At 42.7% G+C, this 56,687-nt stretch carries 62 protein-coding genes (1 of these 62 cut by a window edge); 47 read left to right on the top strand and 15 right to left on the bottom strand.

The window, feature by feature from the left end; all coding sequences use genetic code 11:
* Window positions 1-1,767, top strand: the 3' portion of a protein-coding gene (locus ORI98_RS06335; RefSeq protein ID WP_306134677.1) for a S41 family peptidase. 1,494 nt of this gene lie to the left of the window's left edge; only the last 1,767 of its 3,261 coding nucleotides appear in the window; its start codon lies off the left edge, out of view; it ends in the stop codon at window positions 1,765-1,767.
* A 920-nt stretch (window positions 1,768-2,687) separates the two neighbouring features.
* On the opposite strand, the gene ORI98_RS06330 is transcribed toward ORI98_RS06335, so the two are convergent.
* Complete coding sequence (locus tag ORI98_RS06330) at window positions 2,688-3,524, bottom strand: M14 family metallocarboxypeptidase (RefSeq protein WP_306134676.1); 837 nt, start codon at window positions 3,522-3,524, stop codon at window positions 2,688-2,690.
* Between the two features lie 246 nt (window positions 3,525-3,770).
* On the opposite strand from ORI98_RS06330, the gene ORI98_RS06325 reads away from it, so the two are divergent.
* Window positions 3,771-4,352 carry a hypothetical protein gene (locus ORI98_RS06325; protein WP_306134675.1) on the top strand — a complete coding sequence of 194 codons (582 nt, stop codon included), beginning with the start codon at window positions 3,771-3,773 and terminating at the stop codon, window positions 4,350-4,352.
* Between the two features lie 64 nt (window positions 4,353-4,416).
* On the opposite strand, the gene ORI98_RS06320 is transcribed toward ORI98_RS06325, so the two are convergent.
* On the bottom strand, window positions 4,417-4,854 hold the full coding sequence (locus tag ORI98_RS06320) for an OsmC family protein (RefSeq protein ID WP_306134674.1): 438 nt from the start codon (window positions 4,852-4,854) through the stop codon (window positions 4,417-4,419).
* Window positions 4,855-5,253: 399 nt separating this feature from the next.
* On the opposite strand from ORI98_RS06320, the gene ORI98_RS06315 reads away from it, so the two are divergent.
* Together ORI98_RS06315 and pulA are read left to right on the top strand one after the other, a co-directional pair.
* Window positions 5,254-8,211 carry a TonB-dependent receptor gene (locus tag ORI98_RS06315; protein WP_306134673.1) on the top strand — a complete coding sequence of 986 codons (2,958 nt, stop codon included), beginning with the start codon at window positions 5,254-5,256 and terminating at the stop codon, window positions 8,209-8,211.
* 87 nt (window positions 8,212-8,298) lie between these two features.
* Window positions 8,299-12,633, top strand: a complete 4,335-nt coding sequence (pulA, locus tag ORI98_RS06310; RefSeq protein WP_306134672.1) for a pullulanase-type alpha-1,6-glucosidase — start codon at window positions 8,299-8,301, stop codon at window positions 12,631-12,633.
* Window positions 12,634-12,772: 139 nt separating this feature from the next.
* Here the strand turns inward: pulA and ORI98_RS06305 are convergent, their stop codons facing one another.
* On the bottom strand, window positions 12,773-13,414 hold the full coding sequence (locus tag ORI98_RS06305) for a DsbA family oxidoreductase (RefSeq protein ID WP_261299977.1): 642 nt from the start codon (window positions 13,412-13,414) through the stop codon (window positions 12,773-12,775).
* 395 nt (window positions 13,415-13,809) lie between these two features.
* Between ORI98_RS06305 and hpf the strand changes: the two genes are divergently transcribed.
* Window positions 13,810-14,166, top strand: a complete 357-nt coding sequence (gene hpf, locus ORI98_RS06300) for a ribosome hibernation-promoting factor, HPF/YfiA family (RefSeq protein ID WP_306134671.1) — start codon at window positions 13,810-13,812, stop codon at window positions 14,164-14,166.
* A 97-nt stretch (window positions 14,167-14,263) separates the two neighbouring features.
* Here hpf and ORI98_RS06295 read toward each other — a convergent pair whose 3' ends face one another.
* Window positions 14,264-14,983: a YebC/PmpR family DNA-binding transcriptional regulator gene (locus ORI98_RS06295; protein ID WP_261299930.1), complete on the bottom strand. Its 720-nt coding sequence runs from the start codon at window positions 14,981-14,983 to the stop codon at window positions 14,264-14,266.
* Window positions 14,984-15,324: 341 nt separating this feature from the next.
* Here ORI98_RS06295 and ORI98_RS06290 point away from each other — a divergent pair, with 341 nt between their 5' ends.
* Window positions 15,325-15,594, top strand: a complete 270-nt coding sequence (locus ORI98_RS06290) for a TIGR02922 family protein (RefSeq protein WP_306134670.1) — start codon at window positions 15,325-15,327, stop codon at window positions 15,592-15,594.
* A gap of 119 nt (window positions 15,595-15,713) precedes the next feature.
* On the opposite strand, the gene ORI98_RS06285 is transcribed toward ORI98_RS06290, so the two are convergent.
* Window positions 15,714-16,295: a TetR/AcrR family transcriptional regulator gene (locus ORI98_RS06285; RefSeq protein WP_306134669.1), complete on the bottom strand. Its 582-nt coding sequence runs from the start codon at window positions 16,293-16,295 to the stop codon at window positions 15,714-15,716.
* Between the two features lie 124 nt (window positions 16,296-16,419).
* On the opposite strand from ORI98_RS06285, the gene ORI98_RS06280 reads away from it, so the two are divergent.
* Both ORI98_RS06280 and ORI98_RS06275 read left to right on the top strand, forming a co-directional pair.
* A complete protein-coding gene (locus tag ORI98_RS06280) occupies window positions 16,420-17,463 on the top strand; it encodes an alkene reductase (RefSeq protein ID WP_261299933.1) in 1,044 nt (347 codons plus the stop codon).
* 276 nt (window positions 17,464-17,739) lie between these two features.
* Window positions 17,740-19,065: a leucine-rich repeat-containing protein kinase family protein gene (locus ORI98_RS06275; RefSeq protein WP_306134668.1), complete on the top strand. Its 1,326-nt coding sequence runs from the start codon at window positions 17,740-17,742 to the stop codon at window positions 19,063-19,065.
* Window positions 19,066-19,069: 4 nt separating this feature from the next.
* Here ORI98_RS06275 and ORI98_RS06270 read toward each other — a convergent pair whose 3' ends face one another.
* Window positions 19,070-21,817 (bottom strand): EAL domain-containing protein, encoded by a 2,748-nt coding sequence (locus ORI98_RS06270; RefSeq protein WP_306134667.1) that lies wholly within the window; start codon window positions 21,815-21,817, stop codon window positions 19,070-19,072.
* A 368-nt stretch (window positions 21,818-22,185) separates the two neighbouring features.
* Between ORI98_RS06270 and ORI98_RS06265 the strand changes: the two genes are divergently transcribed.
* A complete protein-coding gene (locus ORI98_RS06265; RefSeq protein ID WP_306134666.1) occupies window positions 22,186-22,377 on the top strand; it encodes a CopG family transcriptional regulator in 192 nt (63 codons plus the stop codon).
* Window positions 22,378-22,552: 175 nt separating this feature from the next.
* Window positions 22,553-22,897 carry a zinc ribbon domain-containing protein YjdM gene (locus tag ORI98_RS06260; protein WP_306134665.1) on the top strand — a complete coding sequence of 115 codons (345 nt, stop codon included), beginning with the start codon at window positions 22,553-22,555 and terminating at the stop codon, window positions 22,895-22,897.
* A gap of 573 nt (window positions 22,898-23,470) precedes the next feature.
* On the opposite strand, the gene ORI98_RS06255 is transcribed toward ORI98_RS06260, so the two are convergent.
* The 6 genes from ORI98_RS06255 to ORI98_RS06230 form a co-directional block, all read right to left on the bottom strand.
* Entirely contained in the window at window positions 23,471-24,493 is a 1,023-nt protein-coding gene (locus ORI98_RS06255; RefSeq protein WP_306134664.1) for a tyrosine-type recombinase/integrase, read from the bottom strand.
* Window positions 24,494-24,977: 484 nt separating this feature from the next.
* Window positions 24,978-25,592 (bottom strand): hypothetical protein, encoded by a 615-nt coding sequence (locus tag ORI98_RS06250; protein ID WP_306134663.1) that lies wholly within the window; start codon window positions 25,590-25,592, stop codon window positions 24,978-24,980.
* Between the two features lie 42 nt (window positions 25,593-25,634).
* Window positions 25,635-25,880, bottom strand: a complete 246-nt coding sequence (locus ORI98_RS06245; protein ID WP_306134662.1) for a hypothetical protein — start codon at window positions 25,878-25,880, stop codon at window positions 25,635-25,637.
* 23 nt (window positions 25,881-25,903) lie between these two features.
* Complete coding sequence (locus ORI98_RS06240) at window positions 25,904-26,791, bottom strand: BRCT domain-containing protein (protein ID WP_306134661.1); 888 nt, start codon at window positions 26,789-26,791, stop codon at window positions 25,904-25,906.
* Window positions 26,792-26,820: 29 nt separating this feature from the next.
* Window positions 26,821-27,429 carry a hypothetical protein gene (locus tag ORI98_RS06235; protein WP_306134660.1) on the bottom strand — a complete coding sequence of 203 codons (609 nt, stop codon included), beginning with the start codon at window positions 27,427-27,429 and terminating at the stop codon, window positions 26,821-26,823.
* A 53-nt stretch (window positions 27,430-27,482) separates the two neighbouring features.
* The gene (locus ORI98_RS06230) at window positions 27,483-28,664 is read right to left on the bottom strand and encodes a helix-turn-helix domain-containing protein (protein ID WP_306134659.1); all 1,182 of its coding nucleotides are present in this window, start codon (window positions 28,662-28,664) and stop codon (window positions 27,483-27,485) included.
* On the opposite strand from ORI98_RS06230, the gene ORI98_RS06225 reads away from it, so the two are divergent.
* The 12 genes from ORI98_RS06225 (at window position 28,634) to ORI98_RS06170 (ending at window position 34,897) form a co-directional block, all read left to right on the top strand.
* Window positions 28,634-28,843 carry a DNA-binding protein gene (locus ORI98_RS06225; RefSeq protein ID WP_306134658.1) on the top strand — a complete coding sequence of 70 codons (210 nt, stop codon included), beginning with the start codon at window positions 28,634-28,636 and terminating at the stop codon, window positions 28,841-28,843. The genes ORI98_RS06230 and ORI98_RS06225 overlap by 31 nt on opposite strands.
* 76 nt (window positions 28,844-28,919) lie before the next feature.
* Window positions 28,920-29,459, top strand: a complete 540-nt coding sequence (locus ORI98_RS06220; RefSeq protein WP_306134657.1) for a phage regulatory CII family protein — start codon at window positions 28,920-28,922, stop codon at window positions 29,457-29,459.
* Between the two features lie 11 nt (window positions 29,460-29,470).
* Window positions 29,471-29,956 carry a hypothetical protein gene (locus ORI98_RS06215; RefSeq protein ID WP_306134656.1) on the top strand — a complete coding sequence of 162 codons (486 nt, stop codon included), beginning with the start codon at window positions 29,471-29,473 and terminating at the stop codon, window positions 29,954-29,956.
* Window positions 29,940-30,260, top strand: coding sequence for a hypothetical protein (locus ORI98_RS06210; protein WP_306134655.1), 321 nt, complete (start codon window positions 29,940-29,942; stop codon window positions 30,258-30,260). Before ORI98_RS06215 ends, ORI98_RS06210 begins: the two co-directional genes overlap by 17 nt.
* Before the next feature lie 2 nt (window positions 30,261-30,262).
* A complete protein-coding gene (locus ORI98_RS06205; protein ID WP_306134654.1) occupies window positions 30,263-30,532 on the top strand; it encodes a hypothetical protein in 270 nt (89 codons plus the stop codon).
* Window positions 30,529-30,840 (top strand): hypothetical protein, encoded by a 312-nt coding sequence (locus ORI98_RS06200; RefSeq protein ID WP_306134653.1) that lies wholly within the window; start codon window positions 30,529-30,531, stop codon window positions 30,838-30,840. Before ORI98_RS06205 ends, ORI98_RS06200 begins: the two co-directional genes overlap by 4 nt.
* Complete coding sequence (locus ORI98_RS06195; protein WP_306134652.1) at window positions 30,837-31,271, top strand: hypothetical protein; 435 nt, start codon at window positions 30,837-30,839, stop codon at window positions 31,269-31,271. Before ORI98_RS06200 ends, ORI98_RS06195 begins: the two co-directional genes overlap by 4 nt.
* Window positions 31,268-31,525: a hypothetical protein gene (locus ORI98_RS06190; protein WP_306134651.1), complete on the top strand. Its 258-nt coding sequence runs from the start codon at window positions 31,268-31,270 to the stop codon at window positions 31,523-31,525. Before ORI98_RS06195 ends, ORI98_RS06190 begins: the two co-directional genes overlap by 4 nt.
* The gene (locus ORI98_RS06185) at window positions 31,525-33,816 is read left to right on the top strand and encodes a replication endonuclease (protein ID WP_306134650.1); all 2,292 of its coding nucleotides are present in this window, start codon (window positions 31,525-31,527) and stop codon (window positions 33,814-33,816) included. The genes ORI98_RS06190 and ORI98_RS06185 overlap by 1 nt, the downstream gene beginning before the upstream one ends.
* Window positions 33,803-34,030: a hypothetical protein gene (locus ORI98_RS06180; protein WP_306134649.1), complete on the top strand. Its 228-nt coding sequence runs from the start codon at window positions 33,803-33,805 to the stop codon at window positions 34,028-34,030. The genes ORI98_RS06185 and ORI98_RS06180 overlap by 14 nt, the downstream gene beginning before the upstream one ends.
* Window positions 34,027-34,299 carry a PapB/FocB family fimbrial expression transcriptional regulator gene (locus ORI98_RS06175; RefSeq protein ID WP_306134648.1) on the top strand — a complete coding sequence of 91 codons (273 nt, stop codon included), beginning with the start codon at window positions 34,027-34,029 and terminating at the stop codon, window positions 34,297-34,299. Before ORI98_RS06180 ends, ORI98_RS06175 begins: the two co-directional genes overlap by 4 nt.
* Window positions 34,300-34,699: 400 nt before the next feature.
* Complete coding sequence (locus ORI98_RS06170; protein ID WP_306134689.1) at window positions 34,700-34,897, top strand: hypothetical protein; 198 nt, start codon at window positions 34,700-34,702, stop codon at window positions 34,895-34,897.
* Here the strand turns inward: ORI98_RS06170 and ORI98_RS06165 are convergent.
* Window positions 34,827-35,078 carry an ogr/Delta-like zinc finger family protein gene (locus ORI98_RS06165; protein WP_306134647.1) on the bottom strand — a complete coding sequence of 84 codons (252 nt, stop codon included), beginning with the start codon at window positions 35,076-35,078 and terminating at the stop codon, window positions 34,827-34,829. The genes ORI98_RS06170 and ORI98_RS06165 overlap by 71 nt on opposite strands.
* A gap of 555 nt (window positions 35,079-35,633) precedes the next feature.
* Here ORI98_RS06165 and ORI98_RS06160 point away from each other — a divergent pair.
* Window positions 35,634-35,996, top strand: a complete 363-nt coding sequence (locus ORI98_RS06160) for a hypothetical protein (RefSeq protein WP_306134646.1) — start codon at window positions 35,634-35,636, stop codon at window positions 35,994-35,996.
* A gap of 49 nt (window positions 35,997-36,045) precedes the next feature.
* Here the strand turns inward: ORI98_RS06160 and ORI98_RS06155 are convergent, their stop codons facing one another.
* On the bottom strand, window positions 36,046-37,071 hold the full coding sequence (locus tag ORI98_RS06155) for a phage portal protein (protein WP_306134645.1): 1,026 nt from the start codon (window positions 37,069-37,071) through the stop codon (window positions 36,046-36,048).
* On the bottom strand, window positions 37,053-38,846 hold the full coding sequence (locus ORI98_RS06150; protein ID WP_306134644.1) for a terminase large subunit domain-containing protein: 1,794 nt from the start codon (window positions 38,844-38,846) through the stop codon (window positions 37,053-37,055). Before ORI98_RS06150 ends, ORI98_RS06155 begins: the two co-directional genes overlap by 19 nt.
* Window positions 38,847-39,044: 198 nt before the next feature.
* On the opposite strand from ORI98_RS06150, the gene ORI98_RS06145 reads away from it, so the two are divergent.
* From ORI98_RS06145 to ORI98_RS06030, 24 genes are all read left to right on the top strand, one after another.
* On the top strand, window positions 39,045-39,944 hold the full coding sequence (locus ORI98_RS06145) for a GPO family capsid scaffolding protein (RefSeq protein ID WP_306134643.1): 900 nt from the start codon (window positions 39,045-39,047) through the stop codon (window positions 39,942-39,944).
* Between the two features lie 46 nt (window positions 39,945-39,990).
* Window positions 39,991-41,004 (top strand): phage major capsid protein, P2 family, encoded by a 1,014-nt coding sequence (locus tag ORI98_RS06140; protein ID WP_306134642.1) that lies wholly within the window; start codon window positions 39,991-39,993, stop codon window positions 41,002-41,004.
* Between the two features lie 71 nt (window positions 41,005-41,075).
* The gene (locus ORI98_RS06135) at window positions 41,076-41,456 is read left to right on the top strand and encodes a hypothetical protein (RefSeq protein ID WP_306134641.1); all 381 of its coding nucleotides are present in this window, start codon (window positions 41,076-41,078) and stop codon (window positions 41,454-41,456) included.
* Entirely contained in the window at window positions 41,378-42,151 is a 774-nt protein-coding gene (gene gpM / locus ORI98_RS06130) for a phage terminase small subunit (RefSeq protein ID WP_371931125.1), read from the top strand. Before ORI98_RS06135 ends, gpM begins: the two co-directional genes overlap by 79 nt.
* A gap of 101 nt (window positions 42,152-42,252) precedes the next feature.
* The gene (locus ORI98_RS06125; RefSeq protein ID WP_306134640.1) at window positions 42,253-42,714 is read left to right on the top strand and encodes a head completion/stabilization protein; all 462 of its coding nucleotides are present in this window, start codon (window positions 42,253-42,255) and stop codon (window positions 42,712-42,714) included.
* Window positions 42,711-43,211 (top strand): phage tail protein, encoded by a 501-nt coding sequence (locus tag ORI98_RS06120; RefSeq protein ID WP_306134639.1) that lies wholly within the window; start codon window positions 42,711-42,713, stop codon window positions 43,209-43,211. Before ORI98_RS06125 ends, ORI98_RS06120 begins: the two co-directional genes overlap by 4 nt.
* Window positions 43,208-43,867 (top strand): hypothetical protein, encoded by a 660-nt coding sequence (locus ORI98_RS06115; RefSeq protein WP_306134638.1) that lies wholly within the window; start codon window positions 43,208-43,210, stop codon window positions 43,865-43,867. The genes ORI98_RS06120 and ORI98_RS06115 overlap by 4 nt, the downstream gene beginning before the upstream one ends.
* A 2-nt stretch (window positions 43,868-43,869) precedes the next feature.
* Window positions 43,870-44,976, top strand: a complete 1,107-nt coding sequence (locus tag ORI98_RS06110) for a DUF2586 domain-containing protein (protein WP_306134637.1) — start codon at window positions 43,870-43,872, stop codon at window positions 44,974-44,976.
* Between the two features lie 18 nt (window positions 44,977-44,994).
* Window positions 44,995-45,444 (top strand): phage protein, encoded by a 450-nt coding sequence (locus ORI98_RS06105; RefSeq protein ID WP_306134636.1) that lies wholly within the window; start codon window positions 44,995-44,997, stop codon window positions 45,442-45,444.
* Window positions 45,445-45,453: 9 nt separating this feature from the next.
* Window positions 45,454-45,648: a TraR/DksA family transcriptional regulator gene (locus tag ORI98_RS06100; protein WP_306134635.1), complete on the top strand. Its 195-nt coding sequence runs from the start codon at window positions 45,454-45,456 to the stop codon at window positions 45,646-45,648.
* A 5-nt stretch (window positions 45,649-45,653) separates the two neighbouring features.
* Entirely contained in the window at window positions 45,654-46,202 is a 549-nt protein-coding gene (locus tag ORI98_RS06095) for a glycoside hydrolase family 108 protein (RefSeq protein ID WP_306134634.1), read from the top strand.
* A gap of 8 nt (window positions 46,203-46,210) precedes the next feature.
* Window positions 46,211-46,780 (top strand): hypothetical protein, encoded by a 570-nt coding sequence (locus ORI98_RS06090; protein WP_306134633.1) that lies wholly within the window; start codon window positions 46,211-46,213, stop codon window positions 46,778-46,780.
* Entirely contained in the window at window positions 46,780-47,040 is a 261-nt protein-coding gene (locus tag ORI98_RS06085) for a hypothetical protein (protein WP_306134632.1), read from the top strand. The genes ORI98_RS06090 and ORI98_RS06085 overlap by 1 nt, the downstream gene beginning before the upstream one ends.
* On the top strand, window positions 47,037-47,300 hold the full coding sequence (locus ORI98_RS06080; RefSeq protein ID WP_306134631.1) for a putative phage tail assembly chaperone: 264 nt from the start codon (window positions 47,037-47,039) through the stop codon (window positions 47,298-47,300). Before ORI98_RS06085 ends, ORI98_RS06080 begins: the two co-directional genes overlap by 4 nt.
* 50 nt (window positions 47,301-47,350) lie before the next feature.
* On the top strand, window positions 47,351-47,488 hold the full coding sequence (locus ORI98_RS06075) for a hypothetical protein (RefSeq protein WP_264724678.1): 138 nt from the start codon (window positions 47,351-47,353) through the stop codon (window positions 47,486-47,488).
* Between the two features lie 20 nt (window positions 47,489-47,508).
* A complete protein-coding gene (locus ORI98_RS06070; RefSeq protein ID WP_306134630.1) occupies window positions 47,509-49,260 on the top strand; it encodes a phage tail tape measure protein in 1,752 nt (583 codons plus the stop codon).
* On the top strand, window positions 49,257-49,601 hold the full coding sequence (locus tag ORI98_RS06065; RefSeq protein WP_306134629.1) for a DUF2590 family protein: 345 nt from the start codon (window positions 49,257-49,259) through the stop codon (window positions 49,599-49,601). The genes ORI98_RS06070 and ORI98_RS06065 overlap by 4 nt, the downstream gene beginning before the upstream one ends.
* Window positions 49,594-50,775, top strand: a complete 1,182-nt coding sequence (locus ORI98_RS06060; RefSeq protein ID WP_306134628.1) for a baseplate J/gp47 family protein — start codon at window positions 49,594-49,596, stop codon at window positions 50,773-50,775. The genes ORI98_RS06065 and ORI98_RS06060 overlap by 8 nt, the downstream gene beginning before the upstream one ends.
* A complete protein-coding gene (locus ORI98_RS06055; RefSeq protein WP_306134627.1) occupies window positions 50,775-51,419 on the top strand; it encodes a phage tail protein in 645 nt (214 codons plus the stop codon). Before ORI98_RS06060 ends, ORI98_RS06055 begins: the two co-directional genes overlap by 1 nt.
* Window positions 51,420-51,436: 17 nt before the next feature.
* A complete protein-coding gene (locus ORI98_RS06050; protein ID WP_306134626.1) occupies window positions 51,437-54,058 on the top strand; it encodes a phage tail protein in 2,622 nt (873 codons plus the stop codon).
* On the top strand, window positions 54,055-54,555 hold the full coding sequence (locus tag ORI98_RS06045; protein ID WP_306134625.1) for an adenine glycosylase: 501 nt from the start codon (window positions 54,055-54,057) through the stop codon (window positions 54,553-54,555). Before ORI98_RS06050 ends, ORI98_RS06045 begins: the two co-directional genes overlap by 4 nt.
* Window positions 54,555-55,244, top strand: a complete 690-nt coding sequence (locus ORI98_RS06040) for a hypothetical protein (protein ID WP_306134624.1) — start codon at window positions 54,555-54,557, stop codon at window positions 55,242-55,244. The genes ORI98_RS06045 and ORI98_RS06040 overlap by 1 nt, the downstream gene beginning before the upstream one ends.
* A 3-nt stretch (window positions 55,245-55,247) precedes the next feature.
* Window positions 55,248-56,009, top strand: coding sequence for a hypothetical protein (locus ORI98_RS06035; protein WP_306134623.1), 762 nt, complete (start codon window positions 55,248-55,250; stop codon window positions 56,007-56,009).
* A 58-nt stretch (window positions 56,010-56,067) separates the two neighbouring features.
* Window positions 56,068-56,562, top strand: a complete 495-nt coding sequence (locus ORI98_RS06030; RefSeq protein ID WP_306134622.1) for a hypothetical protein — start codon at window positions 56,068-56,070, stop codon at window positions 56,560-56,562.
* Window positions 56,563-56,687: the final 125 nt, after the last annotated feature.

Here is a 56,687-nt window from a genome sequence, read left to right as displayed (position 1 = left end):
GATGGTGATTGGTTATATTTTCTATCTAACCGCGACTTTAAAGCCACTCCAAGCTCACCTTGGGGCGACAGAAACATGGGGCCTGTATTTGATAAACGCACCCAGATTTTTGCGTTAGCACTGAATAGCAAAGCACAATTTCCGTTTGCCAAAACAACAGAATTAACCGCCGCAAACCAAGACGACAAGGTAGAAAAAGCTAAAACTAAGCTTGATTGGCAGGGGTTAGCGCAACGCTTATGGCAAGTACCTGTTGAGGCTGGTAATTATAATCGCTTGCAACAATCTTCCACAGGTTTGTATGTGGTTGATAGCGTTAATGATAAAAGTGCATTGAAGTGGATTAAGTTTGATAACATTGCCCCTAAAGCGGAGGTGTTTGCTGACGATATTGCTGACTTTACCCTCGCCAATGATAACGCGACCATCATGCTGCGTAAGCAAAGTAATCCTAAAGAGTTGTTAATTGTAGCTGCAGGAGAAAAATTACCCGCTGATGTGAGTCAAGCTAGGGTGAAAACAGAGCAATGGCAACTGCGGATATCACCGATGCAAGAGTGGCAACAAATCTTTGAAGATGCCTGGTTGATGCATCGTGGACAGTTTTTTGATACTCAAATGCGTGGACTTGATTGGCAAGCAACCAAAGCTAAATATCAACCGTTATTGCAACGACTCACCGACAGAAATGAACTTAACGACATCTTTGAGCAAATGATGGGTGAGCTCGACTCGCTGCATTCGCAAGTGCGCGGTGGTGATATACCGCAGGACAAAGATGCCGCTAAATCAGCCTCATTAGGCGGGCGCTTAAACCTGACCACCAAAGGCGTTGAAATAGCACATATTTATCAAAATGACCCAGAGCTACCTAGCCAAGCATCGCCACTGGCGCGTATTGATGTTGATGCCAAAGTGGGCGACATAATCAAAGCGATAAATGGTAAACCCGTAAGCCACTTGGGCGATGTGACTCAGCTATTGCGTAATCAAGCTAATAAGCAAGTATTGCTTACGTTAGAACGTGGTCGTGATCAGCATCAAACCGTGGTATTGCCCACCAATACCGCAACCGATGCCAAGTTACGCTATTTAGACTGGGTACATCACAATCAAACTAAAGTGAGTGAGGCGTCAAAAGGGGAGTTTGGGTATTTACATTTATATGCGATGGGCGCAGGCGATATTGAAAGCTTTGCCCGTGAGTTTTACACCAACTATGACAAGCCAGGCTTGATTATTGATGTAAGGCGTAATCGCGGCGGCAACATTGATAGCTGGATTATTGAAAAACTGCTGCGTAAAGCGTGGGCATTTTGGCAACCAACCCATGGCAGTGCCAATACCAATATGCAGCAAACCTTCCGCGGAAAATTGGTGGTATTAGCCGATCAAATGACTTACTCAGACGGTGAAACCTTTTCAGCAGGGATTAAAGCCCTAGGTATTGCGCCATTAATTGGTAAACAAACTGCTGGTGCAGGGGTGTGGTTATCGGGGCGTAACAGTGTGACGGATAATGGTATGGCACGCGTGGCAGAATATCCACAATATGCAATGGATGGCCGCTGGGTGCTTGAAGGCCATGGTGTTGAACCTGATATTGAGGTGAGTAACTTACCCCATGCCACTTATCAAGGTGACGATGCGCAATTAGAAAAAGCCATCAGCTATTTGAAAGAACAGCTAGTGCAAAGTCCTTATCAACCATTAAAAGCGCAGCCATTACCTAAAACCGGTAAAGCAGATGATATTCACGCTAATTAATCAGCCGAAACATATGGTTAGATAGCGTCGACTTTATCATTTACAGCCCCATCACAGATGGGGCTTTTTTATAAAATCTTAACTTAATTAAATTTCATGGGCGTGAAAGAGTGGCTTCAAGTGCAGATGATCCAGCGAAACGCCGCAAGCACTTCCATGTGGGCTTAACCAAAACAATAACATCCATGTTAAACAGCCAGTTCGGCATCCATGGCTCTCGCTCAAAAATGTTTCACTTAGTGAAACTTCGCCCTGTTTTGGATACTCGCTGGCTCATCAGCACCCATAATTTTCACATCTCCGATTTAACTTCATTCGTAACAACTCCATAAGAAAAGCTTGGATGTTCGGTTTGAATTGAGGTCATCGAGAAAAGTTCGTGAGCTTGGCATGGATGCCAAGCTAGCTTTCGTTGGGCCATGGATGGCTCATCGTAAGCGTTAGGATATTTTTTATATTAGGTGAAAATGGCCGAAGCGGGCAGCAAATGAGGTTTAAAGCTGGATCGATCCCCATCGAAAACATGCGCTTTTCAGCATTTTTCGTCTGGGGCGCTGAGGGTTTCCAAAGGGGCGCAAGCGTTTTGCCCCTTTGGTCTGGTGTGGGCGAAGCACCACGACGTTTAGGGCCAAAGGCCATATTCCAAACTAACCTTGGGGCAAAACCAAGCTAACTTTCAAATCAAAACTTATATCAAATGAAGCTAAATCGAAGAGATAAAATGACCCGGTGTAGATACGGCTGAGGGTATCGAAAACAGGACGTTTTCGTTAAGCGGCCATGGATGGCGCAAAGCGTCCCTAAGCAGTATTTGCACATAAGGTCGCTCTTTCACATCTGACCCATAGGGATATGGGTCAGATGTGATGTGGGGAACATCACTGACCATGTGACCACGACATTATGATCACTATCAGTGATTATTGACGATTTTCATCAACAAAGTGGTTGATAAACAAGGTAATCGCATCACGATTGGCAAGCACGCGTTGATCAAAATCTTGCTGGCCTGGTGTTTCGGTGCAGATAGCAATTTGACTGCCACTTTGAAATAACGCACTTTCAAATGAGCTATCAAAATGATTAAAAATAATGCCATCTTTAACAGGGCAATCATCAATCTCACCGTCAGCGGCAATCGGGAAGTATCGTCCAAGACTATCGCGTAGCTGATAACTGAGCGGGCTAGGTAACGCATGAGATTCTAATGCGTACAAATAAGTGTCATGCAGCAACACATCTTCATGACAGGTTAATATGCCATGCTCAGAGGCAGACAATAATGTGGCCATGGATTGTTGTAAAAGAAGTCCTTCAACCGAGGTGTGCTGGTTTGATGCGACTTGCCCTGATTGATATACAAAACCTCGGTTAGGATTTTGCTGATACAGATTTAATCGGTTGCCGATACTAAATCCGCTTGGATTGACCAGAGGTAAAATGCTCAAATTCACTTTCTCAAGTACGCTTGGCTCAAGCTGAGTTAAGGCGCTGATTAATCCCCATGGTCCGGCTGATTCTTCGCCGTGAAATCCCGCACAGACCAAAATTGACGGTTTATCTGAGTGAATGTTTGCAGATTGGTAAAGCGATAACGGATATTGCTGGTGGTTGTTATCAATAAAACCTAAAGGTTTGGCTTGCAAGTTTAAACGGGTGACTTGAGCGGATAAATACTTCTCAAATTGCTTTAAGTCATTACTTTGGCAGTTAAATAACGTGCTGTTCCATTGATAGTTTACAAATAACTGAGTCATAAATTTATGTCCAATAAATATTTTCTTCATCTTAAACAGAGATAAACAGAATGACTATCTAAAAAGACCACTTGCCTATGGGCTGATTGTAAAAAATTGCTAAAACTGCTGACATAACGTAAAGGATGTTGATTTTTTGTGCGCCCAAGGTTGATTGTATAAGGTAATGTTATGTTTTGAGGCGATATTTACTTTGAGTTTTCATGGTAGTTGCTTATCTTTGCCGCAGAATTACTAGGAGTAAATATGACTAAGTCTTTATCAATTATTGTTTTACTAACCGCTATTTTAGGTTTATCTGCATGCGCTACGGGTAATACGCCTGAAGCCAAAAAAGCCAATGCCCGCAAAGAAACACAAGAAGCATTAGCTGAAATTTATAAAGAACATCCAGCAGCAAGAACTGCAGTAAATCAATCTGTGGGTTATGTGGTGTGTTCGGGCAGTAATAGTTACTTATTTGCGCTTTCAACTGGCGGTGGAATTTGTGTGCTAACTGAAGGTGGCCAAAAGTCTTACTACCGTTTTGCAACAGGTGGTGTGGGTGCTGGGATCGGCTGGAAGCAAATGGCTTATGTACAAGCTTTTATCAAGCGTGACGCATTGACGCGTTTTAAAGAGTCGGGTTATGAAGGCCAAGCTCAGGCAGAAGCCAGTGCTAAATATGAAGACAAAGGCGATCAAGCGTCTGCCAATCAGTCGGTTGATATTAATGGGGTGAAAACTTATCAAGTGAATTTAATGGGCGCTGCCGCTCAGGCCACGGTTCAAGGTTACAAGTATTGGAAAACCGACTTTAGCGAAGATTTTATGCAAAAATCTGAGTAATATGCCGTTAAATACCCACAAAAAAAGCCGCATTTAGCGGCTTTTTTATTATTTAACGCATAATTTAGTGCTTAATTTCAACTTCGCAAGCTAATGAGTTAGCAATAAAGCAATTTGCGTGTGCTTTTTCATGAATTTTGGCGATCGTTTCATCGCTCACCTCAATACCTTCAGCAAATACGACTTCAGGGTTTAAGGTCATTTTAACAACAGCGATTTTACCTGCGTCATTTTTACCTAAATCGGCAATAGCGTTATCGGTATAGGTGCTAACAGGTAAACGTTTAAGGTGTGCTATCGCTAAAAAGGTCAACATGTGACATGAAGAAAGCGCAGCCAAAAGGTTTTCTTCTGGGTTAACTTTATCTTCATTGCCTTTATATTCAGGTGCTGATGAAGCTTCAACCGATTGACCACTGCCATATTTGACTTGATGATCACGATTAAATTCGCCTTCTGCTGCTGGTGAAGTGTGCCAATCAACAGTTACTTTAAAACCCATCTACTACTCCTAATTTGAGCGACCACATTGTTACCACAATGCGTAATTCGATGATGATTCAACACTAACTTGCGCTTAATGTCCATGCTTTTTGTATGTATTCAATCGCATCATATAAATGAATTTATGATGAGAATTAACCCCAAAAGATATACAGCTATTCAACTTGTTAATAACACTTTCTTTTTTATACCTAAAAATACGATTTCACATAAAACACCTCACTAGCCAAAAAATAAATTGTTGCATGATTGTTATGAATACGTATGCAGTGTGTTGTTAACGAAAGAGGGGGAAGCCTAGTATATCGGCATAATAATTGTTCGATATTCGAGATAGTGTAAGTTGTATATCTGAGTGTTGGGCGCAATAAAACCTTTAAGGTGAAGGGGAAAACCAATGCTCAAAAGTAAACCCAGTGTACTATCGCTAGCGATTGCGGCAGGAATGAGTGTGATGTTCATGCCTTATTCTGCGCTAGCTGCTGATGAAGTGACGCCAGAACAACAACCCATGACGGCTGAGGTTAGCACAACTGATCAGACTGATACTGCCAAGACGGAGTTAAATCGTGAGGTGTTGAGTGATAATGATGAACCTATCGAACGCATTTCAGTTAAAGGCTATAGCCGCAGTTTAATTGATTCGCTTAATTCTAAACGTTATAGCGATACCGTATCAGAACAGCTTTCAGCCGATGATTTGGGGGCTTTACCCGATGTATCTATGGCCGATGCGTTAACGCGTTTACCCGGTATTTCTGCGGTACGTACAGGCGGGCAGGCGGCTGAAATTAACATTCGCGGCATGTCAGGCGGGTTTGTATTTTCAACCTTAAATGGTCGTGAACAAGTCTCTACAAGCGGGTCTCGCAGCATTGAGTTTGACCAATATCCTTCAGAGTTAATCAGTTCAGCTGCTGTATATAAATCACCTAAAGCGTCGCTTATTGAAGGTGGGGTGGCTGGTACCGTTGAGTTACAAACAATCAGCCCTTTAAGTACCGATAAAGACCACAGTTTTGTGGTTAATGTTCGTGGCATGCATAACGATCGCGCTAGTGAAGTCTATGGCGCCGAAGAATATGGCAGCCGATTAAGCTTTTCATATCAAGGCAAGTTTTTAGAAGACACATTAGGTGTGGCGGTAGGTTATGCCCGTTTAGACCAGCCGAGTGTGGCCACCCAGTTTATTGGTTTAGCCTATAACGACTCTAAAGAGTTAGATGGTTTAGCAAACGATGTTAATGGGCCCATTGATAACCCAAGTTATGAATACATCAGTGAAGGGTTTGAAATTCAGCATTTAGGTGGGGTAGAAACCCGTAATGGTTACATGGGTGCCATTGAATGGGCTCCAGTTGACAATTTTGTGCTTAAGGGGGATGCGTTTATGTCCCGCTTTGACAGTGAAGCCTTTGCCCGTGGCTATCGTGTCAAATTAGGTGGCCGCAATGCCAGTGTTGCTAATCCGACATTTGATGGCAATAGCGTGATAGGTGGCACCTTTAATCGCACATCTAAAAGCTACACCCGCGTTGAAATTGTCAATGATGATAACCAAGATTTTGATGAAGTAAACAGCTATGGCATTAACGCAGATTGGCAAGTGACTGAAAAATTAAATGTGAATGTCGACGTGTCATTATCATCGGCAAAAAGTGATTTTCGTAATGGCTTGTTATGGTCAAATGTGGCCGAAGATGCCAATGCTGAGACGCCCATTTTTGATGAGAACGTGTCGATTAGCTATTTACTTAATGGCCTAGATTTACCGGATGTGGGGTTTAATCAAGCACAAGCATTTTCTGATATTGATCGGGTTATGGTGAGTAAATACGGTATTTACCCATTTGAAAACGAGGATGAAGTTAAAGCTTATCGATTAGATTTTAAGTACGATCTTGCAACCGATGTGATCAGCAGTATCGAATTTGGCGTGCGTTACTCTGATAGAACCTATTCAAATGATCGCTCGGTATTTGAATATGGTAATGACGGTGCATTTTCAAAGTCAGAACCGCCGTTAAAGCTGACACAGGACATGGCAACCGTTGTCGATTGGCAAGGTGATTTTAGTTATTTCCCCTCATATCTCGCCATAGATTTAGATTCGGCCTTAAATGCATGGTTTCCGAATGGTGTGCCACAACCCGTACAAACTTGGGGCAACGCTGGCGGGGTGATTGATCCTAAAGGTTACACCACTAACTACTCATGGACCATGCTGCAAAGCGGTGAAGTGTATGAAGAGGTGCTAGCGGCATATGTCATGGCCAATATCGACACTGAAATTGCTGGAATTCCAGTGACAGGTAACTTTGGTTTACGTATGGTCGATACTGACCAATCTGCCACCATGCTGCAAAATGTTGAGGGTGATGTTGACCTAGGGGCACAAAACATCACTGACAGTATCGGCATTGTTAACCAAAATTATGTGCAAACCGTTCAAGGTGTGACGTACACCGATTATCTGCCTTCTATTAATTTGAATTTCAAAGTGGCGGATGATTCGCAAATCCGCGTAGCTGCGGCCAAAGTGATGTCTCGCCCACCGATTAACCGTTTAGCGGGCGATATCAGCGCCTCGGTTTCGGATGATGGCGAAATTAATGGCTCAAGTACCAACAACCCATTTTTAATGCCGTTTTATGCAGATCAATATGATCTGTCTTTTGAGCAATACTTTGATGAAGGCGCCTTTGTGGCGGCGATTTTCTACAAAAATATTGATTCATTTATCGATACCGTCGCTATCACTAACTTCGATTTTAAAGGCAATGGCTTTAACGTGCCTGAATACATCATTGATGAAATTAGCGGAGAGCAAATTGCGACAACTAATGGCACCTATACGACAGCAGTAAATAATGCCGAAGGCGGGTATATTCGTGGATTAGAGCTAGCCTATACCCAAGTGTTTGCTTCGCTACCTGATGCCTGGTCTGGATTAGGTTTTAACGCCAGTTATTCCTATACCGAATCTGAAGTGCAATCGATGACCAATCTTGGTGGCGATACCACAACTCAAGATTTGCCAGGTTTATCAAATAACGTGGTGAGTGCCACCTTGTTTTATTCCTACGAAGGTTTTGAAACCCGTGTGAGTGCGCGTTATCGCGATGAGTTCGTTTCTGAGCAGGTGGCGATTAACGAACAGGTGGTTAACTTTGATGCTGAAACCGTTATCGATTATCAAGCGTCTTATCAGGTTACTGATGGCTTAGGCGTATTGTTTCAGGTGAATAACCTTACCGACGAGCCAACCAAGAGTTACTTCGGCACAGAAAATAAAACCGGCACTTTGCAATATTTTGGTCGCGAATTCTATTTGGGGTTCACTTATGCCATGTAATCAGCAGTCAAAGTTCAATCAACAGAAAACAATCAAAACACAACACCAGATTGCGTTACTACAAAAAGTGATGGGGAGAAGTCAGTCATGATGACCAAGTCAACAATAACAACCTTCAGTGTTTTTGCACTGAGTATGACAGCATTGATAGGCTGCGGTGGCGATTCTGCCGAGCCCGGAAAAGTGTTATTAACCTGTAATGTGCCTAATGTACCAAACGCAGCAGGTACAGATTGTGTGCCGCCACCGCCATTAAGCTGCCCTGCGCCTAAGTTTCCCGATGCAAAAAATGAAAGTTGCATAGTAGGTTATAACCCTGAATTACCTTTGCCATCCGTGTTAGCTGGACCTAATCAGGCAGTGCTGTATTACAACCGAATTAAAGACAAAGATAACTCCAACGCCAACCCTAATTACCCTGGTTATAAGCTCCACTCATGGAATAACGATACCTGCGATGCTTATGCTCCACCGTTTGACTCAACGGATTGGGCCAATGGTCATTCGTTTGATGGTATCGATCCTAACTATGGGGCTTACTGGCTGATTAATTTAAAAGAAGGTCATAGCGATTGTGCCAACTTTATTATTCATGTCGGTACTGAAGGATCAGGTAAAGCACTGGGTGACAGTGATTTAGTGATGAATCTTAAGTCATTTGAAAATGATGTCGCGCCTGAAGCACAATTTAACCGGGTTAACTTTACCATTCATGGTGAGTCGGATGTGTATGACTATCCAATTTTGGATGTCGGTTTTTCTATTGACGGTGCCAGTGCTCACTGGCTAGACCAAAACACCTTTGTGTGGAATGAGTCTCCAGAGGGCGTTGCCAAATTTGTTTTACACCACTCTGCCAGTGCAGGCATTGAAGCCGATAATGAGGGCAATATTAGCGGTGTGCAAATTGAGTTAACGGAAGCAACCTTAAGTGATGCGCAAAAAGCCTTGGTGCCGCATTTAGCTACTTGGCCCGCCTATGACGCGAATTTTACTGCAGATGAAGCTAAGAGTATGGCTAAAGAGCAGTTGGTGTTGGTTGCATATGATAGTGACAATAAACCCGTTGCCGCCACCCATGTGCAAGTAGCCAAGGTGTTAGATGCACTTTACACCACGGGTGATAATGATGCCGATGAAGCGACATTAGGCATTACCTATGACAACGGGATAACCGCTAAGGTGTGGGCGCCAACGGCACAAAGCGTGAATTTAAAGATTTATGATAACGCTAAAACACTCACCAAAACCGAGGCTATGAGCCTAGATACCGCAACGGGTATTTGGTCATTTACTGGGGATATCAGCCTTGATCGTCAGTATTACCGCTACGAGTTAACTGTGTATCATCCTGTTTCGAAAAAAATCGAAACGTTAGAAACCACCGACCCATACTCTCTTAACGTGTCAACCAATGGCCGTTACAGCCAGTTTGTTAATTTAACTGATGACGACTTAAAACCTGAAGGCTGGGATGGACATACCATACCAACCATTGCAAATCCTGAAGATGCAGTGATTTACGAAGGGCACGTACGTGATTTTAGTGCCCGTGACGAAAGCACCACAGTCGCAAACCGAGGTAAGTATTTAGCCTTTACTGAAGAGGGGTCAGCACCTGTTGAACATTTACGCACACTTGCTGAAAAGGGGGTGACTCATTTTCATCTTTTGCCAGTGACAGACATAGCGACCATCAATGAAAATCCCGCTCAGCGTATTGATATTACCGATACCTTAGGTGCCTTATGTGAAAAAATTGATGACAGTGCTACTGCGTGTAAAACCCAAGATAAATCAGCCACTATAGAATCGATTTTAGCGGGATATGCTGTAGGCTCTTTTGATAGCCAAGACTTAGTGAATGCTATGCGAGGTTACGACAGCTTTAACTGGGGTTACGATCCACAGCACTTTATTGCACCAGAAGGCAGTTATGCCAGTGATGCAGATGGTGTTGCGCGTATTATTGAATTACGTGCCATGAACCAAGCGTTACATGAGTTAGGGCTAAGAGTGGTACTTGATGTGGTGTATAACCACACCAGTGCTTCTGGCCTATGGGATAACTCAGTGTTGGATAAAGTAGTGCCAGGTTATTACCACAGATATAACGAGATTAGTGGAAAAATTGAATCCTCAACCTGTTGTGATAACACCGCAACAGAGCACCGCATGATGGACAAGTTTGTTACCGACTCAATGGTGATTCTGGCCAAAGAGTATGGTTTTGATAGCTTCCGTTTTGATGTGATGGGGCATATGCCGAAAAGTAGTATTTTGGCTGCGCGTGAGGCTGTACAAGCCGTTGATGCCGATAATTATTTTTATGGTGAGGGTTGGAACTTTGGTGAGGTGGCCGATAACCGTTTATTTGAACAAGCGGTACAAGCGAACATGGCGGGTAGCGAGGTAGGCACTTTTAACGACCGTATCCGCGAAGCCGTCCGTGGTGGTGCTTTATTTGCTTCTGAGCAAAAAGATGATTACTTGCGTGATCAAGATACATTAAGGTTATCGATGGCCGGTAACTTACAAAACTACGTGTTAAAAGACTTCAACGGTAACTCAGCCAAAGGCAGTAGCTTTAGTTGGAATAGTCAGCCAACAGCCTATGCGCTAGATCCAGCCGACAGTATTAATTATGTCTCAAAGCATGATAACGAGACCCTTTGGGATATCTTGCAGTATTCAAATGATGAAACCTTATCATTAGCATCACGGGTACGAGTGCAAAATATCGCAGCAACTATTCCGTTAATGAGTCAGGGTATTCCATTTTTACAAATGGGCGGAGACATGTTGCGCTCAAAATCAATGGACCGAAATACCTATGATTCTGGCGATTGGTTCAACTGGGTCGACTTTACCAAAAACAGCAACAACTGGAATGTGGGATTACCGTTAAAGCAAGATAATGCTGCCAAAATGGCGCAAATTATCAAAAGATCGGGTAACCCCAATTCAGCAGCATCAATGTCTGAAATTGAGTTTGCCTCTAGTGTGTTTAATGAGTTTTTATCGATTCGTAAAACGAGCCCATTACTGCGTTTAACCACAGAGCAAGATATTATCGACCGCGTTGGATTTCATAATATCGGTAAACGCCAAACTCAAGGCGTGATTGTGATGAGTGTGGATGATGGCCTTGGTTTAGTGGATATTGACCCTATGGTTGATGCTATGGTGGTAATGATAAATGGCAGTGCTTCAGCTCAGTCACATACCGTAGCCACAGCCAGCGGTTTTAGCCTACATCCAACATTAGTCAACTCAATGGATATTGACGTTCAAGGTGCTAGTTTTAATCAGGGCGAGGGAGAAGGCACCTTTAACGTTCCAGCTTATACAACGGCCGTGTTTGTTAAAGCTCAAGGCGATACACAAGGCGCAGGCTTAAATGCTAATGCCACAGCGGGTGCGCCCGATGTTGTGCCATTTGGTAGCACAGAGGTATTTGTGCGTGGCGGCATGAACGGTTGGGGAGAGGTTGATTCATTTACCTATGTTGGTGCGGGTGAATACCGGGTGGCAATTACCCTTGCTGCGGGTGATTATGAGTTTAAAATAGCCTCGGCAGATTGGAGCACGGTTGATTTTGGCGCGCTATCGAGCGATGTTGCGGGAGTCGATGAAGATGTTGCTGAGCAATTAGCTGCCAAAGGCGCCAATATGCTATTCAGTGCCACCGCCGATGCAACCTATGTGTTCTCGCTTGATGCATCAGATAAAGCCAATCCTGTGTTAACGGTTTATAACGAAGAGCCATTTGCTGGCACATCAGTATTTGTGCGAGGAGGCATGAACGGTTGGGGAGAAGCCAATGAGCTAGTCTACTTAGGTGGCAGTATTTATCAGAGCCACATTATGGTGACAGCAGGTACCCATGAGTTCAAAGTGGCTTCAGCAGACTGGTCAACGGTTGATTATGGTAGCGGTGAAACAGACACATCGGTCACATTGGCAGAACCCAAATTACTCGCAGTGAAAGGCAGTAACTTAAAGGTGACGTTTGATAGTGATAGCGAATATACCTTCACCTTTGATATGAGTCATCGTAACGAGCCGACATTAACCATCAATAAGACCGAGATGTTTGCTGGCAATACCGTTTATATTCGTGGCGGCATGAATGGTTGGGGGGAAGTTGATGCCTTAGCCTATCAAGGGGGATCGGTTTACACCGCTGATATCGCTATCGCTGTTGGTGAGTATGAATTTAAAATTGCGACGGGTGATTGGTCTACTGTGGACTTTGGTGCCGTCGCGGGAGATGAAATAGTGATAGAAGGCAACAGCAAAACCCTTGCAAAGAAAGGGGCGAATATGAAACTGTCGGTTGCAATGGATGCCACTTATCGATTCACTGTTACTGGCCCAAGCAGTGATTCACCTGCATTGAAAGTGATGAAGCTGAACTAACCGCAAAGCGTTATTGCAACCAATACACAGTAATTTTTTGATTAAATTGATAAAAAACCAGCGCAAGCTGGTTTTTTTTATGGGCAGGAGGCTGATTAAACGATGACCACGTTAAGTGACTATCTATGGTTAACCCGCGTTATTCTTGCAGCTGTTTTATGGTTTCAACTAAGTATTCTGCGCTTTGGGCGCCGGAAATTAAATATTGCTGGTTAAACACAATTGCAGGTACTGCACTGATCCCTCGTCCTTGCCACAGGGATTGTTCTGCTCTAACAGTATTAGCATACTGTTGCGATGCTAATACTGTTTTAGCCAGCTCACGATCTAATCCAACCGTTTCAACCACATTTAATAGCACTTCATTATCAGCAATGTTTTGCTGTTGCTGAAAGTAGGCTTCAAATAAGGCTAATTTTAGTGCGGTTTGTTTGTTAAATGACTTCGCCCATTGCAATAGCTGGTGGGCGTTGAACGTATTGTAAATACGTGATTGGTCAGTGAAATTAAATGCAATATCTAAGGTTTTACCTATAGCGGTTAAATTGGCTCTATTTTGTTGGCTTTGCTGCGGTGTAGAACCGTATTTTTCGGCTAAGTGCTCACCAAGATGTTGACCATCTTTACCCATATCAGGATTCAGCTCAAAAGGATGCCAGGTGATTTGAACATCGATTGCGGTAAAAGTACTTAAAGCTTGTTGCAAGCGCTTATATCCAACAATACACCATGGACACATTACATCTGAAACTATGTCTATTTGCAGTGTTTTAGGTGCCATTTTATCAACCTCTAAATTAATTAAGTTTCATTGATTTGCATTAAATGATTAAAATTTAACTGAAAATACTACTTATTCGCCTGCTTTGTGAGCAAGCTTTGTAAAGCCCACTAAAGTAGTAAACAAAGTGACTTGTTTATGTCTATACTAAGTGTGTATTGTGGTGTTAAATAATTTTAAGAACAAGGTTGTTCAGATTTATTTGGTGTAATAACTATTTAGTTATGCATCGCCTAAACAAACAATACAGAATTAAATTACAGATGTGACTTGAATCTCATTTTGCCACATTGTTGATTTAATCTCTTGAGATCCACAGTACATGCCCCAAGTTCTATTTTAAGCCAGCAATTAAATTAGCATTAAAATAGACGTTATTACGTTAAGGACACTCTATGAAAATAAATCTTTCTGGTCACCATGTAGACGTTACCGACACAGTCAAACAACATGTAGAAGAAAAGTTCAGCAAGCTTGCGAGCCATTTCCCCACTCTTATTTCATTAGACGTAATCATCGCTAAAGAACATGGCGAATACGACGTAGAAGTTAGCACCAATTACGAAGGTTCACGTATTGCAGCCAAAGGCCTTGATGCTGTGATGTACCCAGCCATTGCCAGTGCAGCTAAAAAGTTAGATGCCGCTCTTAAACATCGTAAAGGTCATTTAAAAGCAGATATGCATGCTAAACCTGAAGTGACTGCACCAGAAATTGCTTATGAAAAAGTACAAGAGATGGATTTACGTTAATTGAGTTTTTAAATCCAGTTCTAATAAAAAACGCAGCCTAAGCTGCGTTTTTTGTTTATGGCATCAAACTGAATATAGTTTGGATTCGATTATGTGTTTATTCTTTAATTTCAGCGTTGTGATACACGTTTTGAACGTCATCACAGTCATCTAATGCGGCTAAAAATTTATCAAAACTTTCGATGTCTTCGCCGCTGATTTCAGTCATGGTTTGTGGCACGAAAGCCAAGTTTTCCACTTTGAAGTCAATTTCAGGGAAGGCTTCTGTTAGTGCTGTGCGAGCATTGTTAAATTCTGATACCGGTGTAAATACACTGATAATGCCATCTTCAAGTTCTACATCGGTAACGTCAACGTCAGCCATCATTAGTAGTTCTAAAATTGCTTCATCGTCGTCACCATCAAACACAAAAACGGCTTGATGTTCAAACATATGGCCAACTGTGCCTGGGCTGCCTAGTTTGGCATCATTTTTAACAAACGCCTGGCGAACTTGAGTAAAGGTACGGTTACCGTTATCAGTCAAGCAGTCGACAATAACCATACAGCCACCTGGGCCAAAACCTTCATAGCGGGCAGTATCATAATCTTCACCACCACCACCACGGGCTTTTTCAATTGCACGTTCAATAACATGTGCAGGTACTTGATCTTTCTTTGCACGGGCTATTAGGCTACGAAGCGCTAAGTTGCCATCAGGGTCAACACCACCTTTAGCACAAATGTAAATCTCTTTACCGTAACGTGAGTAAATACGTGTCTTTTGGCCAGCGGTTTTCGCCATGGACTCTTTTTTGTTTTGGTATGCTCTGCCCATCTTAATCTCGTTTTTTAAATGATAAGACTATAAATTTTTCTCGATTCTAGCAGGAAACTGTCTAGCTGTTTAGGTGTGCCATTAAAAAACGTGTAGATAATCTATATTTATAATGAAGTGTATAGATTGTTTCACTGGTGCACTATGTCAAATTCGAGATAATTAACCAATTTACTATAGGATTTGTGTTTAAAAGAGCATATTATCATAGGTTAAAGTGTTCTCCTCAGAGAACTGCAGACTATAGTGAATTAACATAACAATGATTGATCGACTAAATAAGGAACGTTGGCTAATTAATCTTTCGCTTAACCACAATCATGCTGGTATGAGAGTCGAAAATGAAACCTGAAACGAAGCAAGATATAAAAAGTGAATCAGCAACAGTAGCAAAAACAACTGCAACCGTAACTGTTTTGTATTACGAAGCGCCTGTTGGTTTAGAGATGCACAATGCTGTATTAACGGATTTGGAGGTTAGCGAATTTGGCCGAGTAATGATCCCAAGTAGCTTTCGTCGCGGGAAATCAATCATTGCCGTATTAGAAGGTCAATGCACTATCTTGAATTCATTAGGTGAGCGGGTTTATTCGCAAAAGGTACTTGGCTAGCAATGGCAAAAGGTTTTAGGCGTTTAACAATGGCTTAATACAAAATACAAAATACCTGATTAGATATGGTATAATTCACTTAAATGACGCAATTTACGTCATTTTTGCTTTGTATAATACTAATTTAATAAGCTGTGAAATAATTTATCCGCAAGAGGTTGTAATACTTCAATATTCGGTTCAGTGTGACCAAAAGTACGTAGGCCGTATATTCCCATCATTAAAAATTGTGCCTGTATTTGGCTATTTGTGTCTGTGGTAATCAATCCCTGTGATTTTGCCGTTTCAAGCACCTGTTCAATACCCTGTTGCCAGGCATAAAGGTTGCGATGGATCAGTTGATGAATATCCTCATCCTGCTCGCCAACTTCACTTAATGCTTTGGTCAGTAAACAGGCTTGCGTCGCATCACAACTTAAACACTCTTGTACTATGCTGTCTAGATAGGCTTTTAAGTTATGTAATGGATTATTGCTGTTAGCAAAAATTTGTAAGAACTGAGCACTGCGATCCTCATGATATTGCCCAATTGCAGCTAAAAGCAGGCCTTTTTTGTTTTCAAAAGCGCAATAAATTGATCCAGGGTGTAGCCCCGTCGCCTTGGTCAAATCAGCCATGCTGGTTTTGGCATAACCTTTTACCAAAAATGCTCGCATAGCAGCGCGTAGTACGGCTTGGCGATCAAACTCTGCGTTTCTCATACTGACTCTCTTTAGCTATGAATTATTGCTGATTCTAACCAATTTTGAATAAACATTCAAAAACTAGTTGAATGATCATTCAAATAAGACTATCTTGAATGCATATTCAAGAAAGGAGCAGGTTATGTCAGCAAATTTATTTCAACCTTATGCACTAAATAATACCTTAACGTTAGCTAATAAAATTTTAATGGCACCACTTACGCGCTGCATGGCCGATGCTAACTTAGTGCCTACTCAACAAATTGCTGACTATTATGCTCGTCGTGCTGAAGCCGGATTAATTATCAGTGAAGCCACTATTATTCGTCCTGATGGACAAGGCTATCCTAATACTCCAGGCTTGTTTAGCCCTGAACAAGTTCAAGGTTGGAAAGTTGTAACTGATGCCGTACATGCTAATGGCGGCAAAATATTTGCGCAGTTATGGCATACCGGACGCGTAGCTCATCCACACTTTTTTGGTGGCGGAGATGTGTTATCAGCATCAGCCGTCGCGGTTGAGGGTAGTGTACCTAGAATGCGTGAACTGACGTATCAAACGCCTAAAGCGGCAACCAAAGAAGATATCGAACAATTAGTCAAAGATTATGCACAAGCGGCTGCGAATGCGATAGATGCTGGTTTTGATGGCGTAGAGATACACGGGGCTAACGGGTATTTAATTGACCAATTTTTACACCATGACAGTAACCGCCGTGAAGATGAATATGGGCAAACCCCTGAAAACATGTCGCGCTTTGCACTAGAAGTGCTTGATGCGATTGTGGCACGAATTGGTGCAGATCGTACCGGATTGCGTTTATCGCCAGGTGCTTATTTTAATATGGCGGCAGACAAGCGAGATCGAGCCATATTTGATTACTTATTACCTGAAGTGGCTAAACGCGATATCGCATTTGTGCATGCGGGAATATTTGATGATGCGATGGAGTTTGATTATTTAGACGGTCGCGTGTCGAGTTACTTGCGTAAAGTCTACACTGGCACATTAGTGGGCGTGGGAAGCTACTCAGCTCAAAGCGGTGCAGAAGCGATTACCGCTAACAAGTTTGATTTGCTGGCTATTGGGCGTCCTTTTATTGCTAATCCTGATTATGTTGCAAAAGTGCGCCAAGGTGAAGCGGTTGTTGAGTACAACGATGCTATGCTGGCTGAGTTAATTTAAGTATTTTGTTTGATTTTTACTGGATATCGCAGTCTGTTTAACGCTGCGAAACTAAATAGCATCAACCCCAAATTGACATTTTAGTATCCATTTGACCACTGTTATGCAGTGGTCTTTTTTTTGTTGATGATAATCACTAGCCATCACTTACCTCTAGCCATTGTTTCACTTGTAGTAACACTTACAGCAACCCTTTTGCTGATATTTGCTATCAGGCCTGCGCTTCTTTACAATCCGCGTTCATTTTTATTGGCTTATACATCGGCAGGATCTAACATGCATACGTTAAAGCAACTAGAGTCAGGTGAACTACAGGGCATCACACGTTTGCAAATTGCTGCAGAGCTAACCGAGTTTCCACGCGCTATTTTCTCGTTAGCTGATAGTTTAGAGATTTTAGACTTATCTGATAATCAATTATCGAGTTTACCTGATGACTTCGATCAACTCAGCCAGTTACGAATTCTATTTCTTTCACAAAATAAGTTCACAGAGTTACCAGCAATATTAGGCAAGTGCCCCAAGCTTGAAATGATCGGTTTTAAAGCCAATCAAATCAGCTATATTGCGGAAGATGCTTTACCTGAACACACTCGCTGGTTAATTTTGACTGATAATCAGTTAAGCCATTTACCTGCATCTTTTGGGCGATTAACTCAGCTTAAAAAGCTGGCTCTGGCTGGAAATCAATTAGTCGATTTACCCGAGTCGATGGTGAATTGTCAGGCGTTAGAGTTAGTTAGGTTGTCAGCTAATCAACTGAGTCATATTCCAGACTGGTTATTAGCATTACCTAAATTAAGTTGGTTAGCATTTGCAGGCAATCCTTTTAGCCATGTTGAAGAATGTTTGAACGACAGTGTACCAATGATCCACCTTGATAATTTGAATTTGAGTGAGCAACTTGGTCAAGGAGCGTCGGGGATCATTTATAAAGCCCACTGGCTTGATAAACCTAAGTCGCAGCAACATTTACCCGATGAAGTGGCGGTTAAAATATTTAAAGGGGCGATAACCAGTGATGGCTATCCGGCAGATGAACTGGATTGCTGTTTAACGACTGGCGAACATCAAAGTTTGATACCTGCAATTGGCCAAATTCATCATGATGAAACACTTGGGTTAGTGATGTCGCTTATTCCTAAAGGGTATCAGAATCTAGGTTTACCCCCCTCATTGGCCACCTGTACCCGAGACACTTTCACCGCGGGAACGTTGTTCTCCCTAGATGCGATAACGCATATTGCCAAGCAAATGGCTGATACCTTAAAGCATATGCATCAACAGCGCGTCAGTCATGGTGATATTTACGCTCACAATATTATGATTGATGACACTTTCAAGGTGCTATTTGGGGATTTTGGTGCCGCATCAAATTTGATTAATTTATCCGGTACTCAACGCGCCAAAATGCATCGTATTGAAGTGCGAGCAATAGGATGCTTATTAGATGATTTACTTGGATTAATTCAGCCAAAACACCCTGAGTATCACTCGGATAAATATCATATACTCACTAAACTTGCGTTTGAGTGTATGCAAGATAACCTAGAATCTCGCCCAGACTTTAGTCAGCTGCTTGAACAATTAACTAGGCTATAATCTTTTACGGTTGATTAAAAATAGCTAATGCATGTTCGATACTGGCGGCTGGTTTACCGAGTAAGTAGCCCTGAGCATAATCAATATGGTATTGGTACAGCAGGGCTAAAATTTGTTCATTCTCGACAAATTCTGCCACCGTTTTTTTGCCCATTTTATGGGCAAAATTAGCGATAGTTTCGACTAACAACTGCGCCTTAGGATCATTATCTAAATTTCGAATTAATGACCCATCAATTTTAATAATATCTATGTCTAAACTGAGTAAGTGAACAAAGTTAGAATATCCCGCCCCAAAATCATCAATAGCTATTTTACAGCCAAGCGGTTTGACCGATTTTATAAAATGTTCCACCGCTTCATAATTGGTAATTTCCTCACTTTCTAATAACTCAAATGTTAATCTTTTACAGACTTCAGTTTCGTTGTGTAATAAGGCCAAAATCTCTTCTAGATTTTGTGGGATAGCAATATCGTCTAAAGTGATATTGACCGAAAATTCATAGGTCTGATGTTTAAATAACGCGATTGATTTTGTCAGCATACAACGCATAAGTTGAGGATAAAGTCGTGATTTTCTTGCCGCAGACATAAACTGATACGGAGCAAGTATCTCGCCCGTGGGGAGTTTAATTCTCATTAAGCATTCAAATTTTACTGGCGCATCTATTAATGGTTGGATCAATTGAATATAAGGCTCTACCCATTGCTCTTGAGCCGCCATAGCTAGCATACGGCTTTGACGCATGTTCTCTTCAAAAGCTTCCGAGTCGGCCATTTCTTCGCTAAAGCAGCAATATTCAATATGTTGTTTTTTTGCAAATCGTCTCGCTAAATCAGCTTGACGATGAAGTTGGCTGGCTGATGACGTTTGAGGATCAGCTGTGTATGTTTCAGAATTTTGATTGACGCTGTTGGCAAGTATTGCCCCTCCGATGCTGACAGAAAGAGAATATTCACTCTTCTCAATTACCAATGGGGTTTGGCAAATATCTTGATATAGAATATGAGCTAACTCAGCTAGAATATGCCGATTGATAGTAGCAAACGTTTGGCTAGATAAGGCCGCAACAAACTCATCCGGCCCTGTTTTATACAGGCTGAAATTTGATCGCTGAAGCGATAAACGTTGAGCGACCTCCAGCAAGGCTGCATCTCCAACGCTAATACCATAGAAATCATTAAACTCACCAAAATCGTTGATGTTAATCACCAGTAAAGCGGCAATTGATTGCTCTGCTAAATCGCTGTAAAGCTTTTTACGATTAGGTAATGCGGTTAATGAGTTAAAATATGCTTCTTGATATAACCTGCTGTTTTGCAACTCAATATGGTTAAAACTATCTTGTAATGATTGACGCATTTTATTGAAGTTTTCAGATAGTTGCTGGATCTCATCTTGGCTGTTAATGGTTAATACTTGAGATAAATTACCCTTTACAATGTTTTGGGTCCACTTAGTCAGTTTTAAAATATCTTCAGTTACCAATTTACCGACACGGGTAAATAGCCAGCTTGATAACAACACCACGCCACCAAGCAGAAGTGCCTGAAATAACAACATTCTCAGTAATTCATCACCATAAAGCTTTACTTGAATTGATCCTGCATAAAATCCTTTAACTTGACCACGATAAATAATAGGTTGCACAAACTGGCTATAACCAAGTAAAAACTCAGCGGTACGGGTTCTTGGGGTTTCAACCCACTTTACTTTTAATGGCCGTGATGCCGTTATGATTTGCCCCTGACTTGCTTCTGCTATCGCTTGTGGAATTAGCTTCGACCACATACCTTCAACAAAGTAATCTTGAGTACTGCTAAAGCCGAGTTGTTCTGCACGGGATTGTTGTATTTGTAAGTTTTGGGCGCGATGGCGCAGAGTAATCAATATTCCGTTTTTATCTAATACAGCAAAATCAGACAAGGTAATTTGGAAGAGGCTACTTTGAGTTTTATCAATACGAGTCGTTGCGGGTAAAAAAAACTTTGTTAGCGCATTATCAATTAATCTTTTTTGTAGATTAAGTTGTTCAAAGTCGATACCTTCGCCATTCAAAATTAAGTGCATGCCGTGCACATTATCAATCAAGCCTTGTTTAACTAATTGTCGATTCAAATGCAGCTGATAGGTTAAAAAAAGGACTTGTGCGCATACCAAAATAAGAATGTTGCTTAAAACTAACTTACGGTGAAAGGGCATCTTTTGGTGTAACAACCAATACAATAACGGCTCTAAAATGCAAAATAATAAAAATGTGCCGATTAATGCAAGGGTAAAAATTTGGCTGATGAGGGTTATTTTTGGCCAGTCAGCAATGTGTAATACTGAGTTTTCTCCCCCCCAAGGATTTAGTGATGTGTAGGGGTTATTGGGATCTAAAATCCAAACGGGTTCAACTTTATCTTTAATAAAAAGTACTAATTTATATTCAAGTTCGCCAGGATATACGGGCAGTTCGTAAGTATATTCATTATTCTGTTGTTGAAGTTGGTAATAAGTATCATCGATATGCCAGTCACTAAAACTGCCACTTACAAATATTTTTTCGATAACCGCATCAGGCTCTATCTCCCATTTATGTCGAAGCTCAGTTGTTAAATCAATAGGTAACTTAATATGGTAGGGCGCTAACGCATCAGATTTTAATGTATTAATTATTGAGTTTTGAAGCGGCCACAACAAAACTAAGCCAATTAATATGGCTAATCTGAATTTCCATTTGTGCAGATAATGGGCAAATAAGCTCATGCCATGAATACACTTCTAAAATGATGTGGTGATTTAACAGATAAAAACATAATGGCCTTATGGTGATGGTATTCAACACTACACTCGCCATCACATTTTTGGCATTCATGTGTTAGCGAGTTGTTATAGATAATATGCGATGCAAATCACATAGGGTCAAGGTGCTAATAGACTGAATAGCCAATTAATGAGAATGAAATAAGGATTAAATTTTATCAAGATCACAATGTTCAGTTAAGTTACTGTTAAATAGTTGAATATTGTATTTTGGCTGTAAATAGCTAATCCTGCTTTGATAAATGTGTGTCGAGATAAGGTGAGATCAAGTATTATAATCAAATGATAATGTTTTTAAGGTGCAGGCCATAATGGAAAACAAAACCGCACGTTTTACCGTGTTATTAGACCCAAGTAAAAAACAAGCTTTTGAGCAACTTTGCGCATCTCAAGATTTAACCCCGTCGCAGGTTGTTCGTCAGTTAATCCGTGGTTACCTTGAACAACATGATGTGACTTATGGTGGACAAAAGCCAACCAATAACCCAAAAGTGAAAAGTTAAGCTGGTTTTTCCCCTAATGCTAGTAATGTCCTCTAGCTCAAGTATGATAATTTTATTATAATACTATTATCATTTTTTTGTCAGAATCACACTTACACGCATCAATCTCGATATCGAGTATTCATCGCATTTTAGGTTCTGGCTGTTACAGTTTGTTAATTAGAGAGAATTTGTGATGAGCGAAACTATTCCACCTTGCCCAAAATGTGAGTCACCATATGCCTATTCAGATGGTACCCTGTTAATCTGCCCAGAATGTGCAAATGAATGGAACCCAAATGAAGTTGTGGTTGATCCAGATGCCATCATCTTAAATGATGCCGTTGGTAATTTACTTGCCGAAGGTGACAAAGTGACTTTAATTAAAGATCTGAAAGTAAAAGGATCTTCTTTGGTTTTAAAAGTGGGTACTAAAGCGGTGATTAATCGTTTTGTTGCTGGCGACCACGACATAGATTGTAAAGTTGATGGCAACGGCCAAATGATGCTGAAATCGAAGTTTGTTAAAAAACAAAATTAGACGCGATTCAACGCAGGTCAGTGAGAATTTATCTGGCTAGTTCAAACGATTAAATGCCCGTAGAAACTTATTTCGATGGGCATTTTTATTGACCTCAGTTCAAGTCCCGCCGCCACATCTGAACACATTTTTAATGTTTCAAAGGTATATGTTTAGAAGTCGTCTGGTGCATATTGCCGAATGATGAATCCTGAATGTCATTGCTAGCATCACCCATTTATAGGTGTATAGCGTGTCACGAATGTGATGACACTAAGCCTGCGTTAGGAAAAAAGTCCCATAAAAGTATTATGTTCGGATAAAATTTTTGATTTAAAAACCATTTAACCACAAAATTTTACTAAGTTGTCGCCATTTTACCGCCATTACGCAAACAAAAAGGGCTTAGCATTGCTGCTAAGCCCTTCTATAAATTGGTGGAGGCGGCGGGACTTGAACCCGCGTCCAGAAAGCCTACATTCATTATAGTGGGTTGCAAAAACAACGACTTACATTAAAAACAATAGCTTAGGCTGCGGTGGGTGGTTGGTTCTGGTGATTACCTGCGTGCTGTGTGGACACTATGTGGACACTTTATAGGATGCTAGCTATTGGATTTTTGGTTATCGCATCATCTAAGTGATCTGGCGCAAAGTGAGCATAACGCATTGTGTCTTTAATATCTGCATGACCTAAGATTTGCCTTAATACCAAAATATTACCACCGTTCATCATAAAATGGCTGGCAAAAGTATGGCGTAAAATGTGGGTCATTTGTCCTTCAGGGAACGTTAAGCCGGTTCGTTTTATTGCGCGCTCGAATGATCTGCGGCATGGCCTGAATAATGGGCCACGAACGCGGGGTAATAAGTCAGCCAAACCTTGAGCAATTGGCACAGTTCTGTTTTTCTTGCCTTTGGTTTTAACAAACGTTATTCGATTATGTGCAATTTGGTTGCCGCGTAAACCTTCAGCTTCTGACCATCTGCAGCCGGTGGCCAAACATACCATAACAATCGTTACCAGGTGTTCGTATTCAGCATTGCGGCATTCATCTAATACAACCGGAATTTCTTCAGGGTATAAAAACGCTAATTCGGTATCTTCAATTTTGAATTGCGGCAAACCATCCAACGGATTTGGTAAAGTCCATTCACCCAGCCGCTTTAATTCTGTAAAAACGGCATTTAAATAGGCGTGTTCGTGATTAATCGTATTGGGCTTAACCTTGGTTTTTTTTCCTTGGAAATCTTCTATCTCACCATCAAGCCTTGATTGGCGGTAATGCGCAAAATCGTTAATGGTGAGTTTGCGTGCAATTGGGTCGCCTAAACCAAAACACGTTAATTCGAGTTTACGCAATCGTGATTGAGGCTGGGCAAGTTGTTGACCATGCAAGTCATACCAATGCTTAATTAATTCAGAAAGTTTGCGGTTATCTTCTTTCTCACCCAGCCACGGTTTATCGTCCACTTGTTTTAATACAAATGACTCATAAGCGATTGCTTCGCCCTTTGTTGCAAATACTTTTCTGATACGCTTAGCGTCACGACCACCAAGACGCATATCAATACGCCAAGGTTTATCACTACCGTCTTTGGTGTTCCTAATTGACATGTTTTGGCCGTATTTTGTTTGCCGAAATGATTAGTTTCTTAACTAATGAGTTTTCGATTAACCACTTAAATTCAATACAGTAAAGTGGCGCGGTGGTTATTATGAACGCGAATGTGTTAACCGCTAAGAGGTTAGCTATTTGGGTTGTAAATGCTAAGACTAGGTACAGAAGACTAGTTGTTATGAAAATTAAAAAATAACTGCGTTCTTTTGCAATTTGATATTGGATTGCATAAGGATTACGGCGAAGCTGTTTGATTTTTATTAGCTCCCTCCTAATAAATCTCCTGCTAAGTTTTTTTAGTTGGTTCTTTAAGAAACCATTGATAACTTTGCTTCCTAACCATCTTACAACTGTAGGAGTAACCTGAAACAGCTTTGAAAGTAGATACAGAATGATAGGAAAAAATAGGCCTTGAAACCAAAATGATGGGTCATAGATTTTTTCAATAATGTAGTCCATTTACTAATCCATTCTTAGACGTTAATTAAACATACTAGGGAAGTATTCAGGAAACTTTACTGCTGCAAGTAAAACAAAAAAAGCAGTGATAAATGCGAATAAACACAATTCACCGAAGTCCCTAAATCGAACAAAATGCTTTTCGCCTTTTTTGACCACTTCCCATTCATTTTTTAATATGTGATGAGCTACTTTTTGAATTTTATCAATTTGTTGAAAATCCTGTTGACCCGAGAAATCAATACTTTTAAGCAAATGAAGTAGCGTATTTATTTCTGATATAAACTCTTGGTGCTCAGACTTAGTATTTAATCTTAGCCTTATTAGTGTAGATGTTTTAGTTACAAGCCCTACTAATTCTATAATTTTTGTATACGTTTCATTTTTTAACTTGGGTAATTCAATTTTACTTTCTTCTAGCGTGAAAATTTTACTTCTTTCAGTTGCAGCTGAAAATGCTAGAGCAGTTAGCTCTGCTATATCATTTCTCAATGCATCAATCCAAGCTTGTCTAAACTCAGAAATCTTCTGCTCTTTGGCGATAACAGCGGATGTTACTGCCACTATCAAACCAATAAAAGCAGCTGTTATTACAGCTATTGCACCAACTACAGCAGGGGTTAAATCAGCACTCATTTCAATTTCACTTCTTTCAATTCAACAAAGTATTTAGTCATCTCAAATCACCGATATAACAAGTACAGAGCAGCCTAGGATTTTTAATGCATTCCAATATGTTGGAGATACGCGGGTTTTTAGGGCATAACGGGTTAGGTAGGCTAGGATTACCGCGACTATGCCAGGTCCAATGCTGAGGTTGACTGCCATTGTTTGCATATCGATAGCATCGATTGTGAAAACCAGAAAAATCAACAGCACTATGGTTACATGAAATAATTGCGGTTTTAATGTGTTTTGTTCCATATCATCATCCTTGATGTGTCATTTTAAATAGCAGCTAACCACTGTTCTTCACTGATAATATAAATCTCATGGTCTTTTTGTTGCATCGACTTTGCGTGTTCAATCTTACGGCCATGGCTTGAATATGCCCAATCACGGCTTGATAGTGAGCCAACCACGAGATATTTCGTGGCTAACGTAGGCAGTTTCTTTGTGAGCGATGCGCCTAAATTTTTGGCTTGAGATTCAATTTCACTACGCGAGCCAGTTCTAAACTTGCCAGTAAAACAAAATCCAACCCCTTCATGGCTGATGATGCTTGGCGTGTCAAACTGTTGAGTAGGGTTATCAGATGCATCACCCGTGTCGATGAAATCATTACCAGTGACTTGATTGACTAATTGATAGAGGGCTTGACGCTCTTCAATGGTGATAATGCCATCTGCTAATATTTCGATAAGTTTTGCTGTAATGGTCGGCACTGGCCAAATGTCGGCAAGATCTTCATTAGAGGCTAGCCACTGAGATAAAAACAGAATTTCATTGTGGTTAATATCGCCGTCAGCGGTAATGCCTTTTAGAATACCTAACAACACATTGAGGTGATCTTTACAGCAGGAATCATCTAATTCTTTATAAGCAATTACATCCTCAACCAAACAGAAAATATCTTCATGTTCTTCATCGGTCATTACGCCATCTTCAAGTACATCTTCTAACGTATCAATCAAATCAACGGTATCAGGATCATCCTGTAAAAACTCATGGTCTTTTAGCCAAGCATTAAGAAAATAAAGTTCATCTGGTTTTAGTTGTTCATCACAGGCAATGCCAGTAAGCACACCTTTAAGTGAACAGAGGGCTTTTTGTTTATTGCCCTTGAAGTTTGTGCGGTTATAAGGTTGGCCGTGCTTGTCTAAGTTGGTTGTCATATCTACATCCTTGTAAGTTATCTTTTGATTTAATTATTTTTTACTGGCGCGTTGAAATAGGCTATAGCAAAAACAGTTAACCAACCAAATGCTATAAATTTAGATTTTTTTGAGTTACCTTGTTTTAAGGTAAACCAAGCAAAAATATAAGGCGCAAAAAATATACCTACCCATAAAAGCGCTTTCACGAATTTATTCGAGGTGTTTTGATTGGGACTATTTGCTCTTTCGGCTTTTAGTTCATCAAGTTTAATTTGTTGCTTACGGTTATGATCTTCAAGTCTAGATGTCAAACTGGACTTTTCAGTGTTTGAGTCTGTTGGCTGTTTGACGGTTTTATCATTATCGCTATCAAGCCATTCGCAAATATCAACATCTAGAGTCAACATCCACTCTTGAAAATCATACCTTTTCGAACCCACTTTAATCATGGTAGAAATATTACTTTCTTTAAAGTCTCTTTCTGCAGCGCGCTCTTTGCATATACCGTTAATGTAAAATTTTTCACTACCAGCATCAAATAGCACTTTATTAACGCTAACAACTCTACGTGATTTGTTATCTTTAAAGTCGGTATAGCTAAATTCAATATCTTTCGTGTTTCCTTGCCAAATAACAACAGCAGTTTCTACAGTCATGTCTACATCCTTGTATGCCACTTAAAAATTTAATGATTGTTGTTAGGAAATCTTTAGGTTTTTTTTAAAACAGAAACCACTTTGCCAACGATTTTTGTGATGCTGGTATCGACAGGATAAAGCGCTTCGTTATCGTTTAAATACAGTTTTCCATCTGGAAGTTGACGAAACTCACCCAATTGATAAATATCATTCACACAATATAAAAAGCACCCTTTAGAAACTGTGACGATTTTAGGGTCAATAAAGTAATGGTCTTTATCTTTATTTATAGCAAAGCAATCATCATCAATGCCGCAAGCAGTAAGAAAATTATCGTTGATAGCAAAATCACTTATAACAACCATTGGGCCATTATCAATTGAATATATATTGATTGTTTCAGAATCAATCTTGTTTTCATTAAGCCAATCATGAGATGAGCTCGACTCAACTTTTAGTTTGTTTTCATATTTAGGCTTGTCAAAGTGGTGTTCGCCATGCATCCAGGCATTTTTACTTTCCCTTTCTTTTTTCCGCAGATCCCACTCTTTACCAAAACACAAATAGTGTATTGATACGCCTGTGGCCAAATGAATACGACAAAGCAATTCATGCGGTGTGATCATTCTTGCTTGCCAGGTTCCCAAAGTACCAACACTTACATCAAGTAATTCACCTAATTCTTTCTTGCTGCTTAATTTAAACAAAGACACTAAACGTTCAATCAATATTGACCCACCGTCATAGTGCGCAGGCTTAGTTAGCGAGTAGTGGAAATTAGCAAGATTATTTTTGATGTTGGCATAGTTAGCCTGAAGAGTTGGGTCTGGCAAATACTGCATCACATTTAAGTCGCCTTTCAGCTCATCAAATAATAAATACTCAATCGAAACACCTGTCGCCAAATGAATTCTTATTGCTAACTCAAAAGGGACCGTACCTCTTGTTTGCCAGGTGGCCAAAGAGCCAGTAGACACACCAATAAATTCAGAAAGAGCTACTTTGCTTGTCAATCCAAAAAGATGAACAAGACGATTAACAAACACTTTCCCACCATCAGCACTTAAAGGTGTTGATAATTTATTTGAAGATATTTTAATTTCATTGTTGATATTCATCTTTGTTTGATCAATACTCTTTTTCGAAATATGATTTTTTACTATCAGCCAACCTCTCACAGCAACTGATAGCAAAACACAATTAATTAAAAGGATACCACCACATGAATACTTTTGCAGTTCAAATTGCAGCACCTTATGTTTCATTTGAAGAGTACGCCCGCCTAAGCGGTATTCCCCTAGCGACAGTACGCCATTTAGCGCGTGAAGGTCGCCTGCCAATTCGCCCCAAAAACAAGCCACAAGAAAAGCCTTTTATCAATATGTTGGCGTTAATCAAAGAGGCCGACTCACAAGCTTTTATCAGTCGATAACATGAAAGTCGTCATTTGAATGATATTGCTGAATCAAATTGTCATTTGAATAGTAAATGAAAAGGATTTTTCGGCCATGTATACGCAATTGAGTAAGACACAGTTTGCATCACAGCCACATGTCGTCGGCGCAATGCGCCAGTTTGCTAATGATGAAGTGATGAAAGATGTCGCCGACTTGGCAGGGTTAAAAAGCCGTCAGGTTTTACGCAATAAGCTTTTACCAGACCAGCCGCACCAACTAACGGTGCATGAGTTAGTCGCAATAACAAAAGCGAGCGGCAACCGCTGCATTATTGACGGCGTGTTACTTGATTTGAATTGTATGCCGTCTGTTTGTACCGACGATTTTGCAGCTGCAGACAAAATGACATTAACAGATAGAGCACTCGATATTAATGCGAACGCGGCGCAACTTGGCGCACTGGCATTAGATGCAAAAGCACAACGCCGAGTGACTGAACGCATGCGCAACGAAACCATAAAACGTGCCAGTTATGTGATGACCGAGTTAGCCATTTTTATGCATGACGTTGAACAAAAATTTCAGGCAATACCAGTGTTATCGGTGGCGTTTGATGCAGTACAAACCATGCCCATGCCGGGCACAATGTAAGGGAATTGATTATGTCTTTAGCCATTAAACATCAAGTACCAACCCGCGCAAATATGACGCTGGATGCAGCCAACGAACATCACGGTGATGCAGGTCAAAACGCCATTGCAGCAATGCGAATGATGTTGGGTAAAAGCAGTGCCGCAAGCCAGTTTGATAAGTTAACTAACCAACAACGTGCATTAGTATTATTTGCTGCAAGATTAAAACCCAGCGAATACATCAGTAAGCCACTGCTAAGTTTATCAACTAATGAACGTGAAGCGGTTCGCCAATCCATTATTGCATTAATCGATTTAGGCCGCGCCTTTGGAAATATGCCATTAAGCCGTGATCAGTTTATTTCACCACGCCAAACCGCCATCACTCATTCAAAAGCTAATTCACAAAAAACCGCAACAGAACATCAAGCGCAACCGGTTGATGATGAATTTGCACGCGTGACTCAACAAGCCCATTCACTCATTAGTGAGTTTAATTATGACGCTGAACACTAGACACAAAAAAGCCACAACTGCTGCAACAGTTATGGCTGGTATCAAATCAAAATTAATAGGTATCGATATGATGAAAGCAAGCTTACCAGTTTCGAATCCTTTTGCGCAAGTCATTGCAGCAGAAGCCAACCGCGTAATTCGCACATTAAGTTTATCGCAACCCGCTGACCGCACTGCGGTTGAATCAGTGCTTGAGTCACTAAAAGCGATTGCTGAACCTACCGCACCCGCATTAGCAAAAACACTGCACATTCGCCTTGTTGCTGTTCGCAACAACATCAAAGTTAATCAAGTCGAGGTGTGATCATGGCTAATTCAACTGTTCAATTTGACCTAACAAATCCACAGCATGTCGCTATGCGAAAGTTAATGGCCAATGTGTATGCCCGTTATACCGAGGCACGTTCGCAAGGTATGCCACTGATGGCGCTTAGATATTTAGGCATGGCGCAAGGTTTAGAGAAAGTGGCGTTGTATGTGTTAGTTGACCACACATTGCACCAGCTTTGTTTTGAGTTGACCTGCTCTTTACATGCAATGAACTCAATTACACGGGCAGAGGAGATGGCAGCATGAGCCAATTAACCGAAAAACAAATCAAAGCCCGTGCTTATTATCAAGCCAATAAAGAAAAAATCTGTGCGCAAAAGCGTGCCAAAAGCGCGGCTTCATCAACTGTTTCACCTGCGAAAAAAGTAAAAAAAGTTGTCGCGGTTAACAAAGATTTTAATAGCACGATTAGCGCAAAACGCGCATGCGCACCAGAGCGAATTGAACAACCCAAAAATGTTGACCCGCAAAAGTTACGGGTTCGTCGCAGTATTGAAGATTTTTTCTTAGCCAAAGAAATGGGCGTTTCATTGGCTGACTTGGGGGCGATATGAGTATTCAGCATTCAGCGATAAAAAAAATTCAACTGTTAGTTCAATCAGAGTTAAGTGATTTTTTTTCAGGACTTGAACAGATTGGTGAACCTACTAACGCCAAAGAAATGAATCAAGCGTTGCAACAGTGCATTCAAAAAATATTTGAAGAAGCAGAGGCAAAGTGGTTCTCACATCCTAGCAAAAACCTTGTGTGGATAACGCGAGAAGAGTTCAACAATAGTTTAGCGTTGCAAGAAATGTCAGCGGCGAGTGTAAAAGCGTTAATGAACTTTGCAACCAGCCAATCAATCGCGGCTAAAGAAGACGCGATGAACGCATTTTCTATTAATGATCTTACTCGCTACAACAGCCTGAATTTAGATTATTTAAATTGGAACGGCCTATCTACCGCATGTTTGAACGAAGTTAATCTGCGGGGTAAAGCATGAAAAACGCCGCATTTAAACATTTACTTGCCCACTTTCGCGGCACTAAAGAGATTGTTAAATCCACACTACAAATAAATTTAACGTGCACACTAGCGGCTCAACAACGCGCTAATGATTTTGCATTAGCCAAACATGTTGGCGCTCTCGAGTGTTTGTATTGGCAAGCCATGGGTAATGGCCTTACTAATCTTGGGAAAGGCATTCGTCGCTATACACAAAAGCTTAAATCTCATGTGAAAGTTGACGGTTTGTAATGAATCTAGAAGACCTTACCCGCAAAGCTGGCGTTGACGCGTCAGCTTTTTTTACCACCTTTCATGCCAAAGAAGACTTGAAATGGTCGGCTAAACTGGTTGCTGATTTGCCAGAGCATGTTGCCGTGACCTTATTCGGCCAATACTGCTATAAACGCCGCGCGCTTAATTCTGGCCGTAGCGCAAACATTTGGCTGCGTAAACGCGTGGCCACATTAACCGAAATGGTTAATCAATTTCCTATTCCTATCTTTCACTTAAACACCGAAGACCGCCGCCAGGGCATTGCCACCGAATGGGCAGACCGTTGCACAACCGTGCTAAACAACATGACCGAATTTGGCAACAAACAAGTGGATGCCAAAGAGCTACTAACGGCCGTCATAGAACCTGCCAATCAGTGGGACTTTTGCCCGTTACTGCCGGACTTAATAGCTTATGAATTTTTAAAAGATAAGGGCGTTCTTGATAGGGACCCCACCATATACAACCAAATTGCTGGCGCCATCGCCAGGCTAACCGATGAAAATTGGTGGCTGCGTAAACTCAACAAGGCCTATGCACATTATGAAGAACACACCGCCATTATCATTGGCAAAGTGCGCAGTGGCACATCACCTTATGTCAGTAATCATGCTTTTAAGCAGTGGCAACAACGTAAACATGCCGCCCGTTTATGGCTAAATGAAATGCAAGTGGTCAATGACGAACACGGCCTAGAATTATCATTAGCCGATGCGGTAGATGCATCGGTTGCCAACCCTGAAGTACGCCGCGCTGAATTAATGGTGCGTATGCGCGGCTTTGAAGACCTAGCCATTGAGCAAGGTTACGTTGGCGAGTTTTACACTTGGACAGCCCCAAGTAAGTACCACAGCTACAAAAAAAGCATTAAAGGCCCATCTTATTCTAATAAGAAATATGACGGTGCCACCCCAAAACAAACCCAAGCCTACCTTTGCAATCAGTGGGCAAAATGTCGCGCTAAATTTGCCCGCGAAGAAATAGAAGTGTTTGGTTTTCGGGTAGTTGAACCACACCACGACGGCACACCGCATTGGCATTTACTACTGTTTTTTCAACCGGAACAGCTACGTTATGCCCGTTCAATTATGCGCAGTTATGCACTTGAGCATCACAAACATGATTTAGCCCCAGCTAAAGGGAAAAAGAGCCCACGCCACCAAGGCTACAAGCCACGTTTTGATTTTAAAACCATTGATCCGGCCAAAGGTAGCGCAACCGGCTACATTGCAAAATACATCGCTAAAAACATCGATGGTCACATGATCGACGATGATCACGAAGCCGAAACCAACGGCAAAGAGGGCGCGCAAAATGTTGCGGCTTGGTCTAGCACTTGGAATATTCGCCAGTTTCAGCAAATTGGCGGTCCATCAGTTACCGTTTGGCGTGAACTGCGCCGCTTACGTGAAGCGATTGATTTTGATGACGTAGTTGAACAAGCCAGAGCAGCAGCAGATTGCAGTAATTGGCAACGTTATGTTGAGGCAATGGGCGGCACCTTTTGTAAACGAGTTGACAGGCCAGTGCACTTGGCTAAAGCCATTCAAGACACACCTAATACTTACGGTGAAGAGGTCACCAAAATCATGGGGGTGATGTCGCAACTAAATCACACCACTATTAACACCCGATTAGAAGGCTGGGAAATCCGCAAACCGCAGGCTGATAAGCACATGCCGACACCCGATGAACGGGCTTTTGATTTGGCTTGTGATCTTGCTTCTAAAAGCGGCGACAGCCGCGCACCTTGGAGTTCTGACAATAACTGTACGGACTCGATTAAAACCCCAAATAGTGATCGGATTTTAATAACCGAGGGCAAAAAGTTAGGGTTAGACAACGAAGACCTTAAACGCCTACGTGCGGGATCCATTATCAATTCAGTTGTAAATGGTCGTGATCAATATATTTCGCTGCGCAATAACATGCTTTTGGTTACGCGCAAGCCGCCTAACTCCCAAGCACATAGTGATTGGGAAGATAGTGCGCTTAATTCTCAGTTTGACGCATTTACCCGCGCCAGCATCAATGCCAACAAGCTAGTGTTAAACGCCCAAGCGTGGCGGGTGGTTGATGGTCAATTAGATGTTGATCAATGGCTGCAAGATATGTCACCAGACAATGCAAAACTGGCGCTTGGGCAGCTGCAGCATGTGGTTGAACTGCAGCGCCAAGAAAAGTACGCCGCACCTTACGTTTACAAACCTGTTGATGTGAGTTCCGCATTTGATGAAACCGAGGGTGACGACGATGCCGATTTTTAACCGAAACAATCCAGCTGATTTACAGGCCATAGCCGAAGCGCAGCAATTTACCGTTGAATGCCTTGAACGTTATCAGCTTTGCAAAAAACAACTAGACACATTAAACAAGCAAGCCGTTCGCCAGTGGCTAGAACGCCTGCCAGCAGAACAGCGCGAAAAGTGCCGAGTGACGTTAAATAACATCATGGCTTCAAGAAAAGGTCAGCGAAAATGAAAACACTCGTTCAAGGTTGTGAAAGCGTGGAGCAATTCGGCATTTTACTTAAGATGACGCGCATCAATAGCCAAGCCAAACAAGATGCATTACGAGCCTATTTAGTGGATGGCCTGCCAGCTAAAAGAGCTTATGCCCGTTTTGGGGTAACCCAACAGCACTTTAGCAATGCATTAGCCAGGTTAAACAAAGCGGCAGACTTAGCCATGCAATATAGTGAAAATCATAAACGCACAAATAAACACCAGTTAACTGGTGTGCAAAAATAATTTTAGTGTTTTTCTATTCTGTCTAATCAATTGTTATTACTAGAATAAATATTTTTGTATCGAAAAAGCATTGCGAATCGCAATAAAAACAATAAGTTAGCTGTATTTTGTTTGTTGACAACCACAACCGTACTCACTATTTTAGCTGTGTTAGCACGCCGGTTAGCAAACAAAAAAGAACATTACTTTTTTAAATGTATCAAATAAAATTAAATAAAAACAATTACTTACGCGTTGAATTAAATTGACAGCCATTTTAAAGTTCGCTATTTTGATTTCATCAGTCAATCTGATAGTCAATCGATTTACAGATACACGATGATGAGTTGCGCGTTTTTAATTGTGTAAATAATAGTTATGGCGTCATCAAATGGAGCGCATAACTTAAGAGGTAATTTAGATGGAATTAGCGTTAATTGAGCAAGTTGAGTTGTTATGTGATTTACACGTTCAACAAACAAACGAGCTGGGGAAAGACATTTGCAACGCAATTTTGGCCGCTGTAGTCAAAAATGCACGCCAAGAGTTTACAGAAGATTCAATTCGCGCTGCAGCTGCAAACGACGATCCGGCGACATTGCCCCAACCAACTGTTTAACTAACTGGCTCGATGTTTTTGCGCTAGGGCTTAGAGTGTGGCTAAACGAGACGTTAACAACAAACGTGTGGCCACACTCTGGGTCAGAGCATGAACAATACAGATTAGCATGTGCAGAACTGATCCGGTCAGTTTTGCCAATAATCGCCTTACTGTTGCAGCTAGTACATAACACCCGCATGTCGATCTCCCAATCGTTAGAGTGATGCTAGTTTAAGCTATAACACTGTTTTTTTAAACAGTGGTAATATGAAAGAAACATTAACTTTTGCATATTTAAACGTAAAAATCATTGCGTAAAGGCAATTTTGTATATACATTCTGTATATACAAAATAAATTTATTTATGTATAGTTCGCGCTCAATAAAGCTAGGGGAAGGATTTCTTTGCAAGTTTCAATGTCAAAAGCAGTAAGGGACAAACTGCACTCTAAACATAATGTCTCAAAAGATGAAATATTTGAATGCTTCTTTAACAGAACTCACTGTTTTTTATTAGATACCAGAGAAGAGCATTTAACTGACCCTATTACCAATTGGTTTGTATCAGAGACAGACTTAGGGAGGAAGCTGAAAATATGCTTTATACAAAGAGAAGGTCAAATAGAAATAAAGACCGCATATGAAATTGCTAATCTAAATACTATCGAAATGTATTATAGGAAAGCAAGTAAGGTCTAGTAAGGCCTTACAGTAAATATATGTAAGTTAGAATAATTATAGTAGGACTAATATTATGAGTAAAGAGACTCTAAAAATAGAAGGTACAGTAGAAAACTGGGAAGCTGAATTACTTGGAAACGATGAGCAATTCGCAGCTATAGCAGAAGATGTTACCTCTGAGTCTGTTGATGAAATGTTAGCATTGCAAATGATTTCAATTCGTTTGCAAAAATCAATGATTCAGGATTTGAAGAACATTGCAAAAATTAATAAATTAGGTGGGTATCAACCCTTGATTAGACGAGTCTTAGAAAGATTCGTTGAAGCTGAAATGAAAGCAATAGCCAGAGAAGTTATGACAAAAACTACTGAGCCTGATTCAGAAATTGAAGTTTCTGTTAAATATGAACACGACAGTCTAGCTAAAGCTTGCTAGTTTAAGCAATTGTTAAAGCCCTTTTATTAAGGGCTTTTTTATGCCTGCATTACCCCAAATCAAACACCAACTTCAACTTGCCGCCCACCTCTGGGTCACGCGCTATTGCATCTACCAAATTGTTGATCAACGTCTTAGTCTCATTTTTAAAATAAACCGCATCATATTTAGCAGGGTCGCCAAGGCCTGCAGTATTGGCCGGAATAATGCCAGCTAGACCAGGTGGAAAACGATGGGCGTTTAACACGTCTTGTGCCGACACGTTTTTAACGTTCATAAACTCGTCTTTGCTTTCAAAATTACCCACGGGGATAATCTGCAAACCTTTCTCTTTACCGTTGGGAATGTTCACAAATAAGCTTTTGAAGTTACCCACGCCTTTTGAGTCTTGAATTTTTTCTTTAATGTTTTTTTCAACTTCAGGGTCTAGGTTCGGGTCAGTCGCATACATGATAAAACCCATGTGGGCGCCATTTAAATAGTATTTGCGTCTAAACAAGGTGGCATCTTCATTGAGCAACGCTGCTTGCAACCCGCCTAAATAATCAGGGCAACCGTATACCTGTTGCACAGGGTCATACTGTCGCATCCAAATAATGTCTTTGGCTTTATAGCGCTTAACTTGCTGATCACGCTCAAGCACTACCGCGCCACCATCTTTACCCACACGGCTACGATAACTAGGCAATGGGAATAAACGCACCACTTGCCCAAAGCCATTACGAATTTTTAATAACGCCACATCACCAAACTGGACACAATTTAAAAACGTGGCACAAACCTCTTGCGCACTCATACCGCCAGACACAAAACGCGATGCGGCCATATTGGCGCGGCTTTGCACTATGCCACCGTGTTGCGCATTACGGCGGGTAAGGTTAGCCAGTAAATGTCTATCAATTGGCGGCTCCCAATAATCATCCATTTGGTTGTAAAACAGCGAGTCATAATCGGTTAACCACATATTTGGCATCACCTGTTCAGGCAAACCAAACACCACAGGTGCATTACTGCTAGGTTGCTCAGTCTGGTTTGCTGTATCGTCGTTCGCGGCGGTTAGTGTTGCATTGTCCATGATGATGATCTCTTGTGTTCATAATTGAGGGGTTCATTGATCACCGCATGGGCAATCGCAAAAAATACGTCAGCATGGCCAGTGGTATTATCACGGCTTGCTTTAAAAGTAATGGCGCCGCCCGTATCAGTGGTTGTTCGTCGTATTGCTAAACAGCTCATGGCAATGTCTTTGTGTGATGCATCCCACTCAATGCGGCCACCTTCAATCACATCAATCATTTTCAGCACCAAGCGAGTTTTACTGCCAACACTGTAATGAATCGCTGTGGCCTCGCGCGGGAACAAGGTACTAATCGAGTCGAACACCCCAGCACCAATGCCGGTGGTATCCACGCCAATGTAAGTGACTCGATAACGGGCATACACTTTTTGAATTTCGCTAACGTGATGGGCAAAGTTCATTCCGCGCCAATAATGTTTTTCAAGCACTCTGAACTTTTCACCTTTCTTTTCACCTGGTGCAACCACAACCAAAGTCGCATTATCACGGGTGCGTGATGGGTCGTAACCTAGCCACACCTCACGGTTGCCAAATGGCCGCAATGTATTGGGTTTATGGTCCTGCCACCTCGCAGCATCAACCATGCATTTTTCAAGGTCGCTGAACTTAAATACACTGTCTGCATCATCAACAAACACGCACATAAACAAGTTGGCAAAATCATTGCCGTTGTATTCATCGCGCAGTTCATCAATATCAAACAGGCCGCAGCCGCCGCGCAGGGCATCTTCAATGGTAACCACAAAACGCCACTGTTTATCTGGGCATAATCGGCCGTTATCTTGCATTTCAACAAAGGTGGGAAACTCCACCTCTTGGCGGTCGGGCTTACCTTGACGCCAATGGTCGCCAGTCCAAAACGAATATGCGGGATGGGCTTTAGTCGATGGGGTTGAAAAGTAGGTTTTACGCCAGTTTTTATGGGTCGCCATGGCCGAGGCCAGTTTGTTTAATTCGTCAAATTTACCAATCCAAAAATATTCATCAACGTACACATGGCCGTGATAACTTTGCGCGGTTTTGCTGTTTGTCGACAAAAAACGCAATTCAGCATCACCGTGTTTGGTGTGCAACACAATCGGGTTGCCGGTTAATTCAATTTCAAAAAACTCTTGCGCGATAGCAATAATGTAACTGCGGAACACTTCCGCTTGGCTGCGTGAAGCCGATAAGAATATTTGCGGATCACCTGTTAACACCGCTTGCTCAAAGGCTTCACCCGCAAAGTAATAGGTAGCACCAATTTGACGGCTTTTTAGAATATTTCGAATACGCTGATGCAAGTTTTCATGCATGGTTTTTTGATATTCAAAAAGCGATGCGTACCAGGTGCCAAAATCTTCAGCTTCTAAGTGACTAACATCATTTTTGCGCTTACGGCCCTTACGCGGTTTATCGTCACTATCTGCGCGCTCGCCACCTTTAGCGTTATTACCTTTATTACCAGACTTGGAACCAGAACCAGAGCCAAACGAATGGCCCTCGCTGATTAGCCGCTGCTTTTTCAACTTCACATGCTTTTCAATCAGCATGTCGAGTTCTTTTATTTGGTTACCCGATTTGTCCTGAATATCCGACAACATCACAATGCGCCGTGCAATGGCCTCGTCTACTTCTTCTTCCCGCAGTAAATCACGCCAGCCATATTTATCAGCCCAGTAGTACACCACCCGATTATTAGGCAGGGCTAATTCGTCCCGTATTTCATCTGGGGTATGTCTGCGTAAATAAAGCCGTTTTGCAGCTTCACGAATTTCAGGAGAGTAGGCCATATCACTCGGGGCTAATGATTAATGTTGCCAGTGTATTGACTATCGCCGCACTCATAACGGACTAAATATCGGCTCAGTTCCGATAAGGCAAAAATCGGAATTACCCCGAACTTTGTCAAGTGATTGCCCCTTGTCAAAGCCGTAAGCTGTAGGCCTAAACAGCATTTACGCATTTAACGACTTTAGGCAGGCAAACACATGGGCAAGCAAACTGGATGGGTTATCGCAGCAACCGAAGGCGCAACAGTCGACGGTCGCACAATTACCAAACAGTGGATTGAAGACATGGCCGCGCAATATTCAGTAGATGAATACACCGCCATGATCTGGCCGGAACACTTCCGTTCATCATGGGCACCGTTTGAGGGTAAAAACTGGGGCACAGTAGATGAAGTAAAAGCCGCTAAAAAAGACGGCAAACTACGTTTGTACGTCAAATTAACCGCCAATGATTACTTGCTTGAAGCCAACAAAGACGGCCAAAAGCTGTTTATGTCAATCGAACCAAACATTGATTATAAAAGCACAGGTAAAGCCTATTTACAGGGCATTGCCGTTACTGACTCGCCAGCATCAACAGGTACAACCCGCCTTAAGTTTTCAGTAGGTCAAAACCACCACGACCATGAATACAGCCAATTAGAAGAGTTGCAACAAAGCGACTTCATTACTGAACAAGCAACGCCCACGGAACAGGGTTTGTTTGCCATGCTACGCAATTACTTTAATAAGCCAGACACGGCAACCGACCCAACCGAGGAAGACCCAATGAACAAAGAACAATTCGATGCCTTAATGGGCAAATTTGAAACATTTGGTACCAAGTTAATCGAGCTTGAAAACAAGTTTGAAACCTTTGGACAAAAGCCAACTGAAACTGCACCACCTGCAGAAGTTATAGCGCCAGCAGCAACAACCATTGCCCCAGTAGAAGCGCCAGGTGTTAGCGCTGAACAGTTCAACAAAGTTGAAACGTTATTAACTGGCCTAACTGAAAAGCTAGGCGCCATGGAAACCAAGTTCAACAAATTAAGTGCCGAAGTAGATGGCCAAGAGCCAGGCCCAGCAGGTCAGGGCGAATCTTTCCAAGTGGTTTAAGACCCACTAAACCACTTAACCCATTTATTAGCAGCGAGATAACAGCATGAACTTAACAACAATCGCATTATCCTGCTTATTGGCATACAACACCAATATGGCAAAAAATTACGGCACAGAAGACGTATCAAAGCAGTTTAGCGTTACTGGACCAATGGAAACCAAACTGAAAGCAGCACTGCTTGATTCGGTTGAATTTCTATCGATGATCACCACAATGGACGTTGACCAAATTAAAGGTCAGGTCGTTAAAGTGGGTAACTATGGTATTGCCACTGGCCGCAAAAAAGCCGGTCGCTTCAATACCACTAATGGTGTGAACGGGCACAACTATGAGTTAACCGAAACAGACTCTTGTGCGTCAGTGCCTTGGGCAACATTAGCGGTTTGGGCTAACGCAGGTTCAACCAACCAATTTATGCAGTTAATGAGTCAAAACGCCACCTTACGTTTTGCGTTAGACATGCTTCGTGTGGGCTTTAACGGTACATCGGTTGCTGAAAACTCAGACCCAGTAGCTAACCCGATGGGCCAAGACGTTAACAAAGGCTGGCATCAAATTGTCAAAGAAACAGCGCCTGACCAAATTGTGGTTGATAACGTGTACTTTGACCCAGACGGCGCAGGCGATTACAAAACCCTTGATGCCATTGTCACCGAGCTGAAAAACACCCTTATTCACCCAACGCTGCGCAATGATCCTCGCCTTGTTGTATTGGTTGGCAGCGACTTAACCGCTACTGCCCAAACCCACATGATGAACCAAGCTGACAAGCCATCTGAAAAAGTAGCGGCCCAGCAAATGGATAAAAACATTGGTGGCCTACGTGCTTACACACCGCCGTTTTTCCCAGGTAAACGCATTGTGGTGACCTTGCTATCTAACCTGCACCTTTATACCCAAAAAGGCACCCGTTCACGTCAGTCTGAAAACGTGCAAGACCGCAAGCAACACGAAGATAAATATTGGCGCATGGAAGGTTATGCCATCGAAGAGTTCGAAGGTTATGCCGCAATTGATGAAGCCAACTTGATCATTGGTGCCAAGCCAGTCGCATAAATGAGACTGAAAGCTAGGCACTCAATGAGTGCCTAGCCATTCACTTACTTAAAAAAAGCAGGGGACGGGATATGTCTGTAATCGCCAATTTTAAAAAACGCCGCGAAGCTGAAAAAGCGGCAAAGAATCAAGCTACCGAGCAGCAAGAAATTAATGCAGAAGTAGGTGTAAAGCTGGTTGAAACCTTAAAAGGCCTTCAACAAGAACAAGCCGACTCAACTGACAATGTAAATAATGCCGCTGACTCAGTAACCGATGCCGCCGAAAAAATTGATCAAAGCGCCTCAAACATTGACGACAGTGCCAGTGATTTAGCCTACAGCGCTGACAGTATTGCCAATGCCGCAAGCGATATTAAAGAAGCGACAGCAGAATTAAAAAAGCCATCGGCGGCGCCAGCATCCTCGCATGGCGAGAAAGCCGTCAAGCCCAAAAAGAACTCGAAAAAGTAAGCTTAACAGGTAACGCCAAATATGCGCCCAGCCTGCACTTACAACTGATCGAACTTGAAACAGATTTAAAACGGCTAAAAAGCTTTGCCAGACGTAGCGACAAAGTAAGCCATAAACGTGATGTGTTACTGCCCAAGTGGCTACCCATTACCACCGACTATTTAGCAACGCTAGACGCTAACAACGAAAAGGACAAAGTAGATGATCACCCTATTTTTGCTTATTGCACTATTTGGTTGTTTGACGTGGGCAACCTTGCCCAAGCGCTTGAGCTGGCTTTTCGTGCCATCGAACTGGGGCAACCTATGGCGGGAAGTATTCGCCGCCAGTGGTCGGGCTTTATTGCCGACACGGTATTTGATTGGGCAGAAGTGCAAGCCGAAAACGGCCACAGTATTGAACCGTATTTCAGCATGGTGTTTAAGTGTGTGGTTAACGAGTGGAAATTGCCAGAACCGGTTACCGCCAAGTTTTACAAGTTCGCGGGGCTGGCATTACTACGCACAACTAACGGCGACATTAAACCAACACAGGTTGGCGACATTAGCCGCTTGCAACAGGCTGATGCACTGCTGGAAAAAGCAGCCAGTTTGCACAAACATGCCCAGGTGAAAACCGTAAGAAACAAAATTGATATGCGAATACGTGCGTTAGAAACATACGGTTCGCAAGAAGTTGGTCAAAAGCCAGCGTAATAACTCCCAGCCCTCCAGTTCGCTAGCTGAGTGTTTAACAGGTGACTGTTAATAACCACTGTGACGCTAACCGAACTGAACCCAATTAACACAGGTGATGTATGAGCTTTGGATTTGAGGCAACAGCACAAGACAGCATTGCTATCGACACAGATAGTGGCTGGCCTGCATTGTCAACTGGCGAATTTCGCCAGCATCGCCGCATACCTGAAATGTTTGAAGAGGCCGTACTGGCAGACTCGCTTAACCGCAGCGTGGCCGAAGTGCAACAACAGTTACTGAATTTCATTACCTCCCATAGTGAAACTGACACGGATGTCCCTTTTGCCCTAAGCGCTAGCTTGGTTCCTGATTTCAGTGAGCAGCAAATCAGCATTTACCGCGGCGCAGTGTATGCCCGTTCTCATGCCGATTTGCTGGGCTATTTTTCTGCAGTTGACCAAAAAGAAGCCGGCAACAATAAAGCCCAAGATAACGAACAACAAAATGCCATTTTAGCCCAATCAAACCGCGCAGTGCGTTTACTGCTTGGCCTTGGTCGGGCTGGAGTGCATTCATTATGAGCGCTCAAACCGCAACCCAAACAAAGACACAATTACAGCAATTGGCCGAATTTTTACTAAGCAACCTATCACCGTTAGTTAAAGCCAACGACATAGACGCATGGCAAGAAAACGGCACCTTAATACTCAGCGGAGAAGACAAAGGCGCGGAAGGCTATCAGGTCGCTAAATGGAAACACAACGCGGTGATCGCGTTAGAACGTTTTCCGCACCGTCGGGTAAACCCTTACAACTTACTTGCCATGGTTGCGGCATTTTTAATTGATAGTCATTGGCAGCGTGACGAATACGGCTTAGATGATCCACAACTGGATATAGATGTGGTGAGCAAAGACCACGCTACCGTATTGATAGAACTGCAGCTGCTAGATGATATTGACTTGATCCCCGATGAAACAGGGCCAGTGCCATTTAATGGTGAGCGTTATCGCGTGTCATTAGTGCCACTGAATATTGCTGAAACGGTAGACGTGCAGCAAAAGGGGGCTGATGTATGAGCTTAGTTATTACCCCCAATAAGCAACAGGCGTTAAGCCTTAAAAATCAATTATTGCTGTTGTCACTGCCAGCAAACAAGCGTGTGCGCATTTTAAAAACCTTAGGGCGCCACGAACGCGCATTAGCCCGTAAACGCATACGCCAACAAACCACGGTAGATGGCACGCCAATGGCAGGCCGCGCCGATGGTAAAAAAGCCAAAATGCTCAAACGCATGGGCAGAACATTAGAGCCATATGTGAAAAATGCCAACCGTTTAGAGCTTAAGCATAAATCATCACAAGTTGGTCGCATTGCTGCCTTTCAACAAGACGGCGGTGTTGAGTCAATGAGTGCCAGCCGTATGGCACGTATTCACGGCAACATTGACTACGACGCACCAGCCACTCGCAGTCAAGCGAAAGCACTTATTGCATTGGGGTATAAAACCAAAAAAGCCAAAGGCAAAGGCTATCGCCGCGCCACGATTAGCGAAATTGTAGCGAACTTAAATCAACGAAAAGCGGGATTAATTTTAAAAGTATTACGCGACAAGCCAACTAAAAACCGCTGGCCAATACCTGTTAAAGCGCGTCCGTTCTTGGGTGACACCACCCCAAACGTACAACGTGAATTAGTAAAAATCATTGACCATATCAACAGCAAAAGAGGCTAACCATGGCACTAGGTAAAGTACAAGTTAACAATTTGAATCTCGGCCAAGGTGACATTGCTGCCATCGAACGCCATTTTCTATTTATTGGCCGCGCGGGTGCAGTAGGTGAAGAAAGCCAACTGTTTAGCGTGAATGCCCAAACCAATCTTGAAGACGCATTAGCCGACAGTAACCTGCGTGATCAAGTGATTGCTGCGCAATTAAACGCTGGGCAAAACTGGACCGCAGCCGTTTACCCGCTGGCAGATAGTGAAGACGTATTTGAAGCGATTGACCGCGCCAACGAAGTACAAAGTTTTGAAACGGTAGCGTTTTGTGATGTCAGCAACACCGCAGCAGAAATCACCGCCAAGCATGATTACTTATTTAGCTTGCAAGCATCTCACGGCCGTTTTGTGTCTGGCCTTGTAGCAGTGCCAGGTATTGATGAAGCCACCCAAACATGGGCAGCGTATGAAGCCGCCCAAGTAGCATTAGTTGCGGGGCTTGCAAATCACTTAGCGATCCCCGTGCCGCAATTGCACGCTAATAACGTGGGCGTGTTAGCCGGTCGCTTATGTAACTACGCTGTGAGTATTGCCGACAGCCCAATGCGCGTGGCAACAGGTAGCGTATTAGGTTTAGGCACAGCACCAGTAGACAGTGCAGATAGCCCATTATCATTAGCCACCTTAAACACCTTAGCCAATGCGCGCTTTAGCGTGCCGCAATGGTACCCAGATTTTGAAGGGGTTTATTGGGGTGACGGTTCCACACTAGACGCTGCAGGCGGTGATTATCAATACATTGAAAACATTCGTGTAGTGCATAAAGCCAGCCGTGAAGTGCGTATTTTAGCCATTCGCCGCATTGGTAACCGCGCCCTTAACTCAACACCCAACAGCATCGAGTTAAACAAAGCTTATTTTATGAAGCCGCTGCGCGAAATGAGCAAAAGCATCACCATTTTAGGTACGCCGTTCCCTGGTGATATTACCCCACCCAAAGACGGTGACATTGAAATTGTGTGGCCAACCAGTAAAAGCGTGGTGATTTACATGGTTGTTCGCCCGTACAACAGCCCTAAATCAATCACAGTCAACATCATGCTTGATTTAAGCAGTATTTAACGCCTAGGAGATACCAACATGCGTTTATCTGGAATGAATTTTAACGTCAACTTAGGCGACATCATGCTGCAAGTGGACACCGCAACCTTAAACATTACCGACAACAGCGGTGTAAGCCAAACCAGCGGTGTGCCTGATGGTTATGTAGACGGTGACGTGTCAGCCAGTGGTGAACTGAGCATCAACGCGAGCAACTTTAAGCTGATATCAAATGCGGCCAAGTCAGCTGGTTCGTGGCGAGGCATGAAAACGTTCGACATCATGTTTTACGCAAAAACGGCCAAAGACGAAATGAAAGTTGAAGCCTTTGGATGCCGCATTAAGTTAAGCGACATTTTAGATATCGACAAAAAAGGTGGTCAAGCCTCGTTATTTAAAATTCCGTTTGATGTCACCGACCCAGATTTTGTGCATATCGATGGGGTGCCATATTTACGCCCTGACGAAATCGAAAACATTGTGCAATAAGGACAAGTAATGGATGACGCCGACAGAGCAGGCATTGAGCAAGAACGTCTAGAGAAAGCGTTTTTAGCCAAGCGAACACAAACCCCGCCGAGTCGGCCAAGCGCAACCCAGTGTATTGAATGCGATATCGCAATACCTGAAAAGCGTCGCCAGTATTTACCCGGTGTGCAGCTATGTGTTGAATGCCAAACATTAAAAGAGTGATGCCAATGAACGAGTTAAAAAATCGGTTAATTGAAAACCTAATTGAACGTGAAGGCGGGTATGTAAACGACCCAACTGATCGCGGCGGTGAAACTAACTACGGCATCACCATCAACGTGGCCCGTGACTATGGCTACAAAGGCGAAATGCGCGATTTACCTTATGAGTTGGCATTTAAAATTTACCAAGACCGTTTTTGGGCACCACTGAAACTGGATGACATTAGCGCAATCAGTGAAGACTTAACCGAGCAGCTGTTTGACTTTGGCGTTAACTCAGGTGTAGGCACCGCCACCAAGCAGTTGCAAACCCTATTAAACGTTTTAAATAATCAGCAAACACTTTACCCCGATTTAGTGATTGATGGCGCATTAGGTAGCCGAACCTTATTGGCATTACAGCAATATGTTGCGCACCGAAAGTTACAGGGGATGTTGGTGTTGGTTGAGGCTGTTCGCGGTAAACGTATAGCGTTTTGCGTAGACATTGCCGCCAACGACGAACGCCAAGAAAAATACAGCTTTGGCTGGCTTAAACGCATTGTGAATTTATAGGACAGCATATGGACTGGAAATCAATTAGCGGAACCGTTGGCACCATCGCAGGAGCCGTTGCACCTTTACTCGGTGGCCCAATTGGCCTAGCCGTAAGCATTGGCAGCCAAATTGCGGGTGCACTCGGCACCGACAACACACCCGAAGCAGTTGAAGCCGCATTGCGTAACGACCCAAGCGCCGCATTAAAACTGCAAGAGTGGGCAATGCAAGAACGTGAGCAAATTCGCCAGGGCAATATTGAATTACAACGCATTGCCTTAGATGAATACAAAGCCGATTTAGCCGATCGCCAAAATGCACGCCACGAAAACAAAGACCACTGGATGCCAGCGACGTTAACGCTTGTGTTGTTAGGCCTGTTTGCTGCCGTGTTGTGGGCATTGTTTTACGGCCCAGTGATTGAGGGTAATCGTGATTTGATTGTGTATTTAGTGGGCAACTTATTCACCTTGGTTGCAGGCGCGGTTACGTACTGGGTGAGCTCAACCAAAGAGTCTAGCGACAAAGACAAGCTAATGGGCTTAATCAAACAAAACACCCCTCAGACGGTTGCAACTCAAAAAGGGGCGAGCTAATGGAACATTTAACCAGTTGGCTTGTGGTGATTATTGGCATTGTGGGCGTGTTACTGACCATTGCTGTGCCGTTAATTGCCTATTTAAACAGTGTGGCCCACAAGACCAGCACCGAACTGAGCAACCATAAAACCCATGTAGCCGAAAACTACGCCACTAAAAATGACGTGAAAGATTTGGGCGACCGCATGGAACGCCAGATGCAAGCCGGATTCGACAACTTAAAACAATTACTCACTAACAAGGACAAAGCAGCATGAAAAAGCAAATCACATTAGTTATTGCCGCAGTAACCATTGGTTTCACCATGACCACTGACGATTACAACGGCTATTTAAATGAAATTATGCCAGACAACAAAGTGGCACCCGCCTACAACCTAGTGATGCGCACTGTAGACGCCGAACAAAAAGAAGAACTGCGCGGAATTTTAGACACATCACCAGGTGCAGCGTTGCAAATTGCAGGCTTGCTAACTCAGGAGTTCGCGCCGTCGATTGCCATTAGCGTAAAAAAATAAATGCGCTGGTTGACGCCATAGGCAACAACCAGCTTGAGCAATTACTCACAATGCGTCGTTATTTATTGCCCCATGAAGACGACAGCGAAATAAGCATTGCCCGTGCAGCTTGGTTACTCACCAGACAGCGCGAAGATTTAGAAGCCATTGTCACCAACGCCGTATGTAAGGCGTTTGGTGGTAAGTAAATAAGGTCGAAAGGAATAGCATGAGCTTACCCGCACCGTTAATGTTTACCGTTGGATTAATAGACCAAATTACTAAGCCGATTGCCAAAATCAGCCAGCAATTTAATGGTCTTGCGTCTAACTACCAAGCCGGAACCATGAAAATGGCCTCCGGTATTGGCGGCATAGCGGCCAGTGGGTATGCACTGCAAAACGCCCTAATGCCAGCCATTGAAATGGACCGTGTACTGGGTGAGGTTAAATCACTAGGTGTACGTGACTCTGCTTTAAAACAGCTCACTGATACGTCATACGAATACGCGCTTAAATACGGTAAGTCGGCCACCGAGTTTGTTAGTTCAAGCTATGACATTCAATCGGCGATTGCTGGGCTTAATGATGCCGATTTATCACGCTTTACCTTATCAAGTAACGTGCTTGCTGCAGCAACCAAAGCGGATGCGGCAACCATTACCAGCTATATGGGCACCATGTACGGCATCTTTAAAAATGACGCCATAAAAATGGGTGAGGGAGCATGGGTAGAACGTTTAACAGGCATGACAGCTACAGCAGTACAGGCCTTTAAAACCGACGGTAAAAAAATGGCTGATGCTTTTGGTGCGCTAGGCGCATCAGCGGGGCTGGCACCACTTGAAGAACAAATGGCGATTATGGGCACACTGCAAGCCACCATGCAGGGCAGTGAGTCGGCCACAAAATACAAATCGTTTTTGGCGGGTGTGGGTAAAGCACAAAAAGCACTGAACCTACAATTTACCGACGCGAACGGCACCATGCTACCTATTGTCGATATCCTCAATAAGATAAAAGGTAAATACGGTGATGTGATCGACGTGGCCGAAGGTGATGCCTTAGCCACCGCGTTCGGTTCGCAAGAGGCCGTATCTATGGTCAAGCTATTACTCAATGACGTTAATGGACTAAACGGTTCGATTGAAAGCTTGGGCAAAGTTAAAGGCATGAATAAGGCCGAAGAAATGGCCGCAGCCATGACCGACCAAAGCGAACGCCTTGCCCAAAGTTGGTACGTGATCCGCGCCGCCTTTGGCACAGCAGTCTTGCCAGCCTTTAATAGTTTTATCGGTTGGATTGCCGACATGGGCCGCGATGTGATTGCATTTACTCAGCTATACCCAGAACTGACTAAATATATGGGCTATGCCGCAATTGGCCTACTAGGTTTAGTTGCAGCCGGTGGTTTGTTTACCCTAACAATGGGGGCAGGCCAAATGATCATGACCACATGGGGCGCAGCCGCCATGGTTTGGGCAGGTATCAATGCCATGCTCACATCTGGGTTAACTGCATTGCGTGGGGTGATGTTAGCCGTAAACATTGCCATGTATGCCAATCCTATCGGCCTAATTGTCGCGGGTATTGCCGCAGCAGTGATAGCGATTGGCGCCCTAATTTATTACTGGGACGATTTAAAAGCGGCAATGTCTGACTGGGGATGGGTAAAAGCCATTACCGGCATATTCGCCACCGTTTGGGCAGGCGTTAAAGCGATTTTCAACGACACCATGAATTGGATTATCGACAAGCTCAACATGATCCCAGGTGTTGATATTGATGCCAATATATCAAGCGCAAGCATACCAAGTGTTGATGCCATTTCACCCGTTAAAACGAACCTGTCACGCGGCGGTATTACCCAAAACCTATCAACCGCAAACCAACAAAAATCAACCAACGTTGGCACCGTCAACGTTTACCCAGCCAAAGGCGAGAACGTGAACATTCCCGCTTACTTGGAGATGCACGCATGAGCCAGTTTATAGACTTGCATATTCAAAGTGGTGACGTGGTGTTAGATGCTGGCTTAAACCCCACTTACTTAACTGATCGCGCCGCCATTGCGCAAGACATAGTGCACGCCATTTTAGACACAGGCCTAGCCCACTTATTAGTGAGTGACCGAGGCACAGGCGTTACAGCAGACACCCAAATTAAAATTAAATTATTGGTAGAAGATGATGTTCGCATCATGCCAGGCACAGTGCGCGTTGAACAAGTTAGCCTAGGCCAATGGTGGGTATATGCCGACACCATTCATTTTGGCGCCATCAGTTCAGCCATTACCACCAACAGCGGAGCAGAAAATGCCTGATATTAACTTTAAAAAGATAGTTGAAAACGCAGGCATTCCCACCACAGAAGATGGCTGGAAAGCGCTGTTTAAACAAGACGTGGAAGCCGAAGGCGGCATTATTGCCAACGATTCACCTTATTCACCATTTTGGCGACTGATCACTGCAATTGTTTCAAAGCCTGCCACTTGGATAGTAAACAAAGTATTGATAGAAAAAATCTTACCTAATTTGTTTTTATTAACCGCAACAGATGATGAATTTATTGAAGCCAAAGCGTGGGAACACGACTTAACCCGTAAAGCAAAAGAGTTTACCCAAGGCAAAATACGGTTTGAGCGCGCCGCAAACACTGGCCCAAGTTTATTGATCCCCGCTAAAACGGTAGTGCAAACCGATGCCATTAACGGTGTGGTTTACCGAGTGCTTACCCTTGCTGATGCAATTTTGCAGCAAGATAGCGCCAGTGTGTTAGTGCCAATAAAAGCTGAGGCTGCAGGCGCGGCGTATAACTTAGGCGCAAATTATTACCATATTTTACCTGAGTCAGTCACCGGTATTGACAGCGCCACCAATGACGCCGATTGGATTGATGTACTTGGAGCCGATGCAGAAAGCAATGAAGATTTAAAGCTGCGTACCCGTAACGCATTTACTGCAGCTGCGCCTTGGCATATCGATGCGGTTTACCGCGCCATGCTGACAGAGCGAGCAGGGTTAGACGCCGATAATATTTTTTTTGAGCATGATGCCCCGCGTGGTCCAGGTACTGCGAACGCCTTTATTTTGCTTGATACGGGTGAACCATCAAGCGAACTGATTAACGACTTAAACGAGTATGTCATGCAAAAAGGGTTTCATGGCCACGGCGATGATCTGCAGGTTATGTCCATGCCAGCGGTCATTACCAATATTGGTGTAACGGTTTACCCACAACCTACATTACTACCCGATGAAGTCAGTGCATTGCTGGCAGGTATTGAAGACTTTATTCGCTGTGCATTTCGTGAAAACAGCAATTACAACGCCACGCGAACCGAACCCGCTAGCCGCTTTAGCTTTAGCCGCTTAGGCCAAGAGTTGCACAAAGAGTTTGCGGGGATTGAGTCACTGAACTGGCATCAGATAGATATTACCAGCGGTAACGATGTGCCGCGTATCGATGTGCTGACCATAGAAAACGGTAACGCCTAATGAAACCAGAATGGGATAGCCTGACCAAATTACCCTACTGGCTAGCGCGTCCAGCCAGTGAGCTAGACAAACTGCGCAAAGGTGCCGTGCGTTTTTGGCAGCGCTTGAGTGACTTACTTGCGTTCCCAGCCGCCCAGCTTGACCCCATGACAGCAGAGCTTGAACTTGTACACCTGTTGGCATGGGAGCGAGATATTGAGCAACTAGCTGGGGAAACTGAACATCTTTACCGTACAAGGGTTAAATACGCGCTCAAGTTTGCCAAAGGAGCAGGCAGCAAAGAGGGCTGGTATTACATGTTTGAAAAACTGGGCACACCACACATCACCATAGATGAACGTGTCAGCCAAACAGATTGGGACGTCGTTAGTCTGCAATTGCTTGATAGTGACTTATCAGAAAGAGCAGGGTTAATTGACAATATTTGTCGCCAGTATGGCCGAACAACCAGACGTTACCAGTTTGACACAATTGCGAGCATGCCATTGGTTGCGCCACCGTCAGACTTTGCTTTAGACAGCTTAACCGGAATTGCCAGCCTAAGCGATGACATGCGCCCAGCGCTTGGATTAGCGCTAATGGATAACGAATCACACTTTACGGTTGCAAATAAAGTGACCGTTCAAAAACAGCTCATTAGTTAAAGAGATAAGGAAACAACATGGCTTCAATTATTACTATCGCAGGTGAAAAACTCTTTGCAGCTAAGGCGCAGGCTAATGAGCAGTTAGACATTGACACCTTTATTTTTGCCAATGTACCAAACCAAGACCCAACGGCGCCAATTAACCGCGAAGAGGGTATTCCTACCGAACATAAGGTGCATGAGCAAATTGTGCAGCAGGTTGGCCGCATTAACGATAACGTGGTGGTTTACTCAACTGTGCTTGATAGTCTTACAGGCCCGTTTGAATTTAACTGGGTAGGCTTGTATTCGTCAGTTAACCAAACCTTAGTGGCAATTAACCATATTCCTACAACGGTAAAAACTATCACAAAGCCGGGGGTGGCTGGTAATACCCTAAACCGTAATTTTGGCATTGAGTATTCAGGTATTGCGGACTTAACAGGTATCAATGTATCGCCAGAAACATGGCAGTTAGATTTTACAGCTCGTTTAGGAGGTATGGATAAGCTTACGCAACAGCTTGCCGCTGATATGAACGGCAAAGATTGGTTTATTGAAGAAGGTCTAAAAGTGCTGCCACGCGAAACGGCCAATAGCTTTAGCGTGTTGCCAGGTGTGGGTTATGTGTCTGGCCTACGAATAGAACTCAAGCAAGAGCATATTTTAATCGTCCAAAGCTATCCGCAGTTTGTTTATGTCGACGCATGGTTTAGCGGCAACGCTAACAGCACATGGTCGCCACAACTTGCATTTACCATCACCAACGGAGAAATGGATGATTACGTTGATCCAAGTGGTGCGCAGCACTATGTTTATAAGTTAGCAGTCGTGAATGCAACAGATGATGCGGAGGATTTGCGAGATACAGATGGGCTGAGTGAAAAGATAGACAAGTCTATTAGAAGTGCCACAGTGCAAGAAGTTAAATCAGGTAAATTCAAGAAGGTCGGAATGCGCTTAAGCCTAACCGATAGAGATAACGGAATATTCGTTATTACCGATGAAGGAAGTTATGATGGGATTACAACTTTAGACGCTGGTAATGGAAAAGTAGCTAAGGCTGAGACTTCATCTTTATCTACACTAAAGCAGTTTGGCGCAATAGAAGGGCATGACGTTAGGCCAATAATGGAAGCATTAGATGCACTTCATGATACTGTAACAACAGTAAAAAGTGGAATTGAAACATATTTACTTTCGGATGGATTGCACCTAAGAAATAAAATGATTTCATGGGATTTAAGTTGCACTTTTGATTGTTCAGGAAATCAAGGGGTGAGTGTTGTTCTTGATGGGCCAAAAATTAATTATAGAGGAGGGAATATTAAAAATTCAGGATTTTACTCTATATTAGCAACCCCGTTAGCTAAAGAATGTTCTATTTCTAATGTGCATTCTGACAGTGCGAAATATACTGCATTTTTCGATCAAGGAACTGATAATACTTGGGATAAGTTGACATCAAGCGATAGTGGTTGGGATCTTTGTAGCACTCTTGGTTCAGTAAGAAGTACTTGGAATAAGTGCATTGCAAAAAGGCCTAAAAGACACGGGTTTTCTTCAGACCCATCAGCAAACGGAACTGTTTGGAATGATTGCATAACTATCGATAATGGTGGTTATCTGAACGAAGGATCTGATGCATTCCATCTTGAAGACGGGGTTTTGTTTGACGATTATCAAGTTGCAGAAGTTAATCGATGTAAAGCTATTTATACCGATGAACACATAGCTCTAGTGGATTATACATATAAAGGATTAATAAGAGCATTGAGAACAGAAAATGTATATAGAACAACTATAAATTCTTTCGAGATAATTGCTTCAGAACTCATAAAAGAAAAATTAATATACAACAATATTATACTTTTTGGTGATTCAAGGATTACAAGTAGTTTAATCACACCATCAACAGTGTTAAACGATCTTGTGATTCCTTTCGGAATAATCACTTTGGGACAGCAAGACGTGGTACTAAATAATCCGAAAGGGTCGTTTATCATTAATAAGAAGGGTTATGGTGGAACGATGATGATTATCGAACCGAAAGTTGACGGAATAAATGGAATTCAAACATTAAATACATTCGTATCAACTATCGGTGGGTTACAAAATATAGGAATTAGCATAAAAGGAGGGCGGCTCAGCAACTTTGATAGTGTGGTAGATAGAATTTGTGAAAATTGTATTTTCGATGTAGAGCTAATTAATATAAAAGAACCCTATAAATTCAAAGCGGACATTAGCGATAGTAATAGACAATCTAAGAATGTGGTAATAAAGGGGAAAGCTAAAGATATCACAGGTTCATTTTTGGAGGAAAAAATAAACGATAGAGCAGAGAATATACTGGTAGAGAACGTTTATTTTTCTGGCACTATTGGAGTGCTAAGAACTGGTAACTTTAGTACATCTAAGTGGGTTGGGTGTAATGCTTCAAATGCCTCGGTGCAAATTGTCGAAAACATACTGGGTGGTGGCGGAATACACCTAAACGCATCAGCGAGAAGCTCTTACGATGCCATTCACGACATCGTCACTCAAGTGCCAACGAACCTATTTACGCCTCATTCTTTTGGCAGTACGTTAAGGGTTGAAGGTGGAGCATGCTACGTTGCTGAAGGGATAACTAGCGCGGATTGGAACCTAATGTGATAACACTAAACTCTAATGCGCTTAATCTTAAATCTATGCGCATCACAGCAAGCCAAGAGCTTGCCAGTGATGACGCCAGTGGCCAAAGCTCAAGCACTGACGTAGCTGAAACGGGCATGAAAGCAAAAACGCTTACCGTTAGCGGCTACGTGTTATTTAATCAGGCGGTTAACTTAACTAACCTGTTTAACATGGCCGAAGCGACTGAAAGTGGCGCAAGAACGATTTACCGCATTAGCAATCAAACCGCAGACGCATTAGGTGTAAAACAAGTGCGCTTTGCGAGTCGAATTGAAGCGGTAGAACAAGAAAGCACACGCCAATGGGCGGTTAATTTTACCTTGCAAGAATATCGCAGCGTGCCGCAAAAGGTTGAAGAACGCCAACCAGATGCGGAAGCAAATCAGCAAGGGGCCAGTACCACAAGTGAGTCTAGTTTTGAATATGCATCACTACAACAAAACCTAACTGACAACTTTGGCACATTGAGGTCTTAATGAGCACACCAAACGCGCGATTTATTGCCAGAGCTTATATTGATAATCAAAAAATCGATATAAAGGATCATTGGGTCGTGTTGCAATCAACCACACCAGGTAACTGCCAAATCACCGTAAAAACAGAGGCAAAGCAATTTGCCCTTGTATCAGTTGATTTGGGCTGGGGCGACATGATTGATAAAGTCTTTATCGGTTATGTTGAGCGTGTCATGCCAGCAGTTAACGGCTGGTATACCTTATTTTGTCGTGAGTTATCTGCATCGTTAGCACTTAATTACAGCGTCATGTTACGTCATCCAACATTAAAACAAGTATTAGACGAACTAAGCCAATTAACCGGGCTTGAATTTGTGGTACCAGATAAAACTTACGCCGAAACCGCAATACCGTGTTTTTACTGCGACAGTTCAGGTTATGCCATGTTAGATAACATTGGACGTTCATTCCGCATTGATGACTTTATCTGGCAACAGCAAGGTAATGGCAAAATATACGTTGGCAGCTATCAAGACAGTTTTTGGGCAGACAAGCCCATTGTGATCCCCAATAACTTAATGACTAACCACCAAGCCGGACGAACGGCAACCATACCAGCAGCCCCAATGATTAGACCAAACGTATTAGCCAATGGAAGCCGCATTAAAACCGTTGAGTTTAAAGAAACTCAAATGACCATCACCTGGTGACATATGGAAACCATAATCAATAGAGTCATTCGCCGCTTATTCCCAGAACTAACCGCAAAGCTGCATTTACCTCGTTGGGGTAAAGTCGTTGCTTTGCCAGAATTGCCCACAGAAGATGGCGAACGCGGCAGTGATCCGTTTTACCCACGCTATGCCGTTGACGTGCAGCTGCTAGATGAAAATGGCACCGCGACCAAATCAAAACCATTGCAAGCCGTACCATTACCATTACCAGGTGCAGGCAACAAAGCAGGCCGACTCGAACCGCCGGCTATTGGTGCAATTGTCGAAATTGCATTTGCCTATGGTCGACCAGATAAACCATTCATCAGAACAGTATTACCGTTCGGTTGGGACTTACCCGCAATCAAAGAGGGTGAAACCCGCACCCAAATACGTGACGGCGTATATCAACACATCGACGACAAAGGCAACTTTGAAAACAAAACCGATGAATCATTAACAGACATCATAGGCAAACTAGCCGAACTACAATGTGAAACCCGCAAAGTAACAGCCAGCATAGAACAAGACCACCGCAGCCCAAAAACATGGATAGGCAGCGACAGCGAGAACGTTTTAAAACTACTGTCAGAACTCATGGCCACAGTCAGTGCATTAGCATCAACATGCGCAAGCCACACACACCCGGGCATTGCATCGGGACCAGGTTCAACACAAGCACCCAACCAAGCCGGCGACTTCAACGGCAAAGCATCAGAAGCAGATGGGCAAAAGGGAAGACTAGATCCAATAACTAAATAGGGTAAGCCTATAATGTTGTGTTATTTTAATGGCATTACAGAATGTTGGAGTTTATGTTATGTCGGATGGTGTTACTTGTTTGAGTGCGTCAGATATTTTAGCAAGTTTGGCTTTTATTGCTTCGTTATTGGCTCTTTGGATAAGCTGGAAAACATATGACAGAGATACTCATTCTATTAAAGTTCACAAGTCTATTTTTGGTCATCCTTCAACCGGTTGGAATGTTTCGATATCAGTGGCTAATGTTGGAAGACGACCAATTTCAATAGTACATAAAAGTTATGAGTCTCCTGATGGGCGTCATTGTTCATTTTCATTTCTTCACCCAGAAGCTGGGTCTGCACGTATAGAAGAAGGGGACTCAGTTGCTACAGAGTTTAAAGGTGAAAATGGTCAAGGATTTTTCAGAACAACTGAAGAGGCTAGAGCAACTAAGTTTTTTATAACTGATTCATTAGGTGAGACGTATCAGGTTGGCTTCGACTCTGGTAAAAAATCAATTTTACAGAAACTTAAAATAAAACTCATGTCGAATAAAAATCAGACACTTTAAATTTAAATATATCAAAGTGGTGCTGAACTTTTCTTACAAGTATTAAAAATATATAGCCGTGGGTTTGTCACTTAACAGGTGATGAACTCGCGGCTATATAAAACATATTTATACCACACAGCAAA

It is taken from the genome of Shewanella sp. ULN5, from assembly GCF_030731885.1.
Taxonomy (GTDB): Bacteria; Pseudomonadota; Gammaproteobacteria; order Enterobacterales; family Shewanellaceae; genus Shewanella; species Shewanella holmiensis.
Note: the sequence above shows the minus strand (reverse complement) of the source record. Positions and strands in the feature narration are given on the sequence as shown.

What these genes read in the sequence shown, in the direction of transcription:
- ORI98_RS06090 (WP_306134633.1), top strand. Translation starts at nt 46,211, where the DNA reads ATGGACTGGAAATCAATTAGCGGAACCGTTGGCACCATCGCAGGAGCC.
- ORI98_RS06075 (WP_264724678.1), top strand. Translation starts at nt 47,351, where the DNA reads ATGCGTCGTTATTTATTGCCCCATGAAGACGACAGCGAAATAAGCATT.
- ORI98_RS06070 (WP_306134630.1), top strand. Translation starts at nt 47,509, where the DNA reads ATGAGCTTACCCGCACCGTTAATGTTTACCGTTGGATTAATAGACCAA.
- ORI98_RS06080 (WP_306134631.1), top strand. Translation starts at nt 47,037, where the DNA reads ATGAAAAAGCAAATCACATTAGTTATTGCCGCAGTAACCATTGGTTTC.
- ORI98_RS06110 (WP_306134637.1), top strand. Translation starts at nt 43,870, where the DNA reads ATGGCACTAGGTAAAGTACAAGTTAACAATTTGAATCTCGGCCAAGGT.
- ORI98_RS06140 (WP_306134642.1), top strand. Translation starts at nt 39,991, where the DNA reads ATGAACTTAACAACAATCGCATTATCCTGCTTATTGGCATACAACACC.
- ORI98_RS06095 (WP_306134634.1), top strand. Translation starts at nt 45,654, where the DNA reads ATGAACGAGTTAAAAAATCGGTTAATTGAAAACCTAATTGAACGTGAA.
- ORI98_RS06180 (WP_306134649.1), top strand. Translation starts at nt 33,803, where the DNA reads ATGCCGATTTTTAACCGAAACAATCCAGCTGATTTACAGGCCATAGCC.
- ORI98_RS06190 (WP_306134651.1), top strand. Translation starts at nt 31,268, where the DNA reads ATGAAAAACGCCGCATTTAAACATTTACTTGCCCACTTTCGCGGCACT.
- ORI98_RS06215 (WP_306134656.1), top strand. Translation starts at nt 29,471, where the DNA reads ATGTCTTTAGCCATTAAACATCAAGTACCAACCCGCGCAAATATGACG.
- ORI98_RS06290 (WP_306134670.1), top strand. Translation starts at nt 15,325, where the DNA reads ATGAAACCTGAAACGAAGCAAGATATAAAAAGTGAATCAGCAACAGTA.
- ORI98_RS06155 (WP_306134645.1), bottom strand. Translation starts at nt 37,071, where the DNA reads ATGGACAATGCAACACTAACCGCCGCGAACGACGATACAGCAAACCAG.
- ORI98_RS06320 (WP_306134674.1), bottom strand. Translation starts at nt 4,854, where the DNA reads ATGGGTTTTAAAGTAACTGTTGATTGGCACACTTCACCAGCAGCAGAA.
- ORI98_RS06195 (WP_306134652.1), top strand. Translation starts at nt 30,837, where the DNA reads ATGAGTATTCAGCATTCAGCGATAAAAAAAATTCAACTGTTAGTTCAA.
- ORI98_RS06115 (WP_306134638.1), top strand. Translation starts at nt 43,208, where the DNA reads ATGAGCTTAGTTATTACCCCCAATAAGCAACAGGCGTTAAGCCTTAAA.
- ORI98_RS06065 (WP_306134629.1), top strand. Translation starts at nt 49,257, where the DNA reads ATGAGCCAGTTTATAGACTTGCATATTCAAAGTGGTGACGTGGTGTTA.
- ORI98_RS06200 (WP_306134653.1), top strand. Translation starts at nt 30,529, where the DNA reads ATGAGCCAATTAACCGAAAAACAAATCAAAGCCCGTGCTTATTATCAA.
- ORI98_RS06165 (WP_306134647.1), bottom strand. Translation starts at nt 35,078, where the DNA reads ATGCGGGTGTTATGTACTAGCTGCAACAGTAAGGCGATTATTGGCAAA.
- ORI98_RS06120 (WP_306134639.1), top strand. Translation starts at nt 42,711, where the DNA reads ATGAGCGCTCAAACCGCAACCCAAACAAAGACACAATTACAGCAATTG.
- ORI98_RS06240 (WP_306134661.1), bottom strand. Translation starts at nt 26,791, where the DNA reads ATGACAACCAACTTAGACAAGCACGGCCAACCTTATAACCGCACAAAC.
- ORI98_RS06100 (WP_306134635.1), top strand. Translation starts at nt 45,454, where the DNA reads ATGGATGACGCCGACAGAGCAGGCATTGAGCAAGAACGTCTAGAGAAA.
- ORI98_RS06175 (WP_306134648.1), top strand. Translation starts at nt 34,027, where the DNA reads ATGAAAACACTCGTTCAAGGTTGTGAAAGCGTGGAGCAATTCGGCATT.
- ORI98_RS06145 (WP_306134643.1), top strand. Translation starts at nt 39,045, where the DNA reads ATGGGCAAGCAAACTGGATGGGTTATCGCAGCAACCGAAGGCGCAACA.
- ORI98_RS06135 (WP_306134641.1), top strand. Translation starts at nt 41,076, where the DNA reads ATGTCTGTAATCGCCAATTTTAAAAAACGCCGCGAAGCTGAAAAAGCG.
- ORI98_RS06265 (WP_306134666.1), top strand. Translation starts at nt 22,186, where the DNA reads ATGGAAAACAAAACCGCACGTTTTACCGTGTTATTAGACCCAAGTAAA.
- ORI98_RS06050 (WP_306134626.1), top strand. Translation starts at nt 51,437, where the DNA reads ATGGCTTCAATTATTACTATCGCAGGTGAAAAACTCTTTGCAGCTAAG.
- ORI98_RS06315 (WP_306134673.1), top strand. Translation starts at nt 5,254, where the DNA reads ATGCTCAAAAGTAAACCCAGTGTACTATCGCTAGCGATTGCGGCAGGA.
- ORI98_RS06210 (WP_306134655.1), top strand. Translation starts at nt 29,940, where the DNA reads ATGACGCTGAACACTAGACACAAAAAAGCCACAACTGCTGCAACAGTT.
- ORI98_RS06185 (WP_306134650.1), top strand. Translation starts at nt 31,525, where the DNA reads ATGAATCTAGAAGACCTTACCCGCAAAGCTGGCGTTGACGCGTCAGCT.
- ORI98_RS06270 (WP_306134667.1), bottom strand. Translation starts at nt 21,817, where the DNA reads ATGAGCTTATTTGCCCATTATCTGCACAAATGGAAATTCAGATTAGCC.
- ORI98_RS06170 (WP_306134689.1), top strand. Translation starts at nt 34,700, where the DNA reads ATGGAATTAGCGTTAATTGAGCAAGTTGAGTTGTTATGTGATTTACAC.
- pulA (WP_306134672.1), top strand. Translation starts at nt 8,299, where the DNA reads ATGATGACCAAGTCAACAATAACAACCTTCAGTGTTTTTGCACTGAGT.
- ORI98_RS06255 (WP_306134664.1), bottom strand. Translation starts at nt 24,493, where the DNA reads ATGTCAATTAGGAACACCAAAGACGGTAGTGATAAACCTTGGCGTATT.
- ORI98_RS06285 (WP_306134669.1), bottom strand. Translation starts at nt 16,295, where the DNA reads ATGAGAAACGCAGAGTTTGATCGCCAAGCCGTACTACGCGCTGCTATG.
- ORI98_RS06305 (WP_261299977.1), bottom strand. Translation starts at nt 13,414, where the DNA reads ATGGCACCTAAAACACTGCAAATAGACATAGTTTCAGATGTAATGTGT.
- ORI98_RS06035 (WP_306134623.1), top strand. Translation starts at nt 55,248, where the DNA reads ATGGAAACCATAATCAATAGAGTCATTCGCCGCTTATTCCCAGAACTA.
- ORI98_RS06260 (WP_306134665.1), top strand. Translation starts at nt 22,553, where the DNA reads ATGAGCGAAACTATTCCACCTTGCCCAAAATGTGAGTCACCATATGCC.
- ORI98_RS06235 (WP_306134660.1), bottom strand. Translation starts at nt 27,429, where the DNA reads ATGACTGTAGAAACTGCTGTTGTTATTTGGCAAGGAAACACGAAAGAT.
- ORI98_RS06085 (WP_306134632.1), top strand. Translation starts at nt 46,780, where the DNA reads ATGGAACATTTAACCAGTTGGCTTGTGGTGATTATTGGCATTGTGGGC.
- ORI98_RS06105 (WP_306134636.1), top strand. Translation starts at nt 44,995, where the DNA reads ATGCGTTTATCTGGAATGAATTTTAACGTCAACTTAGGCGACATCATG.
- ORI98_RS06055 (WP_306134627.1), top strand. Translation starts at nt 50,775, where the DNA reads ATGAAACCAGAATGGGATAGCCTGACCAAATTACCCTACTGGCTAGCG.
- ORI98_RS06225 (WP_306134658.1), top strand. Translation starts at nt 28,634, where the DNA reads ATGAATACTTTTGCAGTTCAAATTGCAGCACCTTATGTTTCATTTGAA.
- ORI98_RS06275 (WP_306134668.1), top strand. Translation starts at nt 17,740, where the DNA reads ATGCATACGTTAAAGCAACTAGAGTCAGGTGAACTACAGGGCATCACA.
- ORI98_RS06330 (WP_306134676.1), bottom strand. Translation starts at nt 3,524, where the DNA reads ATGACTCAGTTATTTGTAAACTATCAATGGAACAGCACGTTATTTAAC.
- ORI98_RS06250 (WP_306134663.1), bottom strand. Translation starts at nt 25,592, where the DNA reads ATGAGTGCTGATTTAACCCCTGCTGTAGTTGGTGCAATAGCTGTAATA.
- hpf (WP_306134671.1), top strand. Translation starts at nt 13,810, where the DNA reads ATGAAAATAAATCTTTCTGGTCACCATGTAGACGTTACCGACACAGTC.
- ORI98_RS06060 (WP_306134628.1), top strand. Translation starts at nt 49,594, where the DNA reads ATGCCTGATATTAACTTTAAAAAGATAGTTGAAAACGCAGGCATTCCC.
- ORI98_RS06205 (WP_306134654.1), top strand. Translation starts at nt 30,263, where the DNA reads ATGGCTAATTCAACTGTTCAATTTGACCTAACAAATCCACAGCATGTC.
- ORI98_RS06295 (WP_261299930.1), bottom strand. Translation starts at nt 14,983, where the DNA reads ATGGGCAGAGCATACCAAAACAAAAAAGAGTCCATGGCGAAAACCGCT.
- ORI98_RS06280 (WP_261299933.1), top strand. Translation starts at nt 16,420, where the DNA reads ATGTCAGCAAATTTATTTCAACCTTATGCACTAAATAATACCTTAACG.
- ORI98_RS06040 (WP_306134624.1), top strand. Translation starts at nt 54,555, where the DNA reads ATGAGCACACCAAACGCGCGATTTATTGCCAGAGCTTATATTGATAAT.
- ORI98_RS06220 (WP_306134657.1), top strand. Translation starts at nt 28,920, where the DNA reads ATGTATACGCAATTGAGTAAGACACAGTTTGCATCACAGCCACATGTC.
- ORI98_RS06030 (WP_306134622.1), top strand. Translation starts at nt 56,068, where the DNA reads ATGTCGGATGGTGTTACTTGTTTGAGTGCGTCAGATATTTTAGCAAGT.
- ORI98_RS06325 (WP_306134675.1), top strand. Translation starts at nt 3,771, where the DNA reads ATGACTAAGTCTTTATCAATTATTGTTTTACTAACCGCTATTTTAGGT.
- ORI98_RS06150 (WP_306134644.1), bottom strand. Translation starts at nt 38,846, where the DNA reads ATGGCCTACTCTCCTGAAATTCGTGAAGCTGCAAAACGGCTTTATTTA.
- ORI98_RS06160 (WP_306134646.1), top strand. Translation starts at nt 35,634, where the DNA reads ATGAGTAAAGAGACTCTAAAAATAGAAGGTACAGTAGAAAACTGGGAA.
- ORI98_RS06245 (WP_306134662.1), bottom strand. Translation starts at nt 25,880, where the DNA reads ATGGAACAAAACACATTAAAACCGCAATTATTTCATGTAACCATAGTG.
- ORI98_RS06125 (WP_306134640.1), top strand. Translation starts at nt 42,253, where the DNA reads ATGAGCTTTGGATTTGAGGCAACAGCACAAGACAGCATTGCTATCGAC.